The organism is Cyanothece sp. BG0011, from assembly GCF_003013815.1.
Classification (GTDB): domain Bacteria; phylum Cyanobacteriota; class Cyanobacteriia; order Cyanobacteriales; family Microcystaceae; genus Crocosphaera.
The window spans coordinates 1-51,178 of record NZ_PRLH01000141.1 but is presented as its reverse complement, the minus strand read 5'-3'; the positions used below and the strand labels follow the sequence as shown (position 1 = coordinate 51,178).

54 protein-coding genes, 1 tRNA gene and 2 pseudogenes are annotated in these 51,178 nt (G+C 39.4%); 27 read left to right on the top strand and 30 right to left on the bottom strand.

Annotated elements, in window-relative coordinates; translation table 11 throughout:
* Together C4E06_RS18105 and C4E06_RS18100 are read right to left on the bottom strand one after the other, a co-directional pair.
* Nucleotides 1–260, bottom strand: a pseudogene (locus C4E06_RS18105) (hypothetical protein); the annotation flags it as partial.
* Nucleotides 261–409: 149 nt separating this feature from the next.
* Nucleotides 410–1,273, bottom strand: a complete 864-nt coding sequence (locus tag C4E06_RS18100; protein ID WP_107669378.1) for an MBL fold metallo-hydrolase — start codon at nt 1,271–1,273, stop codon at nt 410–412.
* A gap of 271 nt (nt 1,274–1,544) precedes the next feature.
* Here C4E06_RS18100 and clcA point away from each other — a divergent pair, with 271 nt between their 5' ends.
* On the top strand, nt 1,545–2,912 hold the full coding sequence (clcA, locus tag C4E06_RS18095; protein ID WP_107669373.1) for a H(+)/Cl(-) exchange transporter ClcA: 1,368 nt from the start codon (nt 1,545–1,547) through the stop codon (nt 2,910–2,912).
* A gap of 4 nt (nt 2,913–2,916) precedes the next feature.
* On the opposite strand, the gene C4E06_RS28885 is transcribed toward clcA, so the two are convergent.
* The 7 genes from C4E06_RS28885 to C4E06_RS18060 all read right to left on the bottom strand — a co-directional run bounded on the left by C4E06_RS28885 (nt 2,917) and on the right by C4E06_RS18060 (nt 9,458).
* Nucleotides 2,917–3,237: a potassium channel family protein gene (locus C4E06_RS28885; protein ID WP_232826292.1), complete on the bottom strand. Its 321-nt coding sequence runs from the start codon at nt 3,235–3,237 to the stop codon at nt 2,917–2,919.
* A 751-nt stretch (nt 3,238–3,988) separates the two neighbouring features.
* Nucleotides 3,989–5,605 (bottom strand): alpha/beta hydrolase, encoded by a 1,617-nt coding sequence (locus tag C4E06_RS18085; protein WP_107669369.1) that lies wholly within the window; start codon nt 5,603–5,605, stop codon nt 3,989–3,991.
* 102 nt (nt 5,606–5,707) lie between these two features.
* Complete coding sequence (locus C4E06_RS18080) at nt 5,708–6,367, bottom strand: RNA-binding protein (RefSeq protein ID WP_107669367.1); 660 nt, start codon at nt 6,365–6,367, stop codon at nt 5,708–5,710.
* An 11-nt stretch (nt 6,368–6,378) separates the two neighbouring features.
* Nucleotides 6,379–7,182, bottom strand: a complete 804-nt coding sequence (locus C4E06_RS18075; protein ID WP_107669365.1) for a DUF2092 domain-containing protein — start codon at nt 7,180–7,182, stop codon at nt 6,379–6,381.
* 54 nt (nt 7,183–7,236) lie between these two features.
* Nucleotides 7,237–8,574, bottom strand: a complete 1,338-nt coding sequence (locus tag C4E06_RS18070) for a DUF1254 domain-containing protein (protein WP_232826291.1) — start codon at nt 8,572–8,574, stop codon at nt 7,237–7,239.
* Nucleotides 8,575–8,747: 173 nt separating this feature from the next.
* Nucleotides 8,748–9,059: a YidH family protein gene (locus tag C4E06_RS18065; RefSeq protein ID WP_107669363.1), complete on the bottom strand. Its 312-nt coding sequence runs from the start codon at nt 9,057–9,059 to the stop codon at nt 8,748–8,750.
* 72 nt (nt 9,060–9,131) lie between these two features.
* Complete coding sequence (locus C4E06_RS18060) at nt 9,132–9,458, bottom strand: hypothetical protein (protein ID WP_198648788.1); 327 nt, start codon at nt 9,456–9,458, stop codon at nt 9,132–9,134.
* A 340-nt stretch (nt 9,459–9,798) separates the two neighbouring features.
* On the opposite strand from C4E06_RS18060, the gene C4E06_RS18055 reads away from it, so the two are divergent.
* The 4 genes from C4E06_RS18055 (at nt 9,799) to C4E06_RS18040 (ending at nt 14,791) form a co-directional block, all read left to right on the top strand.
* Nucleotides 9,799–12,075, top strand: a complete 2,277-nt coding sequence (locus tag C4E06_RS18055; RefSeq protein WP_107669361.1) for a hypothetical protein — start codon at nt 9,799–9,801, stop codon at nt 12,073–12,075.
* A 216-nt stretch (nt 12,076–12,291) separates the two neighbouring features.
* Entirely contained in the window at nt 12,292–12,819 is a 528-nt protein-coding gene (locus C4E06_RS18050; RefSeq protein ID WP_107669359.1) for a YqhA family protein, read from the top strand.
* Nucleotides 12,820–12,933: 114 nt separating this feature from the next.
* Nucleotides 12,934–13,341: a hypothetical protein gene (locus C4E06_RS18045; protein ID WP_107669358.1), complete on the top strand. Its 408-nt coding sequence runs from the start codon at nt 12,934–12,936 to the stop codon at nt 13,339–13,341.
* A gap of 28 nt (nt 13,342–13,369) precedes the next feature.
* Entirely contained in the window at nt 13,370–14,791 is a 1,422-nt protein-coding gene (locus C4E06_RS18040) for an MFS transporter (protein ID WP_107669356.1), read from the top strand.
* Between the two features lie 349 nt (nt 14,792–15,140).
* Here C4E06_RS18040 and C4E06_RS18035 read toward each other — a convergent pair whose 3' ends face one another.
* Nucleotides 15,141–17,135 (bottom strand): NAD(P)/FAD-dependent oxidoreductase, encoded by a 1,995-nt coding sequence (locus C4E06_RS18035; RefSeq protein WP_107669354.1) that lies wholly within the window; start codon nt 17,133–17,135, stop codon nt 15,141–15,143.
* 146 nt (nt 17,136–17,281) lie between these two features.
* Here C4E06_RS18035 and C4E06_RS18030 point away from each other — a divergent pair, with 146 nt between their 5' ends.
* The gene (locus C4E06_RS18030) at nt 17,282–17,515 is read left to right on the top strand and encodes a hypothetical protein (protein ID WP_107669353.1); all 234 of its coding nucleotides are present in this window, start codon (nt 17,282–17,284) and stop codon (nt 17,513–17,515) included.
* Between the two features lie 14 nt (nt 17,516–17,529).
* Here the strand turns inward: C4E06_RS18030 and C4E06_RS18025 are convergent, their stop codons facing one another.
* From C4E06_RS18025 to C4E06_RS18015, 3 genes are all read right to left on the bottom strand, one after another.
* On the bottom strand, nt 17,530–17,886 hold the full coding sequence (locus C4E06_RS18025) for an ATP-binding protein (RefSeq protein WP_198648787.1): 357 nt from the start codon (nt 17,884–17,886) through the stop codon (nt 17,530–17,532).
* A gap of 101 nt (nt 17,887–17,987) precedes the next feature.
* Entirely contained in the window at nt 17,988–18,977 is a 990-nt protein-coding gene (locus C4E06_RS18020; RefSeq protein ID WP_107669351.1) for an anti-sigma factor antagonist, read from the bottom strand.
* Nucleotides 18,978–19,004: 27 nt separating this feature from the next.
* A complete protein-coding gene (locus tag C4E06_RS18015; RefSeq protein WP_107669350.1) occupies nt 19,005–19,652 on the bottom strand; it encodes a DUF3318 domain-containing protein in 648 nt (215 codons plus the stop codon).
* 237 nt (nt 19,653–19,889) lie between these two features.
* On the opposite strand from C4E06_RS18015, the gene C4E06_RS18010 reads away from it, so the two are divergent.
* Nucleotides 19,890–21,011 carry a site-2 protease family protein gene (locus C4E06_RS18010; protein WP_107669345.1) on the top strand — a complete coding sequence of 374 codons (1,122 nt, stop codon included), beginning with the start codon at nt 19,890–19,892 and terminating at the stop codon, nt 21,009–21,011.
* 154 nt (nt 21,012–21,165) lie between these two features.
* Here the strand turns inward: C4E06_RS18010 and C4E06_RS18005 are convergent, their stop codons facing one another.
* The 3 genes from C4E06_RS18005 to C4E06_RS17995 all read right to left on the bottom strand — a co-directional run bounded on the left by C4E06_RS18005 (nt 21,166) and on the right by C4E06_RS17995 (nt 23,213).
* The gene (locus C4E06_RS18005) at nt 21,166–21,714 is read right to left on the bottom strand and encodes an alpha/beta hydrolase (RefSeq protein ID WP_107669343.1); all 549 of its coding nucleotides are present in this window, start codon (nt 21,712–21,714) and stop codon (nt 21,166–21,168) included.
* Between the two features lie 44 nt (nt 21,715–21,758).
* Nucleotides 21,759–22,844, bottom strand: a complete 1,086-nt coding sequence (locus C4E06_RS18000) for an ArsA family ATPase (RefSeq protein WP_107669341.1) — start codon at nt 22,842–22,844, stop codon at nt 21,759–21,761.
* 174 nt (nt 22,845–23,018) lie between these two features.
* Nucleotides 23,019–23,213, bottom strand: coding sequence for a DUF2862 domain-containing protein (locus C4E06_RS17995; protein ID WP_107669339.1), 195 nt, complete (start codon nt 23,211–23,213; stop codon nt 23,019–23,021).
* Nucleotides 23,214–23,380: 167 nt separating this feature from the next.
* Between C4E06_RS17995 and C4E06_RS17990 the strand changes: the two genes are divergently transcribed.
* The 4 genes from C4E06_RS17990 to topA all read left to right on the top strand — a co-directional run bounded on the left by C4E06_RS17990 (nt 23,381) and on the right by topA (nt 29,096).
* On the top strand, nt 23,381–24,187 hold the full coding sequence (locus C4E06_RS17990) for an ABC transporter permease (protein ID WP_107669337.1): 807 nt from the start codon (nt 23,381–23,383) through the stop codon (nt 24,185–24,187).
* A 7-nt stretch (nt 24,188–24,194) separates the two neighbouring features.
* Nucleotides 24,195–24,965 (top strand): ABC transporter ATP-binding protein, encoded by a 771-nt coding sequence (locus C4E06_RS17985; protein WP_107669336.1) that lies wholly within the window; start codon nt 24,195–24,197, stop codon nt 24,963–24,965.
* Nucleotides 24,962–25,894 (top strand): NAD(P)-dependent oxidoreductase, encoded by a 933-nt coding sequence (locus C4E06_RS17980; protein WP_107669334.1) that lies wholly within the window; start codon nt 24,962–24,964, stop codon nt 25,892–25,894. Before C4E06_RS17985 ends, C4E06_RS17980 begins: the two co-directional genes overlap by 4 nt.
* Before the next feature lie 556 nt (nt 25,895–26,450).
* Nucleotides 26,451–29,096 (top strand): type I DNA topoisomerase, encoded by a 2,646-nt coding sequence (gene topA, locus C4E06_RS17975; RefSeq protein ID WP_107669332.1) that lies wholly within the window; start codon nt 26,451–26,453, stop codon nt 29,094–29,096.
* Nucleotides 29,097–29,136: 40 nt separating this feature from the next.
* Here topA and C4E06_RS17970 read toward each other — a convergent pair whose 3' ends face one another.
* Nucleotides 29,137–29,511: a cytochrome c gene (locus tag C4E06_RS17970; protein ID WP_107669331.1), complete on the bottom strand. Its 375-nt coding sequence runs from the start codon at nt 29,509–29,511 to the stop codon at nt 29,137–29,139.
* Nucleotides 29,512–29,844: 333 nt separating this feature from the next.
* Here C4E06_RS17970 and C4E06_RS17965 point away from each other — a divergent pair.
* Nucleotides 29,845–29,931: transfer RNA gene (locus C4E06_RS17965), tRNA-Ser, on the top strand.
* Between the two features lie 66 nt (nt 29,932–29,997).
* Here C4E06_RS17965 and C4E06_RS17960 read toward each other — a convergent pair.
* Nucleotides 29,998–31,176 (bottom strand): hypothetical protein, encoded by a 1,179-nt coding sequence (locus tag C4E06_RS17960; RefSeq protein ID WP_107669329.1) that lies wholly within the window; start codon nt 31,174–31,176, stop codon nt 29,998–30,000.
* 199 nt (nt 31,177–31,375) lie between these two features.
* Between C4E06_RS17960 and C4E06_RS17955 the strand changes: the two genes are divergently transcribed.
* Nucleotides 31,376–32,968 (top strand): gamma-glutamyltransferase family protein, encoded by a 1,593-nt coding sequence (locus C4E06_RS17955; RefSeq protein ID WP_107669324.1) that lies wholly within the window; start codon nt 31,376–31,378, stop codon nt 32,966–32,968.
* 323 nt (nt 32,969–33,291) lie between these two features.
* On the opposite strand, the gene C4E06_RS17950 is transcribed toward C4E06_RS17955, so the two are convergent.
* Nucleotides 33,292–33,633, bottom strand: coding sequence for a hypothetical protein (locus C4E06_RS17950; protein ID WP_198648786.1), 342 nt, complete (start codon nt 33,631–33,633; stop codon nt 33,292–33,294).
* Here C4E06_RS17950 and C4E06_RS28140 point away from each other — a divergent pair.
* From C4E06_RS28140 to C4E06_RS17940, 3 genes are all read left to right on the top strand, one after another.
* Complete coding sequence (locus C4E06_RS28140; protein ID WP_198648785.1) at nt 33,608–33,877, top strand: hypothetical protein; 270 nt, start codon at nt 33,608–33,610, stop codon at nt 33,875–33,877. The two genes, C4E06_RS17950 and C4E06_RS28140, sit on opposite strands and share 26 nt — an antisense overlap.
* 315 nt (nt 33,878–34,192) lie before the next feature.
* Nucleotides 34,193–35,509, top strand: a complete 1,317-nt coding sequence (locus C4E06_RS17945; protein ID WP_107669320.1) for an aminopeptidase P N-terminal domain-containing protein — start codon at nt 34,193–34,195, stop codon at nt 35,507–35,509.
* Between the two features lie 4 nt (nt 35,510–35,513).
* Nucleotides 35,514–36,128: a Uma2 family endonuclease gene (locus tag C4E06_RS17940; protein ID WP_107669374.1), complete on the top strand. Its 615-nt coding sequence runs from the start codon at nt 35,514–35,516 to the stop codon at nt 36,126–36,128.
* A gap of 59 nt (nt 36,129–36,187) precedes the next feature.
* Here C4E06_RS17940 and C4E06_RS17935 read toward each other — a convergent pair whose 3' ends face one another.
* The 6 genes from C4E06_RS17935 to C4E06_RS17910 form a co-directional block, all read right to left on the bottom strand.
* On the bottom strand, nt 36,188–36,538 hold the full coding sequence (locus C4E06_RS17935) for a hypothetical protein (RefSeq protein WP_107669318.1): 351 nt from the start codon (nt 36,536–36,538) through the stop codon (nt 36,188–36,190).
* Nucleotides 36,539–36,544: 6 nt separating this feature from the next.
* Nucleotides 36,545–36,853 carry a thioredoxin domain-containing protein gene (locus tag C4E06_RS29625; protein WP_107669311.1) on the bottom strand — a complete coding sequence of 103 codons (309 nt, stop codon included), beginning with the start codon at nt 36,851–36,853 and terminating at the stop codon, nt 36,545–36,547.
* Between the two features lie 48 nt (nt 36,854–36,901).
* Nucleotides 36,902–37,864 carry a thioredoxin-disulfide reductase gene (trxB, locus tag C4E06_RS17925; protein ID WP_107669309.1) on the bottom strand — a complete coding sequence of 321 codons (963 nt, stop codon included), beginning with the start codon at nt 37,862–37,864 and terminating at the stop codon, nt 36,902–36,904.
* A 3-nt stretch (nt 37,865–37,867) separates the two neighbouring features.
* Nucleotides 37,868–38,719 (bottom strand): cytochrome c biogenesis CcdA family protein, encoded by an 852-nt coding sequence (locus tag C4E06_RS17920; protein WP_107669307.1) that lies wholly within the window; start codon nt 38,717–38,719, stop codon nt 37,868–37,870.
* Between the two features lie 99 nt (nt 38,720–38,818).
* Nucleotides 38,819–39,466 (bottom strand): thioredoxin domain-containing protein, encoded by a 648-nt coding sequence (locus C4E06_RS17915; protein ID WP_107669306.1) that lies wholly within the window; start codon nt 39,464–39,466, stop codon nt 38,819–38,821.
* A 110-nt stretch (nt 39,467–39,576) separates the two neighbouring features.
* Nucleotides 39,577–40,083: a thioredoxin domain-containing protein gene (locus C4E06_RS17910; RefSeq protein WP_107669304.1), complete on the bottom strand. Its 507-nt coding sequence runs from the start codon at nt 40,081–40,083 to the stop codon at nt 39,577–39,579.
* A 228-nt stretch (nt 40,084–40,311) separates the two neighbouring features.
* Here C4E06_RS17910 and C4E06_RS17905 point away from each other — a divergent pair, with 228 nt between their 5' ends.
* From C4E06_RS17905 to C4E06_RS17895, 4 genes are read left to right on the top strand one after another with little or no spacing between them, the layout of a single operon-like run.
* Nucleotides 40,312–40,923: a cupin gene (locus C4E06_RS17905; protein WP_107669302.1), complete on the top strand. Its 612-nt coding sequence runs from the start codon at nt 40,312–40,314 to the stop codon at nt 40,921–40,923.
* Between the two features lie 49 nt (nt 40,924–40,972).
* Nucleotides 40,973–42,184, top strand: coding sequence for a cell wall metabolism sensor histidine kinase WalK (locus tag C4E06_RS17900; protein WP_232826290.1), 1,212 nt, complete (start codon nt 40,973–40,975; stop codon nt 42,182–42,184).
* A 7-nt stretch (nt 42,185–42,191) separates the two neighbouring features.
* Nucleotides 42,192–42,425: an ATP-binding protein gene (locus tag C4E06_RS28880; protein ID WP_232826289.1), complete on the top strand. Its 234-nt coding sequence runs from the start codon at nt 42,192–42,194 to the stop codon at nt 42,423–42,425.
* Nucleotides 42,425–43,105 (top strand): response regulator transcription factor, encoded by a 681-nt coding sequence (locus C4E06_RS17895; protein WP_107669300.1) that lies wholly within the window; start codon nt 42,425–42,427, stop codon nt 43,103–43,105. The genes C4E06_RS28880 and C4E06_RS17895 overlap by 1 nt, the downstream gene beginning before the upstream one ends.
* Before the next feature lie 152 nt (nt 43,106–43,257).
* Here C4E06_RS17895 and C4E06_RS17890 read toward each other — a convergent pair whose 3' ends face one another.
* From C4E06_RS17890 to C4E06_RS17880, 3 genes are all read right to left on the bottom strand, one after another.
* Nucleotides 43,258–43,572, bottom strand: coding sequence for a helix-turn-helix domain-containing protein (locus C4E06_RS17890; RefSeq protein WP_107669298.1), 315 nt, complete (start codon nt 43,570–43,572; stop codon nt 43,258–43,260).
* Nucleotides 43,573–43,586: 14 nt separating this feature from the next.
* Complete coding sequence (locus C4E06_RS17885; protein WP_107669293.1) at nt 43,587–43,922, bottom strand: type II toxin-antitoxin system RelE/ParE family toxin; 336 nt, start codon at nt 43,920–43,922, stop codon at nt 43,587–43,589.
* A 62-nt stretch (nt 43,923–43,984) separates the two neighbouring features.
* Complete coding sequence (locus tag C4E06_RS17880; protein ID WP_107669291.1) at nt 43,985–45,268, bottom strand: TldD/PmbA family protein; 1,284 nt, start codon at nt 45,266–45,268, stop codon at nt 43,985–43,987.
* Nucleotides 45,269–45,467: 199 nt separating this feature from the next.
* Between C4E06_RS17880 and C4E06_RS17875 the strand changes: the two genes are divergently transcribed.
* From C4E06_RS17875 to gloA, 7 genes are all read left to right on the top strand, one after another.
* On the top strand, nt 45,468–45,656 hold the full coding sequence (locus C4E06_RS17875) for a DUF3285 domain-containing protein (RefSeq protein WP_107669290.1): 189 nt from the start codon (nt 45,468–45,470) through the stop codon (nt 45,654–45,656).
* Between the two features lie 10 nt (nt 45,657–45,666).
* Nucleotides 45,667–46,185 carry an rRNA maturation RNase YbeY gene (gene ybeY, locus C4E06_RS17870; RefSeq protein ID WP_107669288.1) on the top strand — a complete coding sequence of 173 codons (519 nt, stop codon included), beginning with the start codon at nt 45,667–45,669 and terminating at the stop codon, nt 46,183–46,185.
* A gap of 90 nt (nt 46,186–46,275) precedes the next feature.
* Nucleotides 46,276–46,785 (top strand): diacylglycerol kinase, encoded by a 510-nt coding sequence (locus C4E06_RS17865; protein ID WP_107669287.1) that lies wholly within the window; start codon nt 46,276–46,278, stop codon nt 46,783–46,785.
* Between the two features lie 46 nt (nt 46,786–46,831).
* Nucleotides 46,832–47,428: an aminodeoxychorismate/anthranilate synthase component II gene (locus C4E06_RS17860; protein WP_107669286.1), complete on the top strand. Its 597-nt coding sequence runs from the start codon at nt 46,832–46,834 to the stop codon at nt 47,426–47,428.
* Between the two features lie 21 nt (nt 47,429–47,449).
* Nucleotides 47,450–48,238 carry an MBL fold metallo-hydrolase gene (locus tag C4E06_RS17855; RefSeq protein ID WP_107669285.1) on the top strand — a complete coding sequence of 263 codons (789 nt, stop codon included), beginning with the start codon at nt 47,450–47,452 and terminating at the stop codon, nt 48,236–48,238.
* Between the two features lie 225 nt (nt 48,239–48,463).
* Complete coding sequence (locus C4E06_RS17850; protein ID WP_198648784.1) at nt 48,464–50,134, top strand: mechanosensitive ion channel family protein; 1,671 nt, start codon at nt 48,464–48,466, stop codon at nt 50,132–50,134.
* 15 nt (nt 50,135–50,149) lie between these two features.
* Nucleotides 50,150–50,581 (top strand): lactoylglutathione lyase, encoded by a 432-nt coding sequence (gloA, locus tag C4E06_RS17845; protein WP_107669283.1) that lies wholly within the window; start codon nt 50,150–50,152, stop codon nt 50,579–50,581.
* Between the two features lie 46 nt (nt 50,582–50,627).
* Here the strand turns inward: gloA and C4E06_RS28135 are convergent, their stop codons facing one another.
* Both C4E06_RS28135 and C4E06_RS28875 read right to left on the bottom strand, forming a co-directional pair.
* On the bottom strand, nt 50,628–50,906 hold the full coding sequence (locus tag C4E06_RS28135; protein ID WP_198648783.1) for a hypothetical protein: 279 nt from the start codon (nt 50,904–50,906) through the stop codon (nt 50,628–50,630).
* A 3-nt stretch (nt 50,907–50,909) separates the two neighbouring features.
* Nucleotides 50,910–51,178 (bottom strand): annotated as a pseudogene (locus tag C4E06_RS28875) (Uma2 family endonuclease); the annotation flags it as partial.

Here is a 51,178-nt window from a genome sequence, read left to right as displayed (position 1 = left end):
ATACCTTGAAAGGTTTCAGCATCTTTCTTAGTCGCAAAAGCATAAATTACCCGCTTTTCTTCCTTGGGGTTTTTACGATTACTTAAGGTTGTCACTAACCAAGAGCGATTTTTGCCATGTAAAACATAATATTTTTCGTGTTGTAGCTGACTGGCAAAAAATTTGAGGGTTGGGGCCACAGCTTTTTCCATCACCGGAATAGGAACCCCTTGTTGAGGGGCTTCGTTAATAAGAATTTCTAATTGTTCATCGTAATTCATTGCTTCTCCCTTATGTAACCCATCAGTAGCTTGATTTGATAGGTCATTCCTTTTCCTATGTTTATGTTAGCTTATTAACCAACGGTTGAAACAGTCAATCAGAATGTAGAACTTAAGAATGTAGAATTTAGAATTACCTAGAGTGTACTTTAATGACTTGCAAATTGCGTTAAATCAATCGTTAAACCTTCTTTCGCTAAAATAGCGTTAGAAAAAACTTGTTGAACTTGTCGTTTAATGTTGTCTAAGAAATCGTCATGATGAGAAGGATCATGATGAAATAAAACTAATTTTTTAACATTAGCCACCTGAGCTATTTTTACTGCTTCTTGCCAAGTCGAATGACCCCAACCCACTTTACTTGATTTTGGATCATAGTATTCTTCATCCGTATAAGTGGTATCAATAATTAATACCTCTGCATTTCTAGCTAGATGGAGAACATTGTGATCTAAATGATTGGGAAAATGTTCTGTATCTGTAATATAAACCCCGGTTAAATCTTGATAAGTTACCCGATAGCCTAAAGCTTCCCCAGGATGATTTAATTTTCCCGTTTCTATGGTGACATCATTAATGTTAATAATTTCCCTGGCTTCAAGATCGTAAAATTCCAAATTAGCTTGCATAATTTGCAAAGGAACTGGAAAATTAGGGTGTAACATTTGATCATGTAGACGCTGTTTAATGGTTGCTCCATTAGGGGCTGGTAAACCATAAATATGAAACTTATTACCAGGAATAAAAGCAGGAGCAAAAAAAGGAAACCCTTGAATATGATCCCAATGGGAATGGGTAAAAAATAAATGACCCGTCACTGGCATTTCTGATAACAAAGATTCCCCTAAGATGCGAAGTCCGGTTCCTCCATCAAAGATCAATCTTTCTTGACCGACACGCATTTCCACACAGGAGGTATTCCCCCCATAACGGACAGTTTGGGTTCCGGGACAGGGGATACTACCTCGAACTCCCCAAAATTTGATCTCAAAGCGATCGCCGTTGCTAGACATTCCTTCCTTATCGTCCACTTTATGGCTAAATAAGCAACCCATAGGATAAATATACCTATGGGTTACACATTTTTAAATTACACTTCTTTCTAGGTTAGCTCATTAACTAACTCTGTGAATAGCAATTTTGCTACGGGGTAAAGTTATGGGTAATGTACACTCCCAGGTGTTTGGTGTCTTTGAGGGAAATTGTAACTTTACTTATAAGTTTGCCACAAATTGAATCATAATGTTGCCGTCACCTTAGTTATTAACCTAATTGTTTTGAAGAATGGAAAACCGAGAAAAAATTAGTCAGGTCAGTTCGAGGCTCATGCCCCAAGCTTTGTTGGAGGCAAAACAAAAGCTCAAGATTAAGCTTCTCCTGTGGGCAGCCTTAGTGGGTATTTTAACAGGAGGAGTGGGGACTTTATTTCAAGTAGCTGTCTCTCAAGTGATCCAAGGAAGAAAATATTTACTACAGTTGGTCAAAAATGATGCTGTCTTAAACTGGTTAGTGCCAACCGTACTCTCAGCCATCATGGTCTATTTAGCCTTTGGGTTGATGCGTCGATTAGCCCCTGAAACTGGAGGGAGTGGCATTCCTCAAATTGAAGGGTTTCTCGATGGACTTCTCCCTATACGCTGGCAATGGGTTCTCCCTGTTAAGTTTTTGGGGGGACTATTAGCTCTGGGTAGTGGCATGGTATTAGGGCGAGAAGGCCCAACCATTCAAATGGGAGGAAGCATTGGCAAGATGGTGGGCAGTTACTTTCGTAGTTCGGGAGAACAGATTAAGATCCTAGTGGCTGCCGGGGCAGGAGCAGGACTGGCGAGTGCTTTTAATGCACCCCTGGCTGGTATTTTGTTTGTTAACGAAGAAATGCGTCCTAACTTTAAAGATCGCATTAGTTCCTATCGGGCAGTGGCACTGGCCTCAGTGATGGCAACTATTGTCGTAAGAGTTTTCCTCGGTCAAGGTGCTGATATTAAGATTACTAAATTCGAGGCACCCCCCTTGGTTTCACTTTTAGGCTTTGCTCTCTTAGGTATCTGTTTAGGAATCATCGGTTATGTGTTTAATTTGTGTCTCTTTCGCACCCTTGACTGGTTTTCCAACCAAAGAGGTTTGTCCTATCTGGTTACTGGTTTATATGTCGGTGCTGCGATCGGTTTCCTGAGTTGGTTATATCCTCCAATTATTGGAGGTGGTGATGAGACAATTTTTTGGGCGTTTAGAAATGAAGCACCTGGCTATGTCTTACTTTCGCTGTTTTTGCTTCGTTTTGGACTAACGATGTTCTGCTACGGTTGTGGGGCCCCTGGCGGTATCTTTGCACCCATGCTTGCCCTGGCCACGACCTTCAGTATGGGGGCTACTCAGCAAGTTCATGATTGGTTTGAGTTTCCTTTTCTACTTCCCGAACCAGATGCTTTTGCTGTGGCCGGAATGGGGGCATTGGTCGCTGCTACTGTGCGCGCTCCTTTGACGGCAATTGTGTTAACCATTGAGATGACAGATAATTATTTGTTAATTTTGCCTTTGTTAGTGACCTGTTTAACTTCTACTATTACGGCTCATGCTTTGGGGGGAGAGCCAATTTACAGCGTGCTTCTGAAGCGAAACTTAAGACGTATTCAGGGAGAACAATCCAGTTAATGTTTTAATTCTCATCAGAGGTGCTATATGAAGACACTAATCTAGCCACGATTACGGTCAAATAAATCGCCCCTGCCATGGCTTCAAAGTTAGACAAAACCATGACCCATTTACCTATGGGAAAAATATCTCCATAACCAACTGTTGTTAAGGTAATTAAACTAAAATACATGGCTAAATTCCAGGGTTTGAGTTCATATTCCCTAGAAACATCAATGTGAAAAGATTGAGGATTAATCTGCCAAATCGTGTAATAGATGAATGACCAAATGATTCCAATAAAAAGATAAGCAGTAATTGCTAAAACAATAGTTTGGTTAGTCACTGTTTGCCTGTGTGCCAGTATCTTAACTAAAGTAAGCCAACCGTATCCAAATATGCTAATTTTAATCAACCCAGTATAAATCAGAAAAAAATTTTTAAAATCAGGAAACCAACTAAAATACATAAAAAAATCTGCAATTAAAGCCGTTAAAATTAAGACCAATAAAATCTGAAGGCTGCGATTAGAATAAATATGACGGTGCTTGTAAAAGCCTCGCAAACTAATTAAAGACATCGTTAGTAAAAAAAGAAGATTGACAGATAGCAATTGCACTGTATTTTCACTAACAATCGCAATTACAATACTAATAACAGTCAGCAGAAGAATTAAATAAGAATTAGTTAATATATCTAGCATAAAAGTTTTTTATTAAGTGAAAGTAATCATAAGCAGTATGAATTTAATTTTTTCCAAAATTGTTTTGTCTTAAGTTTCTCTAATAGGTATCACATACTTTTACTCATATCTTGCACCTTCGATTAAACCCCCCACACCCCCCCACACCCCCCCACACCCCCCTTTCAAAGGGGGGCAGGGGGGGTAGGGGCAGGGGGGGTAGGCAAAAGGCAAGAGGCAAGAGCGGTGAGACCCCGCGCCTTCGCATCTGCGCAAGGGAACGCTCACCAAGACAGGCAAAAGTATCTTATTTTAAGGGTAACTGCTTGAGCATTGACTGTCTTTTTTTTAGCCATCAAGTTATTTTGTAAGGCGTGCAAGATGTCAGTTTAAAAAAGTATTAGACTAAACAGGTTTAATTAGTTGGTTTCAAGGCTTCATTTAATTGCTCTTGGGTCAAAGACTTAATTAAATGAAGAGGGAGAGGATTTTGTCCCATTTGCTGTGCAGCAGCATCCGTTAAATAAGGCTCAAATTCCTGTTGTTGATTCAAATAAAAATTAAAGAAGGCTAGACTAATACTTCTCAGATAATTATAAGCTAAATCTTGTCCTTCTCCCACAAGAAAATCAGGTAATTGCTCCGTTCCTTGTAAGAAGGATAAGTGAGTACCATTCTGAACTAAAATCAAATATTTATCTTCCTTATTAACATTAGAAAAAGGAGTAATTTGCTCAGGTAAAGAAGGAGCAAAAATATCCGCACTTCCAGCAATAAACATCATTGGAACCGAGATTTCATTAATGCCTTGATTGCCAAAAGCGGGATTAGTCACAGGATTAATAGCAATAACAGCTTTGATTCTTGGATCTTGAAGTTCTGGCAACGGAGGAGCATTTGTTATTCCTTTACATTGCCAAAGTAAGGCGGGATTTAAGTTAATTACATCGGGATTATTCAACTTAGCACATTCTTTAATTAAATACTCCCATTGAACATTAGCCCCACCGGTTGCTGTTGCGGTATATCCCCCTAAAGATTGACCCAAAATCCCGACATTTTTAAGGTCTAATTTACCCTGAAAATTGGGATCTGATTGCATTTTTTGTTCTAGGGTATCTAAAGCTAAAGTAACATCTTTTGGCTGATCCATCCAAGCATTAGGAGTGGGAAATGTATCTAACCCTGCTAAGGCATCTTTCATTCTTTCAGTATCACTTTCAGGAAAGTCAATTCCTACAGTAGCGAAGCCATGAGAAGCTAAATGTTCGGCTGCATAGCGTAAACCTTGAAAATCAGAATTTAAGCCAGGGGTAATAACGATTGTCGGGGCAGGTTTAGACAGATTTTGAGGTACATAAACGAAGATAGTTAAGGGATCTTCATTAGGACGAGGAATGGTTATGGTTTCTGATGTCCAGGTGATTTTTCCAGCTTTAGATAAGTCAGATAAGTTAACAGAAGAAGCAGTTGATGTGTCTGTTTCAATTTGACGATCTAACCAATTAAAAATACGTTCTGTTGATTGATATAAGTGATCAGCTTCATTAATCGTATTACGAATCGTTTCTAAATTAACAGCGACGGTTGAACTATCGTAATTTTTAATAACATTAATAATTTTCAATCCATCTGGATTGGCAGCTGCTAGTAAAATAGCTCCCTGTAAAAAAGGTTCACTTTGATCAGATGGACTTTTAATTGCTCGACTCAGTTGGCTGACAATTTCTTTGCCGAAATTGGTGTTAAAAAACTCAAATGCTTCTACTTCATTTAAAGGGAACGATTTATTGAGTAAAGCCCTGAATTTTGTCAATTCTTCAGGGGTGAAATGCTTAGTATAGAAAGCAAAGTCAGGTGTTATTGTTCCATCTTTAGCAAAAACTACTAAACTGTCCACAGAAACATCAAATTCTCCTAATGGGGCAATAGAAAATGTGATTTTTTCTGCTGCTAAAATTGGGAAAGATGGCAACAGTGATAGTATTCCTAGTCCTAAAGTCAATCCGAATCTTTGAGTTAAATTAATCATGTTAATATTGCTAAATCGTAAAAGATTAATAATTAAAGTGAGTTTAAGCTTAGAAAGCTAGTTAAACTCACTTGGTTACAAAAATTGATCAAACAAAAAAGATTACGGAGCAGGAACGACACGATAGTAAACACCATTAGCCCCGGCTGCTGGACTAAACCAAGTTCCGTTGCAATTATAAAAATTTTCTCCATCAGATTGACTAGAGACACATCCTGACGGAAGACTGGGATAGATAGCCCCTACAGTATAAGCACTTCCAGATGTCTCTTCGGGTGCAGAATTATTGGTTGCTGTGGCACTAGCTGCTCCGATCGCTGCCCCGGCGGCGGCTGCTCCTGCCGCCGCCCAACCACCGCAATTATAACAATCAGAGCCGTAGTGATTGACCACAGCAGGGGGATGATAAGTAGAGTAGGTTCCACCATGATAATCGCCATACCCAACGCCCCCGTTAACAGTGGTTCCATAAGGACTCGTAGCACGCCAAGAGCCATCACCCCCTGAGGCTGTGCCACCCCTAGCTCCGGTACCACTCCAAGAGCCATCACCCCCTGAGGCTGTGCCACCCCTAGCTCCGGTACCACTCCAGGAACCACCGCCCCCTGAAGCGGTGCCACCTCGAAATCCAGTACCACTCCAAGAGCCACCGCCTCCTGAGACTCTACCACCTCTAGCTCCTGCGTGGAAGAAAGCAGCAGAGGGATCGCAAGTAAGAGTCATAGAAAGAAGCGTAATCAAGCTAATCACTAAGGTTTTCATTATTAATTCTCCTATTCAGATTGAGTGGGTGATGTTGTATCCGTGGAAGTAGAATTTGGGGGTTCAGGGGGTGCAAAAGGAATGGTGGTAGCCTTTTTTGCTTCGGAAGAGGTAAAATCCCCCGCAGAAACCGGAATATCTAGCTGCCAATCAGAAAACTCCACTTGATGCCGTAGTCTTGAAGGATCATCTCGATAGACAGCCCGAATCATGCGAGGTAGCTTATCTTCAGCCCCGATCCAAATTTGGGCAAAAATACTGTCATTGGCCACCGCGACAATATCCGTTGTGGTTCCCCCCACCACGCTAGATTGACCTACAACAAAGGCAATTTGTAGTCCTTCTCTGATATCTTGATAGGGATTGCTAACAATGACATCAGTGAAAGGAAAATAGATGGCCGCAGAATCATAGGCTAATTTTAAGGCAGCATCAAGGGTTGCTGGCGCATCAGCCACCGCCACCAGATTTTCAGCAGGAGAGTAGGCAGTGATTGTCTGACCATCGTAATAAAATTCGTTAGCTGGCCCATCTCCAGGGGTAATCACTTTTAATTGATTGGGTCGTTGTACTGTAACTTCAGAAATTGTTGTGTAAATCAGAGGCGGGCCAAGGCGACTGGGACTTTCGTAGGTACTGACGGCAGTAAAAGTCATTGAATCGGTAGCCGTTAGGCGATCGCTCATGGACTTGATTAAGGCGATCGCTTGAGGTTCAATTTCACTCTTTGTTTGGGCGGTTATTCTCTGGGGAATAGCCAGTAAACTAACACTGACTAAGGAGAAAAGAAGAGATTTTTTCCATAAACTAGACATAGTTTGACAATTTCTCTATACTCATTATTTTTGATGAATTTTCAGTAAGTATGACTAGGAAACACCCTTAACTAAGGGAGGCGACCAGATTTTCTCTAAGACAGGTGCTTTAGGGGCGTATAGTCTCATAATGAGATTGAAATCATCTGAGGGTGAGGGCAACCAGTTCCCTTCCTTATTTTCTCCAGGAGACTCATGGGAGATGAAAATATCGAGAGAACCATCGTCATTAAAGTTCAAACCATCGCGATCGCCGATGGCATAACGGTTAAGAGGATTATCGACAAAAAATTGTTGGTTATTGTACATCGTAATCGACCAAAAGGCATTAACAGGGGGGATTTCTTGGGGTTCAAAATGAATGACATAATCATGTTCCCCACTCAAGGGGTGGCCTTCCTCATCCACTCGTGTCAAGGGATACATGGCATCTTCGGGTACATTTGCCCCTAATCCAACCCAGGCAACCCCTGCACGGTGTAAATAGTCTGTTCCGTAGCTTCCCAAGTCATAAGTCATTAACCAGTTATTTTTTACCTCTGCTTTAGGGGTTTGACCGGCTTTGACAACTTGTTCATAGGCAACAGAAATACTACGCTCAAGTCCTTTGATGATTACGGGATCAAGTGCTTGAAAATCAAAATTTTCACTGGGTATTAACCCAATTTCTGCTAATTTTTTCACTATTTCTTGATCTTGAGCCGCCGGAGGATTCGCTGTCATCAAAGCACACATTCGAGTGAAAAAGGAAGCCGCATCGAGGTTTTTGACCTGTTCAACGGGAGGGGTTTGGGTATCAATTCCCCCCGCAATGGGGACATTAGTGGGCGGTTGATAAGATTTACCCCATTGACTTAACGGTGTTAGCTGATATTGGTCTTGGATGGCGTGAACTGCCTCATAATCGGCTTTTCCGTTCGTCTGTGTTCGTCCAATTATCCAAACCATCGAGGTTGGTGATTGAATCTTTTGGACTCCTTCAGGAAGTTCTCCCGTCCAATTCGGCGGTAAAATAGCAAAATTCCCTTTTTCTGTCCCTGTTGTCCGTTTACCGGGGGAAGCAAAAATATTTGTCCAAGCGTCTAGCATGGGCATTAAATAGTAACGCCCTCCTGTATCGGGAACACTCAAAACGATGGGTTCAGCCGAAAGCTCAAGCCAAGCAGAGGAATATAAAGTATCTGCATTGGGACTCACCACTGCTGTAAAGGAAGCATCAGGAAAGGCTTTTAGGTGGGCAAATTGGTTAATCGGGGCTTTAAATCCTTGGGAGGAAGAGACGGCCGTTGTGATTGCTTTGGTAATCTCCATTAAAATTAAAGGATAACCAAAGATATAGGCTTCAACGCCCAGTTGAAATGCTTGGTCTTCTGATAAAGGGGTCATGGTCATAAAACCTTATGTTTTTGATTAAAAAGAAAAATTGGCTGTTAATGAGGAGCAAATCAGGTTAAAAATCGAGGGATTTAACAACAACTCCGATAAAACTGACTAAACCAATCATTAACAAAGCAATTCCCACAATTTCCGCACTGTGAAAACCTTGGTAAGTATAGCGATCGCTTTCAATTTGTTTGAGTAATTCTTAACCCTAACCCCATCCCAAGCATTCCTATGCTAATAAAGGCTAATCCCACAATCACCGAGAATCGAATAGGATTAATATGAGGACGTAAATGGGTACTTTCAATCGCTTTAACAATGGTGGGAATGCCAAAACCAAAGCCAATTAAGGAGAGGGAAGTACGTATCCAAGCCATTAGGGTACGATCTGCGGCAGCACGGCTACGGTATTTAGCCAATTCAGTCCGATCTGCGGCTAAGTCATTATTATTAAGCGGTTTAGGGTTTTCTGAGTTGATAGGAGATTGATTCATCTTAGAAATCACAGAATCTTTTTGCTGTTTTACCTACTGTCGGGCCATAATTGTCCGCAAATTTAACCTCATTTAAGATTTTTTACTAGGAATCGTGGGATTTTTGATTCTAGACTCAGGGAGAGCAAAGAAAAATTGGTGAACATTTTCTTTTCCTAAATAAATCTCAAGTTCTTTAAAAATATTGTGTATTAAAAAAACAATTAATATGCACAATGTGACGGCTAAAACTTGATAGATATTTTCTGAACCGATAAAACTTTTAAAAGCAGGAATAAGGGATTTAGTTTGATGATAAGCATGAAGCAAATGTTCAATTATTCCCAGTATCAAAACGGCTACAGTATAAATAAAGGTTTTATACAAAATGCTGAGATAACGAGGACTTTCCTCAGACATTGTACAAGCAGCAATTAAAGCCTGCGTTCTTAGTAATAATTATGGTGTTGCTACCCACGAAAATTACGTTGAAGACGTGAAAAGTCAACTTCAATCCATGATTCAAGCTGATAATAGTCGATAAAAACAGTAAGAATACTGACTTAATTTCACTTAAGTTGGAAAAAAGTTAGGTAAGATAGAGAACGGGAACGAGTAACTTCTATAGAGTGCGGATAATAAGTTAAAAATTAATAAGAAATTATCTAAAAACTGACTAATACGCAAATCTATTGTCTGTTTTAAAAATCCTGTTTTCTGGTCTTTTTTTAAAAATAACTTTAACTTTCTCCGACAAACTATGTTACACAAAATTTTAAAACTTGCTTATTTAAAAGCTATAATACAGGGGACTATTTTAGTTAGTTGTTATTTGTTTTCCGCAAATGTACAAGCCAACCCAGTAATAACTAAAACCGACCAAGACATTTTAGATGAACCATCAACTTTATTCGTTATAGAAGAGCGACATTTAGCTACCGAAGTTGAAAAAGATAGTTTTACTATTTTAGAAAATACAGTTAATTCTAACCAAGTTGAGACAACATCTTCTTGTCTTACATTTACGCCTTTAACTAACACTGTTACGCCTAATATATCATCTACTAAAGAGAAGGAAAAGGAAATAAAAGCGACCAGTAATTGTGCCGCAGATTTGATAGAAATTTCAAATCCTAAACCCTTAAAAATATTCTCAGATAACAACTCTGATTCTTCTTTAAATCTTCCAGAAACTTCACCTAAGTTGTCACAAGATTTACCTGTTATAGAAACAACTCAAACCGTTGAAGATAACCGATGGCATTTTAAATTACAACCTTATGCAACCATTCCCGTTAATACCTATGGAACGGTTTCAGCGAGGGGAGAAACGGTTAGTTATCATTTAAGTTTAGGGGAATTATTAGATACATTAAGAGCAACTGCAAGCGGTCGTTTTGAAGGTTGGAACGGTCGTTGGGGATTTATTATTGATGGTTATTTTGCTAGTTTACAAGATATTGGTAATCTGCAAATATCTCGTTCGAGAAATCCTAATCCTATTAATGTTTTAAACTTTCTATTAAATAGGGGAATTAATACTAGACTACAAGAAGTGGTTAATGTCATTGATCAAGAAATTCAAGTCGCTAATAATATTCAACAAGTAAGAGATGCTCAACCTTTTCAAAATTTGGAACGTCAAGTTCAAGATTTAAAAGTTGTTGTTTCGGAAGATACCCAAAAACTTCAGGAATTACAAATTAGATTCCAAGAATTTGAAGATAAAGTAATTACAGGTCGTCAAACTATAGAAGTATTAGAAACAAAAGTAGAAAATTTACAAAACCTCGAATCACAAATTGCAACTATAGAAGATTTAAGAATAAACTTTATTAATAATATCAATACTGAACAATTTCAAGAGTTTCTTGACCTTGATTTTCAAAACTTAAATCAATTAGAAAATGAATTTAGTAGTATTGAACAAGTAGGACAAGCATTAAGACAAACTAGAAATAATTTAGACAACCTTAGTACAAGAGTCACAGAATTACGAAATAGGGAAGACAGCGTAGCTTTACAAAACCTTGAATCTAAGCTAGAAGAAGTGAAAACGTTACTAGATGATAGAGTGATTACAGATGAGCAAAAATTAGAGGAACTTTTAGTTAAAATTGAAGATTTAAAGGCCATTGAATCACAAATTGACCTGGTGAGAGAACTGGGAATTAATGATATTGAATCATTAGAAAACATTATTTCTTTGAGGGTTCAAGATTTACCTATTATTGACGATTTACAAGACTTAAATAACCAAATTAAAGAGTTAAATAGACTTACCGATGTTAATCAAATTGAACAAAAATTAATACAAACCAGAGATAATTTAGAGCGTGTTAGTCAACGAGTTAAAGAACTGCGCTCGCAACAAGATAGTGAAACTTTGCAAAATCTCGATAATCAACTTGAGCAAGCAAAAGTATTATTAGATCGAGAAATTCAAGCAGTTAACCAAATTCAAGACTTTCTAGAAAATCAACAACCTCAACAACTTGAAGCAACCATCGGAGCAAGTTTACAATTTGATCAAGGAATTTATGATTTTGCCCTTAGTTATCATATTGGGGATCTTCCTTCTCATGAATTGCCGAAAGAACCTTCTAATCGCAATTTTCCTTTGATTTGGTTTCAACCCATCGTCGGGGTTCGCCTCAATGATATTAGTATTGAAATTGATACAATTAATAGGTTTGAGCTATCGAGTTCTTTAATCAATATTCAGGGTACGGTTCAACGAAAGTTTGAGCGAGGACGGACTTGGTTTGAACCCTTATTAGGAGGAAAATTCGGTATCCAAATCTCAGACCCCATTACTTTTTGGTTAAGAGGTGATGCTTCGGGGTTTGGACTAGCAGGAGAAACAGATATTAGTTGGAACTTATTGTTTGGGTTAGATTGGTGGATTCATCAACAAATTTCATTACAACTCGGTTATCATTTCTATGAGATCGACTATAAAACTGGCAATGATAATGACTTTAGATTTGAAGAAAATCTAAACGGACCTTTTGTTTCAGCAACCTTTCATTTTTAGGCACTGAATCATCCTTTTACTTTTGCACGCCTTACAAATAAACTTAATAATGATGAAAATATAATCAATTTTGAATCATAAGCCATCAAAATAAAACACCATTACTATCCCCCCTTTCAAAGGGGGGTATAGGGGGGTTGGAGGATATCGAAGGTGCAAGATATGAGTTTAATGTAAGATATATCAGAGATCGTCAAAAATTTTTAACCCATAACTATGTCAACATCAGAACCCCCAAAAACCGATCTTCTCCTCAAAATAATCAAGTGGAGTCGTTTTAGTAGTATTTTAGCCATCGCCTCTTCTCTTATTAGTGCCATATTTATGTTTGGGTTAGGAACAGTAGACACCGTCAAAGTGTTTATCAGAGTGGCAACAGGCAATGAAGTGGCAAGAGGACAAGTAGAATCAAGTATTATTATAATTGTTGATTTATTAGAAGCATTGGATGATTTTTTAGTTGCTTTAGCTTTGTTATATTTTGCTTGGGGAATTTATTCTTTATTTCTGGGAGCTAAAGATGATTTAGTTAATTATGCAAGTTGGTTGCGTGTTAATAGTATTACTAACCTAAAAAAGACTTTGTTAGAGATATTAGTTGTCTTATTAACGGTGGTTTTTATTAAGGGGATTTTAGAATCAGAAACCATTAAAATTTTAACTTGGAATGTTTTAGTGATTCCTATTTCAATCATTGCGATCGCTCTTAGTATTCGTTTAATTTTAACTGAGAAAGAAAGCTAATCTTTAAGTCGTCGTTGAGAAAAGAATAAAGAAATAACTAAATAGATTACAAAAATTGTTAAACTAGCTTTAAACCATCAACCGAATGTAAACAATATTATCGATAATAAACTAATGAATAATAGTTCAGACAATAGCCAACCCCTTAACACAAAAGACATGCACCCTAATCAATCTACGGTTAATTTACGAGATATTAGCGAACAAGTTTCTAATCATATCCAACAACTTCCTGATAATTATAAAGAAGGACAAGCAACCATAAAAGAGCTATTAAGTCAACTACAAAAAGCCATAGAAACAGAAGAAAATCTCAAAGATGTCCATAAAGTTGAAGCATTAGAAGCCGTTGAAAGTTTAGCGCAATCAGCTAATAAACCAGAGGATAGTCAATTTAAAAAATTAGCTAAACTCTCAAAAAATGCCTTAATAGGAATTACATCCAACTTACCTAAAGCAACAAAATTTGTGCAAGAATGTAATCAATTATTACCTGCGATCGCTCAATTATTAAGATTATAATAAACCCTCAATCTTTTGAAAAATAAAAATGACCTTTGAAGAAAAACTAGACAATTCTCCCTTAACCTTAGAAATGTGGTTACTGTGGATATTAGCAGCCGGTTTAATTGCCTTAGATGGCTTTGATTTTTTCGTCATCGGCATTGCCTTACCCTTTCTCAAACAAGATTTTCACTTAACCTCTGTGGAAACCGGGGCGGTGGCAGTGGCTGCGATCGCAGGAGCTTTATTGGGTTCTTTAACCCTCGGCCCCATTACCGATAAAATTGGTCGTCAAAAGATGTTAATCGTCGATCTGGCCATTTTTATTTTAGCCAGTGCCGGAACCGCTTTAGCGTGGAATGCTGAATCGTTAATTTTCTTTCGTTTTCTCGTTGGGGTGGGTATTGGGGCAGATTATCCCATCAGCGTGGCCTATATTACGGAAAATGTGCCTTCTCGCTTGCGAGGAAGGATGGTGATTGGTGCGTTTACTTTTCAAGCCATTGGGTCCTTTTTAGGGGCAATGACTGGCATTATTGTGATTGCCCTGTTTGAATACCTTTATCCCGATTCTATTTTACCGGCGGTACAGTATGCTTGGCGTTGGATGTTAGGAGTCGGTTTAGGGTTGGCCATTCTGGTTGCTATTCTCAGGTTTCAATTTTTACTGGAGAGTCCCCGTTATTACATTGCTAAAGGAGACTACAAAGCAGCCTCCGAGGCCGCCTCACAACTGTTGAATGAACCAGTCATGATTACCCCAGAAACGGAACCCGAACCACAAGATACGGATTTAAACTACGGAGCCTTATTTTCTACTAAATACTGGCGCAATACTGTTTTTGCCTCCGTTCCCTGGTTCTTACAAGACATTGCCACCTATGGTATTGGAGTGTTTACCCCCAGTATTATCGCTTTCCTGGCCTTTTCCAACGAAACTAATTTTTTGAACCGTGAACTAGCGTCGGCCACCGGTTCGGCGGTGGTGGATTTATTTTTAATCCTTGGTTTTATCCTTGCCGTTATCTTAGTGGACCGTTTAGGACGGATTTCCTTACAAATCATGGGATTTATCGGTATGGCCATCGGTTTGTCTATTTTAGCGGTGGCCGGTGATCCCACTCAAACCACTAACCCGAATCTGCTGTTAATCTTCTCAGGATTTGTTATTTTTAATCTGTTGATGAATATGGGACCCAATTCCACCACTTTTCTCATTTCTGGGGAAGTGTTTCCCACTGCCCTGCGTGCCAGTGGGGCCGGGTTAGCAGCCGCGATCGCCAAATCTGGGGCGGTTTTAGGGACCTTTACCCTTCCCCTTCTCAAACAAAGTATCGGTGTTTCAACCCTGATGATTCTTTTAGCTGTGTGTTGTCTGCTGGCGGCTGTGATCACCTATTTCTTCGGCATTGAAACCAAAGGGGTTTCCTTAGAATCGGTGAATGAACCCCATTTAAGCTCACGTTAAAGTTTCAGTAGATCACAAAGATCCTAGTTTAGATTGCAAGGGAGAAGGGAGACGAGCGACCCCGGCGGACTCGAAGAGGGACGAAGTCTATCGAATTCGCCTTGGGAACGCGCGAGTAAGGAGCAGGGGAGAGCAAAAACACCGAGTAAAGTGATTTAAAACTTAGTATTATTTAGTTTCGATCTAAAAAACTTTAAAAAATAAGAATTTAGCTTTATTAAGGCTTGATTTAAGTCAAAATTTTCTCCGGCGCTCCCCTTCCCCCTGCTCCCCAGCAGCCTTTTACCAGTAAGTTTTCGATCTACTGAGTTTAGATGGGGGGTAGGGTGTAGGCAAATATTATGACACTTTAAGTTAAATTCCTTTGAAAACTCAATAAACGCAACCACAGAGAAGGATATCGTTGTTTTGTTCCCTCAGACAGTTGCTTCAAGGCTTGGGAAAACCAGGAAGAAAAGAAGAGATTTTTCAAACTATCAGCAGTAAAGTCAAAATAAGACCCCAACCAACGAATTAAGTCTTTATTTCCGGCCATTTCCCAAATCCACAGCAATAAAGCAGGATTTTTTCTGGCTGCTTTTAAAGCAAGGCGGGTAAACATCAACCAGGTTGTCTTATCCTTAATAAACGTATCGGCTACCTCTGGGGGAGAATCAGCTAATAAACCAAAGAAAGTGTTTAACATGGCATTAATACGCTGTGGCGGTAAGGTTTTACCGGTAGGAACCATCATTCCTTTAGAAAATAACCAAGTCACTGCCACATTACTTTGATAAGCCCGAATTTGGTTCAAATCCGCTGCCTTGAGTAAATCCTGTTTTAAACAAAAATCTAATAGATAGGTTAATTTGTCTAAATTACGGACTAAGGAGCCAAAACCTGTAAAAATTAAGGGAGATTGTAAGGAGGCTGCATCTCCAATGGCTAACAATCGATCAAAAGCCACCTTGCGATCGCTTTTACTCCCACTAAAATGACCAGGAATATAACCAAAGGTTGGCTTTTTCCACGTCAATTGTTCGGGATCACAACGACGATATTCTGGCAAAATATTGAAGAAATCTTCATACATTTCTAATAAAGAACCGGGGTTATCGGGATGAACTTGATGATAATGAAACAGATAAATCGTTAATTCATCTCCTTCCCCTGGAAACAATTCCCAAATCAATTGTCTACCCCGAGAAATATCACCATGAGAGTTTAAAACATCCCCATATTGATGATCCCAAACTTCAGGGGCAAACCCTTCAACAATCGCCCCAACCGTAGGACAAACACTATCAAATGTACGCTGACCATTTAATTGCCAAGCAATAGGGGAAGCCGTCCCCATGGCATCAATTAATAACCGTCCTCGAACTATTTTCGTTTCTGTTGTTTCTAAATTAACTAAGTTAACGGTTACTCCTTCTGGGTCAATATTCCCTTTAATAAATTCCGTTCTTTCCCAGATTTCTCCCCCCGCTTGTTTTAATTTATCGCCACAGAGTTTAAGAAATTTCGTGGTATCAATGGCAATATTTAAAACCTTGGGCGTGTGTAACACATCGGCTTTTAAATGCGGCGGATTATTACCATCAAAAAATTTATTAAATCCATCAATATATTCTTTGGCAATAATTGATTCAAATTCATCTACTGTAAATAAACCCAAATCAATCAAACTTTGAAACTCAGATCGAGAAATATTCCATTCCCGGTTCATCCGTCCAAACACTAACCGTTCTACTAGAACAACCCGATAGCCTAATTGTGCCATGACAGCAGCGTGAATGACCCCTAAAGCCCCGCCAACATAAATTAGGTCATAAGTAGTGGTTGAAGGGGTCGGGGGCTGATTTTGTTGAAAAATAACTTGTTTGGGTTGTTGAGGATTTTTGACCCCTTCTCGCCATCGTTTTTCCCACCAATAGACCCGTTGCAAATCCGTGTTTCCTTGGGGCATTTTCCGAAAAAAATGCACTGTTTTCGGGTAATGAGGTTCTAAGGCTTCAAAAATTGAGGAAGCAGAACTATCTAACTCTGGTAACTGAGGATATCGTTGAGGAAATGCCTTTCTAATCTCATTTTCTAACTGAAGACAGACCTTTGCTTGTGAGGGAAAGGGTTGAGGTCCCCAACGAAAAATTTTCAGATAGGTGGTTCGCTGTACGGACCAGACAAAGATCGATAATTCTGTCTCTTGTGACAAGGATGGGGCAACAGGAGAAATTCCTTGTAAACGAACCCCATCTGGTGTAATCTTCTTTTTGCCGGTTAGAGGAGTCCAATGCTGTTGTAACCAGTGACGAACTTCATCGGTGTTGGGGTTGGGAATTTCTAGATAAGTAATTTCCTTCATTGCGATATGTTAAGAAAATCAAAATTAAGCCAAAGTGCAGGTTTCATTCGGTTGAAAGTAAGCTAAACTTTCCGTTACTGTATTCTGAGAGACGCTTAAGAAAAGTTTACATTTTGTGATCGATTCAGACAATTAACAATAACCTTATGCATTATCCCATTCCAGAGAGTCCAGAAGAAATATTTGCCCTCCGTAGTCGGCCCGTTGATGAGGAAATGATCGCCGTTGCCATTACTGGAGTGATTAATCTTGCCCGTTCTCAGGGACAATCTTTAGACGAGTTAACGGCCGAAGTCTTACAAGATGATCCCTTGTTGGATAGAGTCCAACGTCGCTGGTTAAGTGATTTAGTTCGCCAAGCATGGCAAGCGTTTCCTTAAACAATTATGAATTATTAACGATGAGTTGTTAAGAACTTTCTCATTTTTAAACAATTTCTATCAGCGTCAACCCGAATATAGTCTAATTCGTCGGTTAATTTATCCATAAAAAAAAGACCGCGATCGCTTTCTAATTCTAGCGGGTCAATGTTTTGTTGTGTCAGTTCAGCTAATTTTCCTTGTAGATCAAAAAACGGCCCTTGGTTCCAAATTAGAATATCAACCCAAGTCTGATAAAAATTAACGTTAATAATAATCGGGACGGTGGGGGGTAAATGATTGTGAGCATAAAGAAACCGTATTGGTAAACCCTTCGGATAAAGCGAGTTTACATTCCCATAAGATTCTCGGGGATAAATACGCTTTCGCAATGGATTCAAACCAAACTAAAATTCTTTCTAGTGCTATGATTTCAGTCTTAACAACCAGTTGAAAAGGCTTAAGTAAAGACTGATGTTTTTTATCGCCGTTATTAGACTGCACCACTATTCTTATTAAATAAAATCAACACAGTCTTAAAGATCAGTTGCAGATCGTACCAGTGACTCCAATTTTTTTGATATCTTAAATCTAATTCGATCACCTGTTCAAAATTCGTAATCCGCGATCGCCCGTACACTTGCCACTCTCCTGTCATACCGGGTTTAACGTTTAAGCGTTGCCATTGGGGAACTTCATACCGTTCCACTTCGTCTGGGGTTGGGGGACGGGTTCCCACTAAACTCATTTCTCCTTTTAAAACATTCCAAAATTGAGGTAATTCGTCTAAGCTAGTACGCCGTAAAAAACGCCCTATTTTTGTAATACGAGGGTCATGGGTATTTTTAAAGATCGCCCCTTGTGCTTGGTTGGGAACCTTCTGTTTGAGGGCTTCAGCATTAGCGCACATGGAACGAAACTTAATAATCTTAAAGCGTTTGCTCATCCAACCACAACGGGTTTGCTGGAAAAAGATTGGGCCTGGGCTATCTAATTTTATGGTAATGGCGATGGGGATGAATAAAACACCCGTAATTAATAAACCCACTGACCCCCCCACAATATCCAGGGTTCGCTTTATCCAGCAACGAACAGAGGGGTGGGTTTCAGGGGGCTGTATGGAGGTAGTGGGGGTTTGATAAGTTTCGAGGGTGGCGGTGATGGGGATAATCTCATCAAGTCCCGTCATAGATAACACCGCCATCACTGGGGGAGGGGTTTGATAGAGAATTAGAGACACATTTTGGCTTTTTGCGGCCTTAAAATTATGGACTAACGCCCCGACCCCACTACTATCCATAAATTCAGTTTCGCTGAAGTCTAGAATTAGCTGCTTAGGGAGAGATCCTGAAGCCAAATATTGATGACACACCTGTTTGAAATGGACTGCCTCTAATACGGTGAGGCGTTTGGGCATTTTCATCACAGGGTAATTGTCAACAATAACAATGGGAAAAGGGGTGTCTGGCGTTTGGATAGTCATCACCTGTTATGGATTAGTCCATTGATATTAGCGCAGGGGACGCTTTCCTTTTTCCTGCTGCATTTTTTCTTTTGCCTTGCTTGCGCTGCGTCTGAGGGCTTGGAGACGAGATTCATATTGTTTCCGTTGCCGACGGTTAGGGGTCTGTTCAATGAGTGTTTTGAACGCACTGCCAAGACTTTTATAGGCGTTGGGCAAAGTATAACCAAAACGGGTGGCTAAGGCAATAGCTTTCTCATCAGCTTCAATGGATTCTTTTAATTTTTTTTCTCCATTGTTTTTCTGCCAGAGTCGATACCCAGAAATACCACATAAAGCCAAAGCTAAGAGGAGAAGCAAGCCATCTTGTACCCAAAGTTCTCCCACTGCCCCACCTAAACCAATAGCTAGGGCGGCCATTTCCCATCCTTCTCTGGGAATGGTATCGTTTTGAATACGGGCGACTTCGTGCCAGAATAATAGATTTCGCTGGTCTATGGCTAAATTTTCCCATTTAGCTAAGTCGATTTGAATTTCTACTTCGTCTCTTCCCAATTCTTCACAGCGTATGAGAGGGGGATTGATTTCCGTACTCCCTTCTACCATTACCCAGTTTTGTAGTTCTGGGGGCAGTAATGTTTTTAACCGCCTTAGCTCACTCATTTCTGCTCTAGCAGAAGAAGTTACATAGGTCATAGTCTTATAACAATTCTTTTATTTATTATCTCAGGATTTTATCTTAGCAAAAATTCTGGTTGAAAGGCTCATAGTTTTGGGTGGACTGGCGTTAAGAAATGGTTTTGTGAGAAACCGAACCTTTGAGGACGGGTTTCACCCTAACTTCTCATTTTTTTAAATTTTACATTTCGTTACAATGGGATTAAGAAACAGCGATGTAAGATAAAATCGCTGACACGATAGGAGGTTATTCATATGAATAACAATATAAGAGTTGGAAATTTATTTGGTATTCCTTTTTATGTTAACCCCTCATGGTTTTTAGTATTGGGGTTAGTTACGTTTAGTTATGGGGGACAGTTAGCCTACTTTCAAGAATTGAATGGCGTTGTCCCTTGGATTTTAGGGTTTGTGGCTGCTATCTTATTATTTGCTTCTGTATTGGCTCACGAATTAGGTCATAGTTTTGTGGCTATTTCTCAAGGAATTAATGTTAAATCGATTACTTTATTTTTGTTTGGAGGATTGGCTAGTTTAGAAAAAGAATCTGACAGTCCGTTAGAGGCTTTTTTAGTTGCAATAGCCGGACCGGTGGTTAGTCTATTACTGGCTGCTATTCTCTTTATTGTTGCTTTTAATGTTGCTTTTCCGGCACCCATTGAAGCCATTATTCAACTGTTAGCTTCTATTAACTTAGTGCTAGGATTATTTAACTTAATTCCTGGTCTCCCTTTGGATGGAGGAAACATCTTAAAATCTTTGGTCTGGAAGATTACAGGGAACCCTAATAAAGGGATTATTTTTGCCAGTCGCGTAGGTCAAGTCTTTGGCTGGTTAGCGGTTGCCGTTGGTGGTTTATCCATTTTAGGTCTGATCCAATTTGGTAACTTTTGGACTCTATTAATTGGTTTCTTCTTGTTACAAAATGCTGGTGTTTCTGCCCAGTCTGCACAGGTACAAGAAACCCTCAATGGTTATACAGCAGAAGACGCGGTAATTCCTGATAGTCCTATTGTTTCTAGTGAGTTAACCATTCGTGAATTTGTCAATGATTATGTCATTGGGAAAAATCAGTGGAGAAAGTTCTTAGTGGTTAATACAGAAGGTAACTTATCTGGGGTTTTAAAAGTAGACGGATTGAAAAAAGTTCCTACCTCTAGTTGGACTGAGATGACGGTTTCTGAAGTTATGGAACCTGTCAAAGACATCATTACGATTAAGTCCAATGAAACCCTGTTAGAAGTGGTGAAAATGCTAGAAAATGATCCCCAACAACAACTAACAGTCATAGGCGATAATGGAAGAGTTTTAGGACTACTCGAAAAGAATTCTATTATCAAATTACTCGAAAAAGACAAACAAGCTCAAGCTGCGTAAGCCAAGATATTGAGATCAGTTTGCGACTTTATAAAATAGAGTGTAGGGGCATAATATATTATGCCCCTACCCATTTTTGTATGTAACAAATAGTAGGGGTCAACGGCTGTTGACCCCTATAATATTGGTTAGGTTGAACCATCACAGTTCACGGTTAAAAAGGAAGACGAGGCACTTTACTGACAAATCCTTCGATACTTTGATAAATTTCCGCTAAGCGATCGCCGTCTACATGAATTTCTTCGGTCGGATAGTTCTCAAAGATTTCAATTAAGCGTATATTTTTATCCGATAAGGCCGAGGTCACTAACGCCCCTCTCAAGGATTCTCTGTTAGCCCGTTTTGAGGGGGTATGAATCACTTCTCCTACAGGATCGAGAACCATACTACCAGCAAAACTATTGAGAACTTTTGATAAGAAAACCGGGTCAACATCGACATTATTATTCAATAATGCCCTGAGTTCTTCTGGCTCTTTATTTGCTAATTTAAGATAGGCTCTCAGGGATCTTGACGCTTCTCCTGTATCGGCCAATTGACTTAACTCTTCAACGGAGACCGATTCTCGTAAAATACTATATTTCAAGATAACTGTTTCAGCCGCTTGACTAGGCAGTTTAGCTGAAACGATTCCGAAAATAGCCAGCAAGAGACTCAAGATCATTTGAGGTTTCTTCCCTTGCTTTTTATGCTGTGCTGTCATCGTTAATTTATTACCTATTACTATTCATATTCTTATGTTTCTTATTATAAAGAAACAATCAAATAATGATTCTGAAACTTTGCCCCTTTTACCGATTGTCCGGCTAAGGGTCCGGGTAATTCAATATTACGGCGTTGATCTCCGGCTTCCACGGTCAACTCTGGTCCATACTGGGTTAATTTGACTTGTTTTTTCTCAAATCCAGGTAAAAATACCTTGACTTGACGGTTAGTAACATCAATGGTCACTGGTTTAGGCGCTTGAGAGTCCCCTAAAAATTGCGGTAGCGCATCCATTAAGGGTTGCCAGTTATCCCCCTCACGTTTAGGGAAAGAAGACAGGGTTAAGGGGTCAAATTCTTCGGCTAAAGCGGTTGTTTCACCCTGGTTAACAATGACACCCCGAACCGTTAAACCCACTTGTTGCGCCCCACCCCAAAAATATTTAGCTGCGGCGATAGCCATCTCGTCTTCTGTGGTGACCAAATAAGCCGCCACCCGATTAGCATCGGCTAAAGCAGCCTTTCCTGACTGTAAAATATCATTAGCTGGGGTATTTTTAAGATCATCCGGACTCCAGGACACATTTAAAATAGCACTGGTGATAGGTTGTACAAACGGGGCCAACGCTTTACCCACATCAGACTCCGTTAACACCTCCCGAAACCGTCGAACATACCAACTCATAATCTCTGGAATACTAAACATCCGTAAGGTGTTTAAGGCACTGTCTCCGTCATAGACAATGACATCATACTCCTTGCTTTGTTCGTATTCTCGTAAAGCATTCATAGCTAGGGCCCCATCCATTCCAGGTAACACCCCTAACTCTTGGCCGTAGACATTTTTTAGGGTCGGCGATCGCAAATATTGCGCTTCTAATTCCTTAATCTCTTCCCATCCTTTTGAAAGTAACTGGGCCGATTGTAAAGCCATTACTTTTAAATTAGGTTCAATTTCTGTTGGAGAGGCTTCTAAAGTTGTTCCCCATAAACGATTTAAGACTGGACTCGAATCTTGAGACAAGAAGAGGACACGAGAGCCCCCCTTTGCCAGTTTTTTAGCTGTAGCGATGGCCACTGTTGAGCGACCACTACCGCCTTTGCCTAAAAAGGTTAAAATCAAAGCCATGAGTTATCAAAAATTATTTTTTTATGAATTCAGTTTCCCACTGTTTCCCATCTTACCAACAGACAAATAAGGGGAACTCTGTCTGAGGGTGAGGGAGAAGCTTTGAGATGGGTAAAATCAAGATTCCTTAATCATCGCCACCGTTAACCGTTGCTTCTCCCAAAACAAAGTAGATTATTCCACCGGTTTGAGTTCATCCCCAAAAAACCAAGTCGCGGTTTGATCAGCAAACTCGACCACTGCACCGATTCCACTGCCATCAGTCATTTTAAATTCCTTGATGGTCCCTTCTTTACCCAGTTTATCAACCAGTTTTCCAGAGACGCGATCGCGAAGACGGATTACTTTTACTTTCTGCCCGATTTCCATGCCCAAATTTACTAATCTATTAATGAACCATTCCCCAGTTTAGCCGAATCTGGCCCATTATTGATGGTTAAAATTTTCTGAAGTTATCGGGAACAACTCGACAAAAGTAGCTGACATTTAATACAATACGCCATTAATTCCTAACTTGTTGGTATTAATAATTGATTATGACCATTACCCTAAAAGCTAGTCTTCAAGGGTCGTCAACCAGACGATACCTAGAACTGCTACAAATCTTAGTCGAAAGAAATTTAAAAGGACGCTATCGAGGCTCATTTTTAGGGGTGTATTGGTCATTGTTGAATCCCCTGATTATGACGGGGTTGTATTCAGCTATTTTTGGCACAGCGTTTGCACAATATTACGATGATTCGACCTTTAACTATATTTTGGCTGCCTTCACTGGCTTAATTGTCATCAATTTTTTTTCCTCTTCTACCAGCCAAGCGTTAACTAGTGTGGTGGGAAATGGGTCATTGTTGAATAAGGTTCGTTTACCCATTACCATTTTTCCGGTTTCAATGATTGTGGCCAATATCTTTCAATTTCTCATGGGGCCATTGCCTTTATTGGCCATTGTTACTTTAATCATTTCTAAAAATGTCCTCAACGTTATTGCGCTAATCTTCCCTTTGATAGCCTTGAGTTTTGTGTGTACAGGGGTAGGGTTTTTTGTCAGTGCGTTGTATGTTTTTTTCCGAGATTTACCCTATTTTTATGAGCTAATTTGTTTTGTTCTTTGGATTAGCTCCCCTGTCTTTTATCCGGCTGAAATTGTTCCCAGTTCGGTCAAATCCTTCTTACTCCTTAACCCGCTCATTCCAATTATTGAGAGTATTCGCCAGATATCTTTATCCGGTGCTTTCCCTGATGTAACCTTAATTTTACATTCATTTTTAAATGGTTTCATCCTTTTGGTGTTAGGCTGGATGTGTTTCCGCTCCTGGCAAAAAAACTTTATGGACTTGCTCTAAAGGTTAAATGGTAGAAGCAATTAGACTCGATCAAGTTTCCCTATGGCGTAGAACCCAAGAAGAGTTTTCTTATGATTTAAAGAAAACCATCCTATCTATGTTAGAGGGGAAATACCGTCAACCGTCAAGAAAATTAATTCTTGACCGTATTAATCTGACGGTTCATGCTGGGGAAAAAATCGGTATCATCGGCGCTAATGGGTCAGGAAAATCCACCCTACTCAAAGTGATCACAGGGATTTTAGAACCCACATCCGGCCAAATTCGGGTTAAGGGCGAAATCGCACCCTTGATAGAATTAGGGGCAGGATTTGACGGAGAATTGTCCGTAACTGATAATATAATTCTTTACGGCGTTATGTTAGGCTTCCCTCGTCAAGAGATGAAAGAGCGTGTGGCCTCTATTTTAGAGTTTGCCGATTTAACGGACTATAGCTTAGCTCCGGTTAAAGCTCTTTCTTCAGGGATGACTGCCCGTTTAGGGTTTTCCATTGCGACAGATGTCGAGCCAGATATCTTAATCCTAGATGAAGTGTTATCCGTTGGCGATGAAAGCTTTAAGCATAAATGTCAAAAGCGGATGGATAGATTATGGGGACATCATACAACGATTTTAGTGGTTTCCCATGGATTGGATTTCATTCAACAATCTTGCGATCGCGCGATTTGGCTCGATCAAGGCAAAGTTCGCTTTATTGGCGATACCGATGAAGCGATTCATCGTTATCTGATCTCTGTTCAAGAAAATTCAACATTAGAATTACATAATCATCTATGAAAATTTTAATTACTGGGGGTGCGGGCTATATTGGCTCGATTTTAACCCCAACTTTATTGGCCCAAGGCTATGAAGTGACCGTATTAGACAGTTTTATGTTTGGCCAAAATAGTTTGGCTGATTGCTGTCAGTATGACACCTTTAATGTGGTACGGGGAGACTGTCGTAATGAATCTTTAATCAAAGAATTACTCAAAGACGCTGATGTAATTATCCCCTTAGCTGCTTTGGTGGGTGCGCCCCTATGTAGTCGGGATGAAGTGGGAACCCGTACCGTTAACTACGAAGCGGTTAAAATGATTTGTGATTTAGCGAGTCCTCAACAACGGATTTTAATGCCTGTGACCAATAGTGGTTATGGCATTGGAGAATCCGGTAAATTCTGTACAGAAGAGTCTCCGTTACGTCCCATTTCTCTGTACGGAACCACCAAAGTCGAAGCCGAAAAAGCGGTTTTAGAACGGGAAAATAGTATGACCTTCCGACTGGCCACTGTGTTCGGAATGTCCCCGAGAATGCGGGTTGATTTGTTGGTTAATGACTTTGTTTATCGTGCTTTTTACGATCGCGCTGTGGTCATTTTTGAAGGGCATTTTAAGCGGAATTATATTCATATTCGAGATGTCGCTAAAGTCTTTGTCCATGGGATTGAAAATTTTGAAACCATGAAAGGCAAACCCTACAACGTGGGTTTAGAAGATGCCAATCTCTCTAAATTAGAATTATGCGCTGAAATAAAAAAATATTTACCTAAATTTGTCTATTTAGAAGCGCCCATTGGCGAAGATCCCGACAAACGAGACTATATTGTCTCTAATGCGCGCATTCTCAAAACAGGGTTTGAACCAGAATGGCCTTTAAGTCGGGGAATTCGAGAATTAATTAAAGGTTATACCATTCTCCGCAATAGTATTTATTCCAATGTCTAGAAAAACTAGGGAAACTTAGGGTAAAAATGCAAGATTTTCGGTAAAAAAGCGAGAAAATTCTTGCATTTTTCTCTTAATCCCTCTGTCTCACCCCCAAATCCCAATACTACTCAGGTTTTACTCAAAACCCTAGTTGAGACTTCAAGGGAGACGAGCGACCCCGGTCGGGTTCCCCGACAAGCGTGAACGCGCGAGGAGAAGGGAGCTTTCTTGCGGGGGAGAAAACCGAAAAGCCCTCTCCTCAGCGAAGGTCTCCCTGCTCCTCTGCTTGCCTTAAAGAAAAGTCAAAATCCAAAACCTACGCAGTATTGCCCAACTCCCCACAGCCCACACCCGAAAATTCCCATTAAATTAGGCATTACTTAACTAAACCTCGTGGTAAGTTACCTAAAAGAGGTCAACAAACTTATCAAAAATCTCTATTATCGTAATGAGAGATAATTCTCTATAATAGATTTTCCTTATAACCTTTTGTGGTAATTGATAAGCTAGGAATAAGTCCATTACCCAGGCTTAGATCAAATCCGCTAAACTTGCTTGATTATTAACAACGATTATGTCAACCCTTGTTATTGTTGAATCACCCACCAAAGCCCGTACCATTAGAAATTATTTACCCCAAGGATACCAAGTGGAGGCATCCATGGGCCATGTTCGAGATCTCCCGGCCTCGGCCGATGAAATACCACCCTCTTACAAAGATAAAGACTGGGCAAACCTAGGGGTCAATGTAGAAAATGGCTTTGAACCCATTTATGTTATCCCCAAGGGCAAAAAAAAGGTGGTTCAGGGGTTAAAATCAGCCTTAAAAAGCGCAGATGAATTGATCTTAGCCACTGACGAAGATAGAGAAGGGGAAAGCATCAGTTGGCATTTATTACAACTTCTCAAGCCCAAAGTCCCTATTAAACGGATGGTGTTCCACGAAATTACCCGTGAAGCCATTCAAAAATCCCTCCAAAATTGTCGGGATATTGACGAAAACTTAGTTCACGCCCAAGAAACCAGAAGAATTTTAGACCGTTTATACGGTTACACCCTCTCTCCTCTACTCTGGAAAAAAATCGCTTGGGGACTGTCTGCCGGACGGGTTCAATCCGTGGCCGTACGGTTATTAGTGCAACGGGAACGCGATCGCCTGGCGTTCCAATCTGGGGGTTATTGGGATCTTAAAGCCTTACTCGAAAAGGAAAACAGTCCCTTTGAAGCCAAATTAATCACCCTAGGAGGCAAGAAAATCGCCACAGGGTCAGATTTTGACCCCAACACCGGGAAAATTGCTCAGGGGCGCGATGTGGTGCTGCTCAACGAACAAGAAGCCAACACCCTTAAAGAAAGATTAGACGGGAAAACTTGGACCGTTACCAAAAAAGAAGAAAAAGCCACCACCCGTAAACCTTACGCCCCCTTTACCACCTCCACCCTCCAACAAGAATCAAACCGCAAATTGAGCATATCAGCGCGAGATACCATGCGCATTGCTCAAAAACTCTATGAAGAAGGTTATATCACCTATATGCGGACTGACTCGGTTCACTTGTCTGATGAAGCCATTAAAGCAGCGAGAACCTGCGTTGAAGAAAAATATGGCAAGGAATATTTAAGTCCAAAACCCCGACAATACACCACCAAAAGCAAAGGCGCCCAAGAGGCCCATGAAGCCATTCGCCCGGCCGGCAACCGTTTTCGCACGCCCCAAGAAACCGGGTTATCGGGACAAGAATTTGCCCTGTATGACCTCATTTGGAAGCGTACCGTCGCTTGTCAGATGGCTAACGCCAAATTAACTCAGATTAGCGTTCTTTTGGACGTAGAAGACGCAGGGTTTCGCTCCTCTGGTAAACGAATCGATTTTCCTGGCTTTTTCAGGGCTTATGTGGAAGGGTCTGATGATCCCGATGCAGCGATCGAAGATCAAGAGGTGATCTTACCGCCCCTAGCAGAAGGGGATCACCCGGACTGCAAAGAATTAGATGTCTTGGGCCACGAAACCCAACCCCCGGCGCGGTATACCGAAGCGTCTTTAGTGAAAATGTTGGAAGGAGAAGGGGTGGGCCGGCCCAGTACCTACGCCAGTATTATCGGGACGATCCGCGATCGCGGTTATGCTCAAATGCGGAGTAAGGCGTTAGTGCCTACGTTTACCGCCTTTGCCGTGGTAAATTTACTGGAAAACCATTTTCCTGACTTGGTGGATACAAAATTTACCTCAAAAATGGAGCAAACCCTCGACGAAATTGCCACAGGGGAAGCTCAATGGGTTCCCTATCTCCAAAAATTCTATTCAGGAGAAGAAGGGTTAGACACTCAAGTTAAAGTACGAGTGGATCAAATTGATCCAGGGGTGGCTAAAGCCATTAATTTGGACAATTTAGACGCAACGGTGAAAATTGGTAAGTTTGGTCCTTATGTTGAAGTTTTGGACGGGGAAGAGAAAATTACCGCCTCTATCCCGGCTGACTTAACCCCTTCGGATCTTAATCCGGAACAAGTTAATAAGTTATTGAAGCAAAAAACTGAAGGCCCTGAGAAGTTAGGGTTACACCCGGAAACCGGTGAACCGATTTATGTTTTGATCGGTAGTTACGGTCCCTATGTTCAGTTAGGAGAAGTCACAGAGGAAAATAAAAAACCAAAACGGGCTTCTTTACCCAAAGGAACTAATGTTGAAACTGTCACCCTAGACATGGCGGTGGGATTATTGGCCTTACCCCGTTTATTGGGAACTCATCCTGAGACTGGAGCAAAAATTAAAGCCAGTATCGGACGCTTTGGCCCCTATGTGGTTCATGATCAAGGGAAAAATGGCAAAGACTATCGATCGCTCAAAAAAGAGGATGATGTCTTAACGGTGACCTTAGAACGGGCTTTAGAATTATTGGCCCAACCCAAAAAAGGACGGGGTGGCGGTCGTACCAAGAAACCTTTAAAAGAGTTGGGGGTTCATCCTGACGATCAACAAGCGGTTAATGTTTACGAAGGTCCTTATGGGGTTTACGTCAAACATGGTAAGGTCAATGCTGGTCTACCCGAAGGGGAAACCGTTGAAAGCATTACCTTAGAAAAGGCCTTAGAATTGTTAGCAGCCAAAGCCTCTACTAAGAAGAAAACCACCCGTAAAAGCACTAGCAAAACTAAGAAAACGACCACAAAACGAACCACGAAAAGTAAAACCAGCACCCCGAAAAAGACAAACTCTTAAGGTTACTTGTCGGATAGGATCAATCTATCCGACATAGTTGTTACAATTCTTCTAAATAACTTAATAAATCGGCCATTTCCTGGGGATTGGGTTGAAATTTTGGCATCGGTGGGGTTTTTCCACTAATCACTTGTTGGATTAAACTGAGTTTAGATTTATGCTTTTGAACACGATGCAAACTCGGTCCGACAATTCCATCTGCGTCTATCCCATGACAACCAGCACAATTAATCTCAAAAATCGCCTGTCCCCGACTTATATCTCCTTGACGGGATAACACATCATTGATGTAGGGATCAGAAATTTGATGAAGATACCAACCGACTACCATAACGATAGCCAGAAAAATCATGCCTAAAATAATTAGGATTAGTCGTTGGATAGCATCCTTGGGTTGGATTAACTCTTCAGTCACAGTAGATTCAAGGGGCGATTGGGTTAGCCTTCTCTTTACATTTTGCAATCTTTTGGGGGTAAAAAGCTAGTTCCGTTAAGTAATGTAACAATTTAAGGGTAATTTTCCTCATAATATTAATTTTTTTAAAAAAACTTGACAAGATTGGGTTAGTAACTGAGAAAAAAAGCAATGACCCGTTAAGTTACCATAACAGATCACTGTAACCCTTGTCTGTTCGGTGCTTGACTGTTGTTTGAGGTTAGTTAAGTTATGATTTACTGACAATTTTCTCGAAAAAAGGGTTAAAAAAAGTTTATCAGTGGTGTACAATTAATATTTGTGACCCCATAAGGAGAGGTGGCCGAGTGGTTGAAGGCGCAGCACTGGAAATGCTGTTTAGGGGAAACTTTAACGAGGGTTCGAATCCCTCCCTCTCCGTTCTCAGAAGTTTGAAGAGTGACTCGGCAGTCATCGAGAGTTGCGACTAAGATATTGACTAGGCTTTCATCTCCACAATAGAACACGGTTATTACCAGAATCAGCAATAACCGCCGTCTGACCGCAAACTGTAATACCATAGGGCCAGCTTAAACTTTGACGAGTCGGCCCACCATAAGAACGGTTTTCACTCTTACTACCAAAATGAGATTGTCCAGTTAACCCCTGGGCAACTTTCCCCGTCATTAATTCCTCAGTCCATCCGACTAGGCGAGAATTAGCCGTATCCGCAGCAATTAACCATTGACCCATCACTGCCACTCCATAGGGCATACTGAGGCTGCTAGGGGTGGGAAAATAGCCACCTTGATTTAACTCGGCCCCTTGAAAGTTGCTTTGTCCTAATACTAGACGACAAGGGACATTATTTTCCGTAGGTATTCCTTCCCATATCATTAAACGATTATTACCCGCATCGGCCAACACTAAGTTATCTTGCCAAATAGCCAAAGCATGGGGCCACCGTAGACTACTCGCAGTGGGACTTCCTCCCCCGTTTTCGTCTCGTCGGTTCATATTCTCTTGTCCGAGAACATAATCTGCTGGTTGTCCGTTACGGGTGGGTCGTTCATTCCATACCAACACCCGACGGTTACCCGTATCAGCCACAAATAACCGTCCTTGATGATACATCACTCCATAGGGCCAGTGCATTCTATCGGCCGCGGTGTCCGTTTCCCCTCGGTTAACTTGGTTATGGTGAAAATCGGCTTGTCCTAAAACAATATCCGCAGGAATATTATTATTGTGTGGCAATTGTTTCCAAATTAACACCCGATGATTCCAAGCATCCGCTACTGCTAACCCTTCCCCACAAACGCATATTCCTGTAGGAACACTCACCGTATTAGCTTGGGGGGTTCCTTTGGCGTTTTGTCCTTCGTGGTAAAAGTCCGGTTGACCAATCACCCAGTCTGCCGGTTGACCGTCGGTTTCGGGGCGATGTCTCCACCCTAATAGGCGATGATGACCGGTATCACACACCCATAATGGACCATTTTCAGAGACTAAACAGGCCCCTCTCGGACCAAACATAGTGGTAGGAGAAGGTTCGAGAGGTATAACTAAACTTTCGGCTGTTTGTTCACCGAGGATAACGTTTGCCCCTTTATCAGAAAGTATATTGATAAATGTTTCATCTTTGGGTGTATCAGGTTTAGGATTAATTTTTATGGTAGTTTCCATCAATTTTTATGATTTTATGTTTCTGTTGCCGTCAATTTTATGGTAGGAGTTAAGAGCAAGGATAATTCATTAGGATTTTTTTAGATCGTTTTTAAATAGGTAAAAGTTTGTAGGGTGGAGAATGACAATAATGAGGAATACAAAATGAGCAAAAAAATAAATTCTAAATTCTAAATTCTAAATTCTAAATTCTAAAATTATGCAATTTAATCTGAATGCTTATCCTTATGGTTCTCAACGCCGTGTTATTTTAGCTAAAAATTGCGCTGTTGCTACCAGTCAACCCTTAGCTACGTTAGCAGGAATCGAAATGTTTCAAGCAGGAGGAAATGCCGTTGATGCTGCTATTGCTACTGCTATTACTTTGACCGTAGTTGAACCCACTTCTAATGGTATCGGGGGTGATGCTTTTGCTTTAGTTTGGGATGGAAAGTTACAAGGAATTAATGGGTCAGGAAAAAGCCCGAAACATTTATCATTAGACGCTTTTTCGAGTTTAGAAAAAATGCCAGAGTTAGGCTGGTTAACGGTAACGGTTCCGGGGGCAGTTTCTGTGTGGTACGAGGTATGGAACCGTTGGGGAAAATTACCCTTTGAACAGTTGTTTATTCCTGCCATTCGTTACGCTAAAAATGGCTTTCCTGTTTCTCCAGTTACCGCAGCAATATGGCGACGCAAAGAAGCAGTTTATCTCACTAAAAAAAGACCCGAATATCAATATTTTAAACAAGTTTTCTTTCCTAAAGATTGTGCGCCGAAAGCAGGAGAAATATGGGGTAGTTCTCTCCATGCTGAAACCTTAGAAGAGATTGCTAAGACAGGAGGAGAGAGTTTTTATACAGGAAAAATAGCTGAAAAAATAAACAATTTTGCAGCCGATACAGGAGGTTATGTAACAGCTGAAGATTTAGCTAGTCATACCCCTTTATGGGTTGACCCTATTGTCACTGAATACAAACAATTGAAAGTATGGGAAATGCCCCCAAATAGCCAAGGAATTGCTGCATTAATGGCTTTAAATATTGTAGAAAATTTCAACCTTGAACAGTATAATCGTGATTCTATCGAAAGTTTTCACTATCAAATAGAAGCGATGAAATTAGCTTTTGCTGATGCTTACACTTATGTTAGTGATGCTGATTACATGAACATTTCTAATAAAAATTTATTGAATAAAAATTATGCAAAACAGCGTCAAAAATTAATTACTCATCAAGCTATTTCTTTAGCTAATCCTGGAATTCCCCAAGGAGGAACGGTTTATCTATGTACCGCAGATTCAGAGTTAATGGTGTCTTTTATTCAATCTAATTATGATAGTTTTGGTAGTGGCATTTTAGTTCCAGAAACAGGAATTTCTTTACATAATCGAGGATCAGCTTTTACCTTAGAAAAAGGTCATCCTAATGAAATCGCACCTAATAAACGACCTTTTCATACTATTATTCCTGGATTTTTAACCAAAGATAATCAACCCATTGGCTCGTTTGGAGTAATGGGTGCGCCGATGCAACCCCAAGGACACCTACAAATGGTTGTCAATTTAACTGATTATCAAATGAATCCTCAAGCTGCTTTAGATGCCCCTAGATGGCGATTTTTAGAAGGAAATAGAATACTTTTAGAAAGGGGTACACCTCCTGAAATAGTTCAAGGGTTAAAACAACGATGTCATGATGTTAAATTAGCCCCTGAAACCATGTTTGGAAAAGGTCAAATAATCTTAAAAAATAACGGTATTTTTATAGCAGGTTCCGAACCTCGGGCTGATGGTTTAGCATTAGGTTATTAAGAAGCTATGCTATGTGTTTAGAGACTGTTCCTAAAGCAATAATAACGAATTTTGTAAGGTGGGCAAGGTTTTTAAGGATGAAGTTAATTTAGATAAGTTTTTGACTTGCCCACCCTACCGTCTATGTGTTTAGAGACTGTTCCTAAAGCAATAATAACGAATTTTGTAAGGTGGGCAAGGTTTTTAAGGATGAAGTTAATTTAGATAAGTTTTTGACTTGCCCACCCTATCGTCTTAAATTAAGGGATGTTAGTCTATTTAGTCTCTTGTAGAGAATGCACTACAAAAAAATAGTAAGGTAGGCAATACCTACCTCAGAAATTTTAAAAAGACAGATTTTTTAATTGACTATTTTGAAATTGTAATAAAGATGCACCATTCATTTTAGTACCAACACCTTGAAAATGAACAACAATCTTTAAAGGAACACCTTTAACTAAATTAATGCGTCCACTTGGAAATTGATTACCGTAATCACCAAATTGAAACATACGAGGAGAATATTGATTACCTCCTAAGTCAATTATTCTGACATCATTGTTATGAATATACATACCATAATCTTGCGTTAAACTGGTTAATAAAACAGCACAACTTAAATTTTCACCTGACTGTTTACACCCTGCAAACTGATAACGAATGCCATTGGTTTCATGGGTAGGCATTGCCTTATCACTAATTTGTTTAGTAGGATTAGATGGGGATAAAGGGGAAGCTTGCACTACAGAAAAATTAGCTAAGCAAACAAGAGTAGAACAAGCAAAAACAGGAAGAGATTTGAATAATGTAGAAATATTCATTTTCTTTTCAAAAGCAGAAGGTGATAATAATTTTTTACAGGATAGTACAAAAAGTCAAAAAAAGCTAGATTATAATTTATTCGTAGTGCTTACAATTAGTTGCCGTTAACTTTTATGAAGATAATTATGTTTATTAACTCATGGGCAACTATATCAAACTTCATCATTATCCTATCGCCTAAATTGTCATTGCGAGGGGTAATATAAACAATAGGCTTTGATGGTTACTATAACATCTGTATGTTATTTAAAGATTGCTTCGGGGTATTATCAATGAGAGTCAGAGATTAATATTAATTTCTACCCCTCGCAATGACCACTTAAATCTTTAATAACTTTTGAGAACTGTTATAAACTAAAATTCCTACCCTTTCGCAAGTTTTTAAGTTATGCTAAGAAGACAGGAAAAGTAAAATAGAGTGTTATGGTAATTGACAGTAGCGAATACCGCCAACGTAGACAAAAATTAATGGAAAAAATCGGTCAAGGAACGGCCATTTTTCGCAGCGCACCCACCGCAGTAATGCACAATGATGTAGAATATATATTCCGTCAAGATAGTGACTTTTTCTACTTAACAGGGTTTAATGAACCCGAAGCAGTGGCCGTATTTGCGCCACATCACGAAGAACACCATTTTATCCTATTTGTACAACCCAAAGACCCCGAAAAAGAGACATGGACCGGTTATCGGTGTGGGGTAGAAGCAGCCAAAGAAAAGTATGGCGCAGATATTGCTTATCCCATCACAGAATTAAACGAAAAATTACCCGACTATCTCAAGAAAGCTGACCGTATCTATTACCATTTAGGGCGAGATAAGCATTTTAATGAGGTTATTTTATCTCATTGGCAACGATTAATGGCTACTTATCCCAAACGAGGAACTGGCCCCGTTGCTATTGAAGATACTAACCCTATTTTACACCCCATGCGACAGGTTAAAAGTGCTTCAGAATTAAAAATGTTACGTCAAGCGATGGACATTTCTGCTGCTGCTCATAACCGTGCAAGAGAATTTGTTAAAGTCGGTCATTATGAGTATCAAATTCAAGCAGAAATAGAGCATACTTTTAAACTTCATGGAGGAATAGGCCCTGCTTATCCTTCTATTGTAGCCTCCGGTTCTAATGCTTGTATTCTCCACTATATTGAAAATAACCGTCAAATTCAAGAGAATGATTTATTATTAATTGATGCTGGTTGTTCCTATGGTTATTACAATGGAGATATAACCCGAACTTTTCCCGTCAATGGTAAATTTACAGGGGAACAAAAAGCCATTTACGAGTTGGTTTTAGAAGCACAACTAAAAGCTATTGAAGAAGTTAAACCAGGAAACCCTTATAATGAGTTTCATGATATTGCTGTTTGTGTTTTAGTGCAAGGATTAATTGATTTAGGGTTATTAAAAGGGGACTTAGAAGAGATAATTAAAGAAGAAAAATATAAACCTTTTTATATGCACAAAACCGGTCATTGGTTAGGGTTAGATGTGCATGATGTAGGGGTTTATAAAAAAGATGAAGAAAACTGGCATCCTTTGTTACCGGGTCATGTTTTAACCGTAGAACCAGGAATTTACATCGGTAACGATATTAAACCAGCAGAAGGACAACCCGAAATTCCTGAAAGATGGCGAGGAATTGGTATTAGAATTGAGGATGATATTTTAGTAACAGAAACAGGTTATGAAGTGTTAACTTCTGCGGTTCCTAAAGCGATTGATGAGATTATTTAGAAAGATGATAGAAGCTAAAGTTTCACCTAACTTAATGACTTTTTCTGAGTTTTTAGACTGGAAACCCGAAAATAGTTGTTATGAGTTACATAAAGGAGTTGTTATTGAAATGCAACCCAAGGGAAAACATGAAGAGATTTCGGGTTTTTTAGCAGTAGAATTTGCTTGTTTATTTAGACAAAAAAACTTAGATTATTTTTTACCTAAACAAGCAATCGTAAAAGTTTTAAATGAAAATACTGGTTATTTACCTGATGTTTTAGTTGTGGATAGAAATGTATTGGAAGAGGAACCATTATGGGAAAAATATTCAACGTTAACCAAAGGAAAATCAATTCCTTTAGTGATAGAAATTGTTAGTAGTAACTGGCGAGATGATTACCTAACAAAACTAAGAGATTATGAAGAAATTGGTATTAATGAATACTGGATTGTAGATTATTTAGGGATTGGTGGTTCTCGTTATATTGGTAATCCTAAAAAGCCTACTATTTCTATTTATAATCTGTTTGATGGTGAATATCAAGTGAAATATTTTAGAAATAATGAGCAAATTAAATCTTTAAGTTTTCCTAAACTAGAGTTAACGGTGAATCAAATATTTCAAGGAAAAAGATAATAATTATAGACTTATAATAGGTTTATTATATTATTTATTCTTCCAACTCTCAGGTATTTCTAAATGTTCAGGTAATATAATGTTTGTATATCAACTCTTAAACAAGGATGATTTCGAGGTAAAGCAATGCGAAACCAGATAAAAGGAAGTAGGGGATTAGGTATTACATACATCCAAGCAATAAATTTCTCGGTTTTACCTTTAACTTTCAGATTTAACCAAATATAGAGAAATTTGTAAATACAAAATCCCGGAATTAAGGTAAATTGAAACCCTTGGGTTTTGATATACTTTGCACGGATGTAATAATTACCCTCAAAGGGCATAAAACCCCATCCTTCTTCACCCTTTGCAATTAATTCCCCTGTACGAGCATGGGTAATAGTAATGATTTTCTTCCTTTTATTCATTGATCTTTAAGCCGTTTTCTCAATTAAAGCTTCATAGAATTTTTTGGGCTTCAATCCTGCTATTTTTTCCTTGACTTCTTCCCCTTGGAATAAGACAACTGTTGGCGCACTTCTGACCTTTAATTTCATGGCTAATTCAGGGTCTTCTGTCATGTCAATGGTGACTAAATGAAAATCATCAGGATGATCATCTGCTAACTGCTCTAAAACAGGAGTAAGGGTTTCACAAGAGGGACAATGGGGAGCAACAAATTTGACCAAAATAGGTTTAGTTGATTCCTGTTGTAATTGGGATAATAAATTAGAATTAGTCATCATCATTTCCTCCATAAATTTGATAGATTGAGCTAAAAAACCTTTAAATTAAGCGGCTGAAAGAAACCTCAAAGATTTCCTTTCTGATAACCAACGTTCCGCTTCTAAAGCAGCCATACAACCAGTTCCGGCGGCGGTAATAGCTTGGCGGTAATAGGAATCTTGCACGTCTCCAGCAGCCCAAACTCCTTCGATATTGGTAGCAGTGCTTTTGCCCCTAGTTTCAATGTAACCACGAGCATCTAAAGCAATTTGTCCTTGAAACAATTGGGTATTAGGAGTATGACCGATGGCATAAAATAAACCATTAACAGGTAACTGCCAAACCTCTTGAGCGATCGCATTTTGGACTTTAACCTCTTGTAAAACTTCATCACCATAAGCAGCAATGGGAATAGAATGCCAATGAATCTTAATTTGAGGATGGGCAAAAAGACGTTCTTGCATAGTTTTAGAAGCCCGTAATTGTTCTCGTCTAACTAATAAATGAACTTTAGTAGCGTATTTCGTCAAATAAAGGGCTTCTTCGGCGGCGGAATCGCCACCACCTACCACTGCCACCTCAGCATTAAGAAATAAAGGACTGGCACCATCACAAATCGCACAAGCAGAGATCCCATTATTCCAAAACTCATCTTCTCCTAAAATATGCAATCGTTTAGCCGTCGCACCCGTGCAAATAATCACCCCAAAAGTTCGCACTTCCTTCTCATTGGCTCTCACAATAAAGGGGTATTGTCGAAAATCCACTTTAACCACATCCTCGGTGATTAAATTAGCCCCCCACCGTAAAGCCTGTTGACGCATTTCCTTCATTAATTGAGGTCCGCTAATCCCTTTAGCAAAACCAGGGAAATTTTCTACTTCTGTCGTCGTCATCAATTGCCCTCCTGGGACACCACCAGCACTAAAACCTTCAAAAACAAGGGGTTGTAGTTGCGCTCGACCTGCATAAATTGCAGCCGTATAACCAGCCGGACCAGAGCCAATAATCACTAAATTTTCTACCATGATTTAACCTCCCAAAAACCATTGAGTCCCTGTGAATAAGTAATAAGCACCAGTCATAATTAAGGCCACACTACCGAAGCGAATAATGGTTTCAGAATGCTTCAACAGATTATTACTTTGTTTAGCTAATCCCGTAAATAAACTCGCCAAGAAAATTAGAATGGTATAACCGAGAGCGTAGCTAACCATCGTCAGAGTCCCTAAAACTTGAGAACCTGTGGCTGCTGCTGCTGTTAGTACAGCAAATAATACAGGACTAGCACAAGGACCACTAATTAAAGCAAAGGTTAACCCGACTCCATAAGGACCGGCTTTGGGGAGATTAGCACTCATTTCTGGTAAGGGTATTTTGATGATCCCCATTAACCATAAGCCCATGAGAGCCATAATTAGTCCGACCACAATATTGATATAGCCTCGGTAATCTACCATCACTGCTCCAGCAAAGGAGGAAACTAAACCAAATAAGCTTAAAATTGTGACTGCTCCTAGTACAAATAAGCCGGCTTTAGTAAAAGCATCCCAACGGGATTTAATTTTGAGCGTACCGATATAGCTGAGATTAACTGGTAGTAAGCCTAAGATACAAGGGGATACACTGGCTAATAATCCTCCCAAAAAAGCTAAAGGCAATAAGACAAAAGGATTGGCTGTATCTTGCTGGTCAAACCACTGTTGATATTGGTTTTCGACAATGGAAATGAGTTGCTCAATGGGATGGCTGATGACTGGACCGAGGGTGACAACAATAATTAAAGCCAGTAAACCTAATCCGAAATAAAACAACCATTTTTTTGAGCGTTTAGGACGGCCTAAACTCTTCTTTTTCGGTGGTGGTTTCTGTAATTGGGTCATTAAAATCTCCTTATCCTTATCGAAACACTAATCCTGTGTCGAACAAGCATCCGGCTCAGGACAAGCCAGAAGCTTGTATGATTAAAGTGAGACGAAAGCTCACTGACTTATGGCTTTATCTAAAACGGTTTGATAGTCTGCAATATTAGGATTATTGCGATGTTGGGCTAAAATTTCTCCCGTCGCCGGATCAATAATGGTTAACATTCCAGTTTGAGTTTTGTTTTCCTTCAGAAATTTAGCTAACCCTAATTTTTTAGCTTTGGTCTGGGCTTGAGTCGTGGTAGATTGATCACTAACATTGAGAACCACAAAATTCACGGATTCGGCGTAATCTTTTTCTAGTTGTGCAAGGGTTGGAGCAATATTTTTACAAGCTGCACACCAACTCGCATAAATATCAACAACAACGGGTTTTCCTTGCAATTCTTGGGCTAAAGATGCACCAATCGTTTTGGTTTTTCCAGCACAGGGATTAGCCCCGGCACAAGGGTTTTTCCCAGCACAGGGATTAGCCCCGGCACAAGGGTTTTTTCCAGCACAGGGATTAGCCCCGGCACAAGGGTTTTTTCCAGCGCAGGGATTAGCCCCGGCACAAGGATTTTTTCCAGCGCATGGGTCATTTTGAGTAACCTGATTAGCTGTGGTTGAGGTAGATTGTCCAGCACAGGGATTAGCACAAGCTGTTAATGTTCCTACACTTAACAATGAAACTATGGCAAATAAAGAAAAATATTTAATCTTCATGGGACAAATTCCTGAATAAATGATGTTTGTTGTGTGAGGAAGTTATAAAAGAGAAGTTTGAACTAGACAATATTTCGGCAGAAATCTCAGAATTCTACATTTCACGTCAATTATCTCTGAGAAATAGCAGCATCTAATACGGAGGTATAATCGCTCAATTTATTATTATTACGATGCTGAGTTAGGATATTACCGTTAGCAGGGTCAACAATGGTAACAGTCCCTGTTTGTGATTTATGCTGAGCAAAAAAGTCTCCTAAACCTAACTGTCTTGCCCTAGCTTCTGCTTGACGTGCTTTGGCTTGATCACTCACGTCCAAGACAACAAAATAAGCCTTTCCTTGATATTGTTGTTTTAATTGAGAGAGGGTAGGAGCAATATTTTTACAAGCTGCACACCAACTCGCGTAAATGTCAACAACAACGGGTTTTCCTTGTAATTCTCTGGCTAACGGTCCACCGACATTTCTACGAGAGCTACCTGCACAAGCATGAAGTTGTGATGTTGAAACGTCGTTAGAAGCAGAGACCTTCTCATGATTGGTAACTAAAGAGAAGGGAATAACAACGCTAGTTAAATAAAGACTCAGCCACAATGATGTTGATTTTGGGAACATAGTTAAATCTCCTCATTATTTTCAATCAAACTCTACTTTGATTAAACAGTGCCAAGATGAGGGGAAGCTGAATTTTAGATTTAGATTCAATTAAAATATTTAATGACGACTTTCAGCAAGTCTAGAAGAATTCTTAGAGAAAATTCATTGTATTTTCATTTATCACTAATTTTATCAATCACTCCATATCCTACAATCAAAGTATTATTAAAGTTTGAGATTTTGTTTATGAATGAGCCAGATTGGTTAGTTGAGAATGACGGACATTGCCACTGTCTTGATACAATTACGCCTGAGAAGGAACAATTTTCACCTTATCGCCTGTATCGTTTTTTAACAGACTTAGAAAATATTTTAGATACGATAAAGGATGATTATTTACGCTTAAGGAAAATTGTCCCTTTAGTGAGACAGTTATTAAATGATTCTCCTTGGCTTTTATTGTCAATGCTTGAGCCAAATCCGACAACTGGCTGGGATATCATGACACTCTATGATGAGCCTTCATTTCCTTTAACAATACAATTAGTTGCCTGGAAACAGGGAACAATTTCACCGATTCATAATCATGGTTGTTGGGGATTAGTTGCTTTATTAAGTGGTGTAGAAAAAAATAGGTTTTGGAAGCGATCACCTCAACCTAATTTGCCTGATCAAATTCAAGAGGTCGGAGAACAAATCTTGACTGTTGGAGATATTCTGTGTTTTATGCCATCAGCTATTCACCAAATAGAAGCTATGGGTAATGAACCAACGATTAGCTTTAATTTATATGGGGAAACTGATTTTGATAGTCGATATGAGTTTGATCCCATTCAAGGGACAGCGCAAAATTTTTAACCGACTTTAAACTCAACAACTTTGTTCTACTTAACAAGGAAAGTATAGAATGAATTTCATTAAAAGATTGGATCATCAACTCAAATTTTCTCAGATCACTAAAATAGGCCCTTCTTCTCTTCAATTTCAATTAACCTTGGAATTAGTCGTTTTGTTAGTTATCGGATTGGGTGGCATCACTTTTTGGGCAGGATGGCAAATGGAGCAAAATTTAGTTTCTGCCCATAAACAAACTTTAGAATACATTGCGATGCGTTTTCCTGAAGAACTTGAATTTGATACACAGTCTGAATCTTGGGAAACACGAATCCAAAAAACTATTAGTAAAGTTTCCACTTCTAACTTAGTCCTATGGGTTAGAAATTCTCAAGGAAAACTTATAGGAAAATCCTCGACTTTAGATGATTCTGGGGCTGAATTTCAAGCCATAGAAGCAATGAATCGAGTACCGGTAAAACCTCAAGTGGTAAGATTTAATGGCCGTGATATTGTCTTATGTGGAACTCCTCTGATTGTCAATGGTAATTCCCTCGGCAAATTATACTTATCTCAAGATATTACTGTTGACCAACAAAAACTAAATTTAAGTATTTGGCGATTATTGGTTATTAGTCTTGCCACAATTATAATTTTGATTGTGGCGATTTGTTATCGTATTGGTCGAAGTTTACGCCCCCTTAAACAAATGAGTAAGGTGGCAATGACCGTATCCGCTGAGGATTTAGGTGGTGCAAGATTAAAACTAAATGAAGCTCCAAAAGAAATTTTAGGATTAGCTCAAGCCTTTAATGATATGTTATTTCGACTTTCTGGTTCATGGGAACAACAACGCCAATTTGTCGGCAATGTTTCCCATGAGTTACGAACTCCTCTAACTATTATCATTGGTTACTTAAGCAGTCTTCTCAGAAAAGGGGATAATTTGAGTCCCCACCAAATTCAAGCCTTAGAAACAGCAACGGGAGAAACAGAAAGAACGATTCGGATGTTGGAAGATTTGCTTGACTTAGCTCGTGCTGATAGTGGTCACTTACATTTTCGGTGTCGTCCTATTATGTTAAATACTGTGGTAACAGAAGTTGTGGAAATGACTCAGAAAGTAACTGATCGCTCAATAAATTTAATTATAACGAATGAGGATGTTGTGACTTATGCCGATCAAAATCGTTTACAACAAGTGTTAATTAATTTAGTCGACAATGCTCTTAAATACTCTTTCGCTCCTCAATCAGTTGATATCATTTTAGAAAAAAACCGTTGATGTAGCAATGATTCATGTGCGTGATTATGGTGTAGGGATTAGTTTGGCCTACCAACAGCGTATTTTTGAACGATTTTATCGAGTGGATGAGATGATGACTCGCTCCCGTGATGGTACAGGGCTAGGATTAGCGATCGCTAAAAGTTTGATCAAAGGAATGGGAGGAAAGATTACCCTTCGTTCAAAACCCCAAGAAGGCAGTATGTTTACCATTACTTTACCTTTATGGAGGACAGCTTAATGAGCGAACATATTCTGGTGGTGGAAGATGATACTAAAATCGCACAGTTTATTTCTTCAGAATTGCTCGTCGAAGGATATAAAGTGACCGTTTCTCATGATGGTATAGATGCCCTTAATATAGCTCGTGAATGTTGTCCTGATTTAATTATCTTAGACTGGATGCTACCTAGAATATCGGGATTAGATATTTGTTTACGCCTGAGAAAGACGGGAGTTAAAATCCCCATTATTATGCTGACGGCAAGAGACGAAATTACAGAGCGAGTTCTAGGTTTAGATAGTGGTGCTGATGATTATGTAACGAAACCTTTTAGCATGGAAGAACTTTTAGCCAGAGCTAAAGCTCGTCTGCGTCGTATAGGGACTGACACTGACTCCTCAGAAACCTTGGAATTTGAAGATTTACACATGAATCTGCTCACAAGGGAGGTTTATAGAGCCAAGCAGTCAATTGAATTAACGGCAAAAGAATTTGACCTTTTAGAATATTTATTGCGACATCCTCTTCATGTCTTGAGTAGAAATCAAATACTTGAAAATGTCTGGGGTTATTACTATACAGGAGAATCGAATATTGTCGATGTTTATATTCGGGCTTTGCGATTAAAATTAGAACTAAACCACTCTTCAAGATTGATACATACTGTTCGAGGAGTGGGTTATGTTTTGCGTATTTGACACGATTAGGGGTAGGATGTTGGACATAACGTTTCTCAGACTCATAAGGCACACCTAAGACTTAACACCTAACACCTGCCTCAGAGGGATAGCCTATGTACCTCACAAGTATGGGAACTGCTTAAAGTATAATTAATATAAATCTAATTTAACTAAGAATCAAGCATTATTTTAGCAATTTCTTGACAAGTTGCTCCCATTGAAAATAAACCTTGAATCATTAAATCAATGGTCACAGAAGAATCACCTTCCTCAATTTTAGCCACATTTGATGGACTCGATTGCATTTTTTCTGCTAAAGCTTGTAGAGAAAGTTTTTGACGTTCTCTTAATGATTTAAACTGTTGACTTAAAGCTAATTTTAACTCTATCATTTGTGACTCAGATGGGGACAATTCTAGAAACTCAGATACTGTTCCTACTTGCCAGCCAGCTTGCTCAAGTTTTTGACGTTTATTGTTATCCATAATAGGTTTATTCCTTAGATATTGTCATATTGTTTTAATCGTTGTTGACTACGTTTTATAACATTTTCTGGTGTTTTGTTAGTCTTTTTAGCAAATACATCTACAATAATGATCGCATCTTCGTCAATTCGGTAAATAATGCGCCATGTCTGTTCATTATCGTTAATCCGCAATTCATGACAACGAGAACCAATACTAGGCATAGGACGAGATTGAGGCATTGATAAAGATTTGCCTTGTTGTAATCGACGTAATAAATAGCCAACTTCTATCCTAGCTTGACTTGAAAAAGGCGGTGTTTTTACTTCTCCTTTCAACCAGACGAGAACTTTATTAAATGATTGCTCCATTGCTTAATTATATGATCTGTTAAATCAAATAGATTAAATAATCAAAATTTTGCCCATCTACTTTATCCTGTCACTGATAACCCTTCCACCAATAAAGAAGGAGTCAAACAAGAATCTATCCAACGAGAATCATTACCTAAAGCAATAACTTCTTTTAACACTTGATACACATTTCCCGTCACCATCGTATCTTTAACCCTTCCTGTAATTACTCCATTTTTTACACCGTAACCCAGATCAACATTAATAGAAAAATCTCCCGAAATATCCGCACCACCCCCTAAAATTTGATCCACAATAATACCGTTATCTAACTGTTTAACTAACTGATCAAAATTACTGTTTCCAGGTTCAACAATTAAATTAACTAAACTAGGAGTCGGATAACTCCCTAAACTCGAACGAAACCCATTCCCTGTACTTTTATTACCTAATAATCTCGCCCTAGTACGATCGCTGTAAAATTGTTCTAATCTTCCCTCTGTAATTAAAGATAATTGTTGTGTCACTGTCCCCTCATCATCAAACGGACAAGTATAGGGTTCAAGGTTGGGTTGCTGCGATAAACTTAACTTCTCAGAAATCACTGTTTCCCCTAATTTTTCACTCCAAGGAGAAGCCTTTTCTAAAACTATTTTACTATTCAGCGCATCAGACACCGTATCCCATAGCATCGCTGCGCCGTTGGGAGTAAATAACACAGGAATACGCCCTGTTTTCGGCGTAACTGTTTCCTTTGCCCATGCTAACCGTTGTAAAATCCCTTTTACTATCGGATCAATCCCTAATTCATGGTAACTATGATCCCCATCATAAATAGCCAAAAAATCCTCACCTCTAACCCATTCCACCCCTAGATAAAAATCCGTAGAAACCTCACTGTATTCACACTGAAGCCCCAAAGAATTGACTAAACAAGAAAAATCCTCTTGACAGCTAAATTCACCGCTACAAAGCACTTCTGCATAGTCTTGACGTAATTTTGCGATCGCCTCTTTGCCTATTTCTATCAACCTCTCCACAGGAATACCTTCTCCGACACAAGGCCGAATATCCGTACGAGGTTCATGTAGTTCGATAGTTTCAGGATCATTGAGATCAGATAAAGCGATCGCCCGTTCTACTAATGCTTCACTTTCTACCTCTCCATAAGCCACTGCTAACCCTGGTGATCCCTCCTTCCACACCCGTAACGCCGTTCCTTCGGAGTTAGAACTTTCTAACTGTTTGAGACGGTTAGCTTCAAAAAACACAGGACGAGATTGCGATCGCGACTGATAAACTTCTGCGTGGGAAGCCCCGGCTTTTAGGGCTAACTCGATTAACTGTTGTGCATCAAGAGTCATAAATCTTACCGAAGATAGAAAATTACTTAAAAATACGAGAGATTACTTATTCCCGATGATAGGATTATTACCGAATTTGGGAACCTTTATAGTTAGAGGGGTGATCTCGATCAGTAAGTAAGCTGTTTCAAATCATTGATCTTTAGTAACAAACTGTTACATTAAGAAGCAGACTTATGGAAAAACACGGAAAAATTATATGACTAATACACCTCCATCTACCCAAGAAAATACCCCCAAAACCCCCACAGAAGAACCTCAACCCAGTTACACTAAACTAGCTATGCGTAATATGGTTCGCAAAGGAGGAACCTCTCTGAAACACTTTTTTCTCACCACAGTGGGACTTCTGGCTTTTTTCATTGGCATTTCCTATTTAACCCGTTAGCAAACCTAGGATGATGATAGCTTCTGATCCAATCATTGACTTGAATGTTCAAGACGCTTTTGCGGTTAGTTCAGATCAAACACCAATTTCTTACCCTATTTCATCCCAAACTTGGAAAAACTGGTTTCAAACCTGGGGAAACAGCCTTATTTCCTATTTACCGGTAGGCGATCATTATGAACTAACCCTAAGATTAACTGGAGATCAAGAAATTCAAAGCTTAAATGCTCAATATCGTCAGAAAAATCAGCCTACTGACGTACTCGCCTTTGCGACTTTAGAAGGAAATTTTCCAAAAATCCCTGATCAGCCAGAATTTTTAGAACCATTATATATCGGAGATATTATTATTTCAGTAGAAACGGCCCAAAAACAGGCACAACAACAAGGTCATTCTCTCAAGCGAGAACTTCCTTGGTTAGCCTCTCACGGCTTCCTTCATTTGTTAGGATGGGACCACCCTGACGAACCCAGTTTACAAAAAATGCTACAACAACAAGAAACTTTGTTAAAAATTGTCGGTCTTTGAATGCATAATTGCTACACTATATGTTCTAATTGAACAGACTTCGTAAAAATATTTAATTATTCTGTACCAAACTTAGCAAAACTTAAGATTATGAAAGCCGATTTTAAAATGAGCCAATCCTCTGCCACTAGCTTTTTTTCTAGTGCAGCCGCCTTAAGACAGCCCCAGATTGCCCAATATGCGAGGGAAAAAAGTCCCTCAGAGATTAGAAATAGTTCCGCTTGGCATATTGCCCCTAACTTATTTCAGAGCTTTAAATATGCTTGGGCTGGTATTTCCTACGCCTTTGTCACTCAACGCAATTTCCGTATTCATACAGCCATGACAGCGACTGCCATCAGTTTTGGGCTGTTTCTCCACGTCACTGCCCTAGGAATGGCCATCGTCGCTTTAACCTGTGCTTTGGTTATGGTCTTAGAATTACTCAATACCGCCTTAGAATCAGTGGTAGACTTAACCGTTGGTCAGTCTTATCACGAATTAGCCAAAGTTGCCAAAGACTGCGCTGCCGGTGCGGTTATGATTTCAGCCCTGGCTGCAGTTTTGGTAGCAGGGTTTATTATTGCTCCCCCCTTATTTGCTATGATGTTTTCTCTGTAAACAGTTGTAGCGATCGCATTCATCATCATCATCGAGGAGATAAGCATTGATTCTCGTTATCGATAATTACGATAGTTTTACCTATAACTTGGTGCAATATTTAGGAGAATTGGGCTTTAATTTGCCAGTTGCTTCAGACATCCAAGTCTACCGTAATGATAAAATCGATCTCTCTAAAATCCGTCATCTTAACCCTGATGGCATTGTTATTTCTCCAGGCCCCGGCCGCCCGGAAGATGCAGGGGTTTCTTTAGCTTTGATCCAAGAACTGGGTTCAACCTATCCCATTTTAGGAGTTTGTTTAGGTCATCAAAGTATGGGGCAAGTGTTCGGCGGAAAGGTTATTTCTGCGCCTTTGTTAATGCACGGTAAAACCTCACCTATTTATCATAATAATCAAGGGGTATTTAAGGGATTAGATAATCCGTTTGAAGCCACCCGTTACCATAGTTTAGTGGTAGAACGAGAAACCCTCCCCGATGTCCTCGAAATTACCGCTTGGACTGAAGATGGAACCATTATGGGACTACAACATAAAGACTATCCCCACCTTCAAGGGGTACAATTTCATCCAGAAAGTATCTTAACCACATCAGGTAAAACCCTGTTGCAAAACTTTCTTATGATGTTAAATGCACGATAAATTTTATTTTTAAGATTGATAATGAAACGGCGACAATTTATCCGTTACGCTGGTGCTAGTGCTGCGGCCACCGCAGGGATCTCCATAAGCTCTCGTTTTCAACCAGTTTCAGCCCAACCGAAAGATTCCTTATTGATTCAATATTTAGGTCATACTGCCTTCTTGTTTACGGGAGGGGGTATGAGAATTTTAGCCAACCCATTCCGAGCGATTGGCTGTACGGCCGGCTATCGGTTACCGAAAGTAGAAGCAGACTTAGTGATCATTAGTAGTCAAATGTGGGACGAAGGAGCAGCCGAAAACTTACCAGGGAACCCCAAAGTATTGTATGAACCTGGAGTCTATGAAATTAACGGCTTTCGACTTCAAGGGGTTGGTATTGATCACGATCGCCAAGGGGGTCAACGTTTCGGAACCAATGTCGCTTGGCGTTGGACTCAAGGGGGTATTCGTGTTGTCCATTTAGGCGGTGCAGCTGCCCCGATTGATATCGAACAAAAAATTTTATTAGGTAGTCCTGATGTCGCTTGTATCCCTGTTGGAGGGGGACCAAAAGCTTATAATTCCGTCGAAGGGAAACAAGCAATGGAAACGTTACGTCCTAAAGTAATGATACCTACCCATTATCGGACTTCGGCTGCCGATGACCAAAGCTGTGACATTGAGCCACTGGGTAACTTTTTGGACTTAGTTAAGGAGATGAATGTCAAACAACTTAATAACAATCAAATTCGTTTGAGATTTGAAGATTTACCCAAAGAAGGAACCTTAATTCGTGTCTTAAATTATAAACCAGCTTTAAAAGCATAAACCAGTCTAAAAAGTTATAGATTTTCAATGGGTTGATAATGTATTATTTGTTACAAGTAATTGAAGATTATCAACCCTATCTATTGCAAAATTTCAATGTTAAGTTATACTGAAATTGATTGGATAGATAATTAATCCTTGTCTATATTCATCATTTCCACTCTATAAAGAGGCATATTACCAAAGAAGTAATTCTTTCGTTGATCTTGATTTATGTTTAAATCTGTGAAAAATAAATCCTCACTCATTCGTTTTTTTAATCGTCAAATTTTTACAACCACCCTACTCTTTATAACAACAGTTCAAGGGACATTACCTGTAAAAGCACAACCTCAAATCCTTCCATTTTTACCGGAACTTAAGGATACTAATAGCTGGCTTCCCCAAAATTCACAAGAAACCAATGTAACCACTTGTATTCGTTTAGATGGCCGTTGTCTATTCAATATCACCTACCCAAAATCAAAAATTGCTGAACGAGTCGAGACGATTGATAATCGTTTAGAGAGAATTACTAATCTTTATTTTTCCCAAGACAACCCAGACCTAGAAATTAGCCAAAGAGGGCAAGAAAATCCTAGAATTTATGTGACTGTAGGTGATGAAACCATACAACTGATAACCGTTGGGAATCTTGATCTTCAAAATGAGGGGATTGATGCCGAGACAAAAGCCAATAATATAATTGAGCAATTAAGAGACGGATTAAGACAGGCAAAAAATGAGCGTACCTTAGAATCTTTAATTTCTAGAGGATTAATTGCCATTGGTATTTTAGGCGGTGCTTTTATCATTAATAAACTCATCAATCGCAAAATTAACCACTTAAAAATATCTCAACAAAGTATTGGAGAAGAAAGAAGCGATCAACCCATGTCCATGTTGCTAACCAATCGTCAACATTGGAATATTAAAGAAGTTCAATATCGCTTATTACAATTAGTTCAAGCTGGTATTTGGGTAGGTTCAAGTTTGATTATTGTCGGACTTTTTCCTTACACAAGAATTGCTCAAATTTGGTTAATCTCATTGCTGAGAATTCCTGCTAGATTGGGAGTTGTTGGTGTCGGTACTTATCTAGCAATTCGCTTAAGTTATGCTTTAATTGCTAAGTTGACATCTATTTTGATGATTCGTAACCTCTTAGATTTTCATGAGAATCAACGTCTGCAACTACGAATTAATACAGTAACCGTAGTGTTTCGTAGTGTCGTAACGATTATTTTGACAGGATCAGGTTTTCTGATTGGCTTATCGTTAATTGGGGTTAATACGGCTCCTTTATTAGCAGGTTTAGGTATTTTAGGGGTTGGGGTTTCTTTGGCTTCTCAAAACCTTATTCGAGATGCAATTAACGGCTTTTTTATTATTCTCGAAGATCAATATGCGGTAGGTGATGTCATTCAAGTTCAGGACTTCGGTGGATTGGTAGAAAATATCAATTTAAGAATCACACAACTGCGAGATCCAGAAGGAAGATTAATTACCATTCCTAATAGTGAAGTAAAAATTGTAGCCAATCATTCTAGTAATTGGTCAAGGGCTGATTTATTAATTCCTGTTGCTTATGACGCTGATATCGATCAAGCTTTACACATTGTTAAAGACGTGGCTGAAATCATGGCAAAGGATAGACAATGGCGGAATTGTATCGTAGATAAACCTGAAATTTTAGGAGTTGATAACTTTGAGCAACGAGGCTTAATTATTCGAGTTTGGATCAAAACCAAACCCCTCAAGCAATGGGATGTGTCTAGAGAATTTCGTCGTCGTCTCAAAGTTGAATTTGATAAACAAGGTTTACCCTTACCTGTTCCTCAACAGAAAGTTTGGTTTACAAATGATAACATGAACAATAAAGATCGCAATGATCACGATAATCACATTGTTGTTTAACTCAATTAAGAAATTATGCGTATTTTACACACCATGCTTCGGGTTAAAAACCTAGAAGAATCCTTAAAATTCTACTGTGATGTTTTAGGAATGAAACTGATTCGTCAAAAAGATTATCCAGGAGGCGAATTTACCCTTGCTTTTGTGGGTTATGGAGACGAGTCTGACACCGCAGTTATTGAATTAACCTACAATTGGGGTGTAGATTCTTATGACCTAGGTAATGCCTATGGACACATTGCTTTAGGTGTCGATGATATCTACGAAACCTGTGAAAAAATCAAACAACAGGGGGGCAATGTTACCAGAGAACCAGGCCCTATGAAACACGGTACAACCGTTATTGCTTTTGTTGAAGATCCCAATGGCTACAAAATTGAATTAATTCAACTCGGAACCCAAGGATCAGCGAAACAAGAAAAAGAAACCGCAGGGGCAGCCTCTTAATAGAATTAAAATGTGAGAGTGTTTTTTGCACTCTCATATTTTTGAGTTAAATATTATACTTTTTTTGTTCTATTGCCCATTGTCTAACTTGTTTGAGAACTGCTGTTTCCCCAATAATTAAACGTTGTTCCAACCATTGAGGAATTAGGGAAATATCTAACCACGGAAAAGCTAAACTCTGACTAATTTCTTGATAGCTTTTACTCTCCTCATTCAATCCATAAAACCGTAAAACTTGCCCATCATATCGCCATATTTCCGCTACACCTAAAGCAGCATAAATGGGTAACTTATCAAGAGAACCACTGGGTAATATCAATTTCAATTGCTAAATCTGGAGGGACATCTCCCTATTCAAATCAATGTGTGGCTTATTTCTGACTGATGGTTCATTTTTCAGGTAAAAAGACGCATCAGGCTCTATTCCTTTCTTAATATCATCTCTTTTTAGAGTCAGAGAACCAACACTTTTAATGTTTAAATCCCATTCCTCAGCCATTATGAAGATTAGACGGGAAATAAAGCAATTATTGTTCTCATGCTCCATCAAAGGACTCATAATTTGCAAATATTCCTGATCATAAGTCAAGCGTTTGC

Bases quoted from the DNA above. Each gene is read 5' to 3' on its own strand.
- C4E06_RS18100 (WP_107669378.1), bottom strand. From the start codon at position 1,273: ATGTCTAGCAACGGCGATCGCTTTGAGATCAAATTTTGGGGAGTTCGA.
- clcA (WP_107669373.1), top strand. From the start codon at position 1,545: ATGGAAAACCGAGAAAAAATTAGTCAGGTCAGTTCGAGGCTCATGCCC.
- C4E06_RS18085 (WP_107669369.1), bottom strand. From the start codon at position 5,605: ATGATTAATTTAACTCAAAGATTCGGATTGACTTTAGGACTAGGAATA.
- C4E06_RS18080 (WP_107669367.1), bottom strand. From the start codon at position 6,367: ATGAAAACCTTAGTGATTAGCTTGATTACGCTTCTTTCTATGACTCTT.
- C4E06_RS18075 (WP_107669365.1), bottom strand. From the start codon at position 7,182: ATGTCTAGTTTATGGAAAAAATCTCTTCTTTTCTCCTTAGTCAGTGTT.
- C4E06_RS18070 (WP_232826291.1), bottom strand. From the start codon at position 8,574: ATGACCATGACCCCTTTATCAGAAGACCAAGCATTTCAACTGGGCGTT.
- C4E06_RS18065 (WP_107669363.1), bottom strand. From the start codon at position 9,059: ATGAATCAATCTCCTATCAACTCAGAAAACCCTAAACCGCTTAATAAT.
- C4E06_RS18060 (WP_198648788.1), bottom strand. From the start codon at position 9,458: ATGTCTGAGGAAAGTCCTCGTTATCTCAGCATTTTGTATAAAACCTTT.
- C4E06_RS18055 (WP_107669361.1), top strand. From the start codon at position 9,799: ATGTTACACAAAATTTTAAAACTTGCTTATTTAAAAGCTATAATACAG.
- C4E06_RS18050 (WP_107669359.1), top strand. From the start codon at position 12,292: ATGTCAACATCAGAACCCCCAAAAACCGATCTTCTCCTCAAAATAATC.
- C4E06_RS18045 (WP_107669358.1), top strand. From the start codon at position 12,934: ATGAATAATAGTTCAGACAATAGCCAACCCCTTAACACAAAAGACATG.
- C4E06_RS18040 (WP_107669356.1), top strand. From the start codon at position 13,370: ATGACCTTTGAAGAAAAACTAGACAATTCTCCCTTAACCTTAGAAATG.
- C4E06_RS18035 (WP_107669354.1), bottom strand. From the start codon at position 17,135: ATGAAGGAAATTACTTATCTAGAAATTCCCAACCCCAACACCGATGAA.
- C4E06_RS18030 (WP_107669353.1), top strand. From the start codon at position 17,282: ATGCATTATCCCATTCCAGAGAGTCCAGAAGAAATATTTGCCCTCCGT.
- C4E06_RS18020 (WP_107669351.1), bottom strand. From the start codon at position 18,977: ATGACTATCCAAACGCCAGACACCCCTTTTCCCATTGTTATTGTTGAC.
- C4E06_RS18015 (WP_107669350.1), bottom strand. From the start codon at position 19,652: ATGACCTATGTAACTTCTTCTGCTAGAGCAGAAATGAGTGAGCTAAGG.
- C4E06_RS18010 (WP_107669345.1), top strand. From the start codon at position 19,890: ATGAATAACAATATAAGAGTTGGAAATTTATTTGGTATTCCTTTTTAT.
- C4E06_RS18005 (WP_107669343.1), bottom strand. From the start codon at position 21,714: ATGACAGCACAGCATAAAAAGCAAGGGAAGAAACCTCAAATGATCTTG.
- C4E06_RS18000 (WP_107669341.1), bottom strand. From the start codon at position 22,844: ATGGCTTTGATTTTAACCTTTTTAGGCAAAGGCGGTAGTGGTCGCTCA.
- C4E06_RS17995 (WP_107669339.1), bottom strand. From the start codon at position 23,213: ATGGAAATCGGGCAGAAAGTAAAAGTAATCCGTCTTCGCGATCGCGTC.
- C4E06_RS17990 (WP_107669337.1), top strand. From the start codon at position 23,381: ATGACCATTACCCTAAAAGCTAGTCTTCAAGGGTCGTCAACCAGACGA.
- C4E06_RS17985 (WP_107669336.1), top strand. From the start codon at position 24,195: ATGGTAGAAGCAATTAGACTCGATCAAGTTTCCCTATGGCGTAGAACC.
- C4E06_RS17980 (WP_107669334.1), top strand. From the start codon at position 24,962: ATGAAAATTTTAATTACTGGGGGTGCGGGCTATATTGGCTCGATTTTA.
- topA (WP_107669332.1), top strand. From the start codon at position 26,451: ATGTCAACCCTTGTTATTGTTGAATCACCCACCAAAGCCCGTACCATT.
- C4E06_RS17960 (WP_107669329.1), bottom strand. From the start codon at position 31,176: ATGGAAACTACCATAAAAATTAATCCTAAACCTGATACACCCAAAGAT.
- C4E06_RS17955 (WP_107669324.1), top strand. From the start codon at position 31,376: ATGCAATTTAATCTGAATGCTTATCCTTATGGTTCTCAACGCCGTGTT.
- C4E06_RS28140 (WP_198648785.1), top strand. From the start codon at position 33,608: ATGCCATTGGTTTCATGGGTAGGCATTGCCTTATCACTAATTTGTTTA.
- C4E06_RS17950 (WP_198648786.1), bottom strand. From the start codon at position 33,633: ATGCCTACCCATGAAACCAATGGCATTCGTTATCAGTTTGCAGGGTGT.
- C4E06_RS17945 (WP_107669320.1), top strand. From the start codon at position 34,193: ATGGTAATTGACAGTAGCGAATACCGCCAACGTAGACAAAAATTAATG.
- C4E06_RS17940 (WP_107669374.1), top strand. From the start codon at position 35,514: ATGATAGAAGCTAAAGTTTCACCTAACTTAATGACTTTTTCTGAGTTT.
- C4E06_RS17935 (WP_107669318.1), bottom strand. From the start codon at position 36,538: ATGAATAAAAGGAAGAAAATCATTACTATTACCCATGCTCGTACAGGG.
- C4E06_RS29625 (WP_107669311.1), bottom strand. From the start codon at position 36,853: ATGACTAATTCTAATTTATTATCCCAATTACAACAGGAATCAACTAAA.
- trxB (WP_107669309.1), bottom strand. From the start codon at position 37,864: ATGGTAGAAAATTTAGTGATTATTGGCTCTGGTCCGGCTGGTTATACG.
- C4E06_RS17920 (WP_107669307.1), bottom strand. From the start codon at position 38,719: ATGACCCAATTACAGAAACCACCACCGAAAAAGAAGAGTTTAGGCCGT.
- C4E06_RS17915 (WP_107669306.1), bottom strand. From the start codon at position 39,466: ATGAAGATTAAATATTTTTCTTTATTTGCCATAGTTTCATTGTTAAGT.
- C4E06_RS17910 (WP_107669304.1), bottom strand. From the start codon at position 40,083: ATGTTCCCAAAATCAACATCATTGTGGCTGAGTCTTTATTTAACTAGC.
- C4E06_RS17905 (WP_107669302.1), top strand. From the start codon at position 40,312: ATGAATGAGCCAGATTGGTTAGTTGAGAATGACGGACATTGCCACTGT.
- C4E06_RS17900 (WP_232826290.1), top strand. From the start codon at position 40,973: ATGAATTTCATTAAAAGATTGGATCATCAACTCAAATTTTCTCAGATC.
- C4E06_RS28880 (WP_232826289.1), top strand. From the start codon at position 42,192: ATGATTCATGTGCGTGATTATGGTGTAGGGATTAGTTTGGCCTACCAA.
- C4E06_RS17895 (WP_107669300.1), top strand. From the start codon at position 42,425: ATGAGCGAACATATTCTGGTGGTGGAAGATGATACTAAAATCGCACAG.
- C4E06_RS17890 (WP_107669298.1), bottom strand. From the start codon at position 43,572: ATGGATAACAATAAACGTCAAAAACTTGAGCAAGCTGGCTGGCAAGTA.
- C4E06_RS17885 (WP_107669293.1), bottom strand. From the start codon at position 43,922: ATGGAGCAATCATTTAATAAAGTTCTCGTCTGGTTGAAAGGAGAAGTA.
- C4E06_RS17880 (WP_107669291.1), bottom strand. From the start codon at position 45,268: ATGACTCTTGATGCACAACAGTTAATCGAGTTAGCCCTAAAAGCCGGG.
- C4E06_RS17875 (WP_107669290.1), top strand. From the start codon at position 45,468: ATGACTAATACACCTCCATCTACCCAAGAAAATACCCCCAAAACCCCC.
- ybeY (WP_107669288.1), top strand. From the start codon at position 45,667: ATGATGATAGCTTCTGATCCAATCATTGACTTGAATGTTCAAGACGCT.
- C4E06_RS17865 (WP_107669287.1), top strand. From the start codon at position 46,276: ATGAAAGCCGATTTTAAAATGAGCCAATCCTCTGCCACTAGCTTTTTT.
- C4E06_RS17855 (WP_107669285.1), top strand. From the start codon at position 47,450: ATGAAACGGCGACAATTTATCCGTTACGCTGGTGCTAGTGCTGCGGCC.
- gloA (WP_107669283.1), top strand. From the start codon at position 50,150: ATGCGTATTTTACACACCATGCTTCGGGTTAAAAACCTAGAAGAATCC.